This window comes from Prevotella sp. TF12-30, assembly GCF_003436715.1.
Taxonomy (GTDB): Bacteria; Bacteroidota; Bacteroidia; order Bacteroidales; family Bacteroidaceae; genus Prevotella; species Prevotella copri_A.
In genome coordinates, this window is record NZ_QSQJ01000014.1 from 1 (window position 1) to 56,269 (window position 56,269).

Genomic DNA, 56,269 nt, shown 5'->3' on the forward strand with positions numbered 1-56,269 from the left:
AAGAAAAAAATGCAAAAATTTGAAAAACCATAGAATTTACCACTATTGGATTATAAATCTATTCCGCCTCACCGGATATGTCGTTCATCACCCCCCGCCAGACATCCCACACCCTCGCTATGCGTCCAACACACACCGCTAGCCGTCCCACACCCCGCTAGGCGTCCATACCCCGCCAGGCGTCCCATACCCCGCCAGGCGTCCCGACGGATTTGAAATCCGTCGTAAAAAAAGGTTCGACCTATCAAACCAGGGGATTTGTAATCCCCTAATCCACAACATATTACAATCTCCCTGCTGCGGATTACAAATCCGCAGAACATAAATAGGTTAGGCCATTTTTTAACGACGGATTGCAAATCCGTCGAAACGCCTGACGGAGGATAGGGAGATTATATAAAAAATATCGCCCACCAGCTGATATCCGCTTGCACAACAGGTGTTGGGCGAGCGCATATCAGCTGTTATGCAAGCGCACAACAGCTGTTGTGCGGCTGAAGACATAGGCATCTCCGGCTTATACCATTAATTCTTCCGGCAACAAGCAAAGGTTACTCCGAAGACTATTAACGTAAAAACGATGCTACAATGATAGTACTTACAAGCAACAGCGATAGTACTAACAAGCAACAATGATAGTACTTACAAGACGCAAAGCTGGCTTGTAGCGCTTATTGCCTCACTATGGCACAACATTGCCCTTTACCAGGGCAATAATCTGCCATTACCAGGCACAAAACGATGCGTCGGGAGCTTTTTTATAAAAGCACCACTCTTCTTTTTACTCTTCACTCTTCACCAAATCGGCTGAAACCCCGATAAACACTGGGGTTGCGAGAGGTGAAGAGTGACGCACCACTCTTCACCACTCTTCACCACTCTTCACCTGGATATTTTATTCATCGGATTACGCTGAGTTAACAGAACATTCTGGCTCCACGGATTACGCACGGATTTTAAACGGATGATCGACCTGTTCGGTCTGGGGCCGAAACCACATTTTATGTCCCACAGATTTGGCTTTCCCTTCGGCCGCCGATTTTCAATTCACAGATTTTCACAGATTTTCCGGGTGAAGAGTGGTGAAGAGTGGTGAAGAGTGGCGCGCAACTCTTCACCCGTGCAAATTCCTTAGCTACAGACATTCATGCCATTCCTGTGAAGAGTGAAGAGTGTTTTTGAAGCTGTACGGGCAAAGTTTTTCGGGAAAAGTTTTGGAGATTAGGAGATAAAGTATTATCTTTGCCATCAGATTCAAAAACGAATAATCAAACTGAGTTATGATAGTAAGACCAAAGCGCATTTATCGCAAGCGCATACCATACGGCATGCAGAATTTTGAGGATGTCATAAAAGAGGATTGCTACTATGTTGACAAGACTCCTTTCATCGAGCAGATAGAAGAATCCAACAAGTATTTCTTCTTCATTCGCCCTCGCCGTTTCGGCAAGACACTTACCCTCTCCATGCTTGAGAATTACTATGACATCAACAAGAAAGACAAGTTTGAGGAAATCTTTGGCAAGCTATACATCGGGCAGAATCCTACACCAGAGCATAGTACATATCTCATCATCCACCTCAATTTTGCCGAGGTGGCAGCAGGATTGGATGATTATAAGGATGGACTGGACAACCATTGTCGCCTTGTATTCAATTTCTTCTGCGACATCTATGCACATATTCTTCCTGCTGGTACCAAGGAAGGATTGCAACAGGAGCCTGATGCTGTATCCAAGTTGAGATTTCTTTGCCAGAAGTGCCAGGAGGTGGGAAAGAAGATTTATCTCTTCATCGATGAGTACGACAACTTCACCAACATGATTCTCGCCCATGAGGAGCATCTTATGAGGTATCGAAACCAGACCCACGGTGAGGGATACTTGCGCCAGTTCTTCAACACCATCAAGGGTGCGGCTGGCAATACCCTGGGCAGAGTGTTCGTCACGGGAGTAAGCCCTGTGACCATGGATGACCTGACCAGCGGATTCAACATCGGAACCAACTACTCGCTCTCACCTGACTTCAATGAGATGACGGGATTTACCGAGAAAGAAGTGAGAGAGATGCTGGATTATTACGGCAGCGTCCTGCCGTTCAATCACACCACCGATGAGCTGATCAAGGTGATGAAGCCTTGGTACGACAACTATTGCTTTGCCGAGGAGAGATATGGTGAGACCACTATGTACAACTCGGTAATGGTGCTCAACTTCGTAGATAATTACATCCGAAGCGAATACCAAATCCCTAAGAAGATGGTGGAGACAAACATCCGCATCGACTATGACAAGATGCGCATGCTCATCCGACACGACAAGGAATTCGCCCACGATGCCAGCATCATCCAGCAGTTGGTGACCCAGGGATTCGTGATAGGCACGCTCAACGAAAACTTCCCTGCCGAGCGAATCAACGACCCAGACAACTTCCTCAGCCTGCTGTTCTATTTCGGTATGGTAACGATAGACGGAACATACAAGGGTGAGACCAAGTTCATCATCCCGAATGAGGTGGTGCGTGACCAGATGTACACCTACCTGCTCGACACCTACAAGGAGAATGACTTGGTATATGATAGATATAGCAAGGGTAAACTGGAGAGCAAACTGGCATACGATGGACAATTCAAGCCATACTTTGAATATATCGCCGACTGCCTGAAGAAGTACTCCTCACAGCGAGACAAGCAGAAGGGAGAGGCTTTCGTGCATGGCTTCACCTTGGCGATGACGAGCCAGAACAAGTTCTATCGCCCTATCTCTGAGCTGGACAATGACGGCGGCTATGCCGACATCTTCCTCTCTCCACTCTGTGACATCTACAAGGACATGGTGGATTCATATATCATCGAGTTGAAATATTGCAAGAGCCAAACCACCGATGAGCAAGTGAAAAAGCTCTTCGAGGAGGCTTCAGCTCAAATCTCCCGCTATGCGGAAAGTGATATGGTCAGAGAGGCGGTAAAGACCACAAAGCTCCACAAGCTGGTGGTCATCTACCGCGGAGCGGAAATGGTGGCTTGCGAGGAGATATAATTACCGGAGAAGAATAACAGATTCTACAAATAATAAAATGATAAAATGATGAAAGCAAGACATATCTCTTATCTTATCGCATGCATGCTTATGTTATGCTGCCTGAATACTCAGGCACAGAATGCATTCCCCTACCCTGCGCTGCCTGATACGCTACGCAGCGTAGAACAGCGCGCTACCTACCTCAGCGAGCACTACTGGGACAACTATCAGTTTGCTGATACTACCCAACTGAAAAACGAGGAGATTACAGAACAGGGATTCGTCAACTTCATCGATATCCTCGCCCGTTTCAACGACGAGATCGCCCAGAAAGGCATCAGCGCCTTCACCGCCAAGGCTTACGCACAGAAGCCTGCCAAGGAGAAATTCGAGAGCCTGATAGAGCATTATTTCGACGACCCACAGTCGCCGATGAGAAACGACAGGGTATATAGCTTCTTCCTGGCGGAAATGAAGAAGTCGCCTTACTTCGATGAAGCGGAAAAGGAACGCATCGACTTCAAGTGGAAGGCGGCACGGAAAAACCTGCCAGGCACCAAGGCTACCAACCTCTCCTTCAAGCTGGAAGATGGAAAAATGCATCAGTTGACTGACTATCAGAACGAAAAGGTGATACTCTACTTCTATGATCCGGAATGCGAGAATTGCCACAAGGTTACGGCGTGGCTGAAAAAACAGACCATTCCTGCTGAATACAGAATGCTCAGAATCATTGCGGACGATCAGATAAGTGCTACTTACAGCATCAAGGCGATGCCTACGATTTACTTATTAGACAAAGGCAACATCGTGGTTTTAAAGGACTGTACGCCGGAACTGCTCATCAGCGTAATCAATAACAATTAATAAAAAAAACTAGACTGGTCGTCTAAGCGACGCTTATTATCATTTACATTTACTATTATTCAATTACATTCTTTAATCACACTTTAAATTCACTTTCTATATTATATTTTCTATTCTACCTATTTATATTGAATCATAATCGTAAGGTATTGTATTAATCATATATTCTACCTTATTTCGCCTTTGAAGAGTCGTAATGCATATTGAACTCCTCGCGAGTGTGGTCGTTTCTCTTAACTACGATCACATAGTCACCATCCTTAACTATTCCAACCTTCGCAACAAGTGTGAAATAACCATACTTACCAGACTTGCCGTAATCGCCTGTCTCGGTGATGATAATCTTGTTGCCAACTAACTGAGAGTCAAACTTGATATTTGTGCCCTCATCGAAGATTACATTCTTGTGAGTCAACTGCAACTGACCACCAGAAAGAACCTTGCATACCAGCTTCTCGTTGTTCTCACCATTGATGTTAGAGGTTTCATTTACCTCAGCACCGGTTGTCTGTGAATAACTGAGCAGTGAGAAGTTTGACTTTGTTGTAACGGTGTTGACACGTGTTGTTGTATCGCCCGTCAAATCATCGTCAGCCGCACTGCAGCTTACTAAACCCAATGCCATCATACAAGTGATGACCATTCCAAAAAACTTTTTCATATTTTATCATTTACTAATTGTTATTCAATCATTTAAACCTGGTCTCCTCTTACAAGCATCTGCGGGGTTGCAACACTCTGGAAGACTTCCAAATAACCTTTCGGCCTAAATCATCTTTTACAATATACAAATGATATACAAGAATCTCAAAATGTAGTTCTTACATTTGTTCGGGTGCAAATTTAGAGAAAAAAGTAATACGCTCCAAATATTTTAGGTTAAATTATGTAAAGAAATACAACGTTTACGCACACAACGATTCTGTTACATAACAAAATGTAAGAAAAGCGAAAGAAAGATGAAAGAAAAGGGCATTAAAAAAGCGGGAACCCCGAAGGATTCCCGCTATTATTTTGGGTTGATAAATCTCGAAGATTAGTCGAGGTTAGCCAACTTGTTGTCAGAATGAAGAACATCCTTGATCTTGTGGCTATAGAGGTCAACCATGTACTCACGAGCCTTACCGCAGTACTGACGTGGGTCGAAGTACTCTGGGTGAAGAGCAAATGTCTCACGAACACCAGCTGTGAAAGCAAGACGAGAGTCAGAGTCGATATTGATCTTGCAAACTGCGCTCTGAGAAGCCTTAGTCAACTGCTCCTCTGGGATACCAACTGCATCTGGCAACTTGCCTCCGTACTTGTTGATGATATCAACATACTCCTGAGGAACTGAAGAAGAACCGTGGAGAACGATAGGGAAACCAGGAAGCTGCTTCTCTACTGCCTCCAAAACATCGAATGCCAATGGAGGAGGAACGAGGTGACCAGTCTTAGGGTCACGTGTGCACTGCTCTGGCTTGAACTTGTAAGCACCGTGAGAAGTACCGATAGAGATAGCCAATGAATCGCAACCTGTACGTGTAGCGAAATCAACAACCTCCTCAGGCTTTGTATAGTGAGACTCCTCAGCAACTACGTCATCCTCAACACCAGCGAGGACACCGAGCTCACCCTCTACAGTTACACCGAACTGATGAGCGTAATCAACAACCTTCTTTGTCAATGCAACGTTCTCCTCGTATGGAAGTGAAGAACCGTCGATCATTACAGAAGAGAAGCCGAAATCTACACAGCTCTTACATGTCTCGAAGCTATCACCGTGATCGAGGTGGAGAACGATCTCAGGATGGTTGCAACCCAACTCCTTAGCGTACTCTACAGCACCCTCTGCCATGTAGCGGAGCAATGTAGGGTTAGCATACTTGCGAGCACCCTTAGATACCTGGAGGATAACTGGTGACTTCAAGTTTGAAGAAGCCTGGATGATAGCCTGGAGCTGCTCCAAGTTGTTGAAGTTGAAAGCAGGAACGGCCCAACCGCCCTTGATAGCTCTTGCGAACATTTCCTTAGTGTTCACAAGACCGATTTTCTTGTAATCTACTGCCATAATTGTTATTAATTTTATTGTTTAATGAAACATTCTATTCATTTTTATCAGATGGATTCTAGACGCACCCATCATAACCGAGTGCAAATTTAACTTTTTCTTTTGAGACAGCAAAAAATATGCTTACTTTTTCGTGTTACAAGCGAGTTAAAAAAGTTAATTCCCCCTTTTTAGTCGCCTAAAACCCCTTATTTGCTAATTGCACTTTGCAATTTGTACTCCCGAACGGCATAAGCCAAGACGATGAGGAAACCGATAAACGGTACCACGAAAGGCAGGGTGACATGGGTGGTATCGGCGATCATTCCCATCAGCAGGAAGCCGCATCCGCCTATCGGAGTCATCATCAGGAGCGAGGATGCCGACTTGGTAAGATTGCCCAATCCCGTGAGGGCGATGCTGAAAATGGTAGGGAACATGATTGCCTCGAAAAGATAGTTGCCCACCAGGGCTACCAGCGACACGATGCCCAGATCGCAAAGCACCAGTCCGACGCAGACCACGCTGCCCACGGCACAGATGAGGAGCATGGTGGTTGCCTGGATATGGCGCATGATCCAGCTGCCCAGGAATCTGCCTACCATGAAGAACGCCAGGGCAAGGGTGAGGACGAGAGAGGCGGTGCGGTCGCTCATCCAATGCATGCCGGTGACGAAATTGATGAAGTAGGAATTGATGGAGATCTCGGCCACCTCGTAGCTCAGGAGGGCGAAGAGACCGAAGACGAACATCCTGTGGTTGGCAAAGAGCTTGGCGATATTGCTGCCCTTCGCCTTGTCTTCCGTCGTCTGCTGGTGCTGGATTTCCGGAAGATCGACACGGGAGAACACCACGGCGATGGCAAGCACCAGAACGCCCAGGATGGCATAAGGTATGACCACATTGCCGCCCTGCTGCGTATCATTGAAGAGGAACTGACCGATGCAGAAGGTGGCAAAGATGCTGCCCAGTCCATTGAACGACTGCGAGAGGTTCAATCGGCTGGTAGCGGTCTCCCTGGCACCCAGTTCGGTAACGTATGGATTGGCGGCTGTTTCGAGGAACACCAGTCCGCATCCGATGACGAAGAGGCAGAAGAGGAAGGCAGAGAAGCTGCCTATCGCTGCCCCCGGAATAAAGAAGATGGCACCCAGGCCGAAGAGCAGGAGGCCAAACACCACGCCCCGGCGATAGCCATACTTATTGATGAAGATGCCCGCCGGTATAGCCATGAGGAAATAACCCAGATAGGTGGTTACCTGGATCATGGCTGACTGGGTGATACTGATGTGCAGGGCATTCTGGAAGTGCTTGTTGAGCACATCGAGAATGGCACGCGCGAAGCCCCACAAGAAGAAGAGCGACGTGATGAGAATGAACGGGACAAGATATTTCTTGTCGCTCACTGAATGGTTTTCTGTTTCTTGGTTCAACATTTTTTTATTCTATTTCTTTTTTACTGAACACTTTTTTATTCTTGATGCCGGCAGTGCCGGGAGCCTATTCCTGCGGATGCAGGACTGCTCCCTCCTGCTTCTTGCCATCCATCAGAATTCTGAGCGGACGGTCGAAGCGTACATGGCGCACATACTGCGTCTCTTCTACGGCTGGCATCGCATCCAATATCTCCTTGTTTACGAAGCCTCCCTCTTCGGTATTGGTATCTACCGTGAAATAGCCCACGCCGAAAGAGGTGAGGTTCTGGAAGAAGTGGGTGCCCTGACTCGGATCGATGTTGTAATTCTTCAAAGCCACCTCTACGATGACGCGGGCGGCACTGATATGCGGCCACTTGACCGGTACGCCCAGGTAATGATCACTCGATCCCCAGCGGCCCGGACCTATCAGCACATAATTCTTGCCATCTGCCAGGAACTTGCGGTTGATGCGCTCGATATCATCGGCTACATAGAAATTGTTCATCGCCGAGAATTGGTCATCGTACTTCACATACACCACATCGGTGACATCCTCGCTGATGCCATGGCCCAGGGAGTTGTGGGAACGGAGCAGACAGTCGGCATCCGGTATCGCCCTGACATCCTCGTCGAGCATCTCCTTGGCATCCACGATCGGACGGATCTGGAGGAGATAGAAATCACAGGTCTTGTCGGCATGGATATTGCAGGCAAACTCAATCTCCACCGGTCGGCGCATCGCCTCGGAACCGCACTTCATCGACATCTGCATGAGTTCCGGCAGAGGCACCACATCGTGCTGGAGCACTCCGGCAAAGGTGATGAGCTTGCGGCCGGTTTCATACACACCGTCGTTGATGACCTGATCGTAAGGGTCGAAGGTAGAGGCGATGTAGTTGAGACTCTGGTCTTCTACCGCATCCTTCACACGGAGCTTGAGGATATTGAATCCGTCATCCACCTTGAAGTCATCGCCCACGTGCTTCATGTCGAGAGCATAAAACTGGGTCTGGGTATCGCGCAGCGCCATCTCCGTCTCGGAAGTCTGCAGCACCTGATGCGGATGATACGGACAGACGCGGAGGGTCTGACCGCCATCCACGATATACTTACCCAAACCGAGGGCAAGACTGGCTATGCCCTCCTCTGCCTCCTCATCGCCGATAGGATAATAGTTGAGCGAACGGAGCACGCCACTCATCGTAGGATAATAGCGGGTGCCGTAGTCCTTGCCCACCACCTCCTGCAGGATTACCGCCATCTTCTCCTGGTCGATGACGTTGCGGGTGGCGGTCATGTATGCCTTGGAATCGCGATAGAACACCGAGGCATACACGCCCTTGATGGCGCAGGCGAGCATCTGGAGCATCTGATACTTATCCTCGAGATAAGGTATCATATAGGTGGAATAGATGCCGGCGAAAGGCTGATAGTGGGCATCCTCGAGCAGCGAACTGGAACGGATGGCGATAGGACTCTTCGTTGCCTCGAAGAAGGTGAAGAAGTCGGCTATCAGCGAATCGGGCAGCTGCGCATGGAGGAAGTGCTTCAGGATTTCATCATCGCTGGCATCGCTCAAAGCTATCGGATAGAGATTGTTGCTCATCATGAACTCGTCGAAGATATCGGTACAGAGCACCACGGTCTTCGGAATCTGCACGGTGGCATTCTCATACTGGTTGAACTCAGGATGGCGCTTGATGATGTTGTCGAGGAAGGCAAGTCCCCTGCCCTTTCCGCCCAGCGATCCTTCGCCGATGCGGGCAAAATGGGCATACTTATCGAACTTCATACGGTCGAACACGGCAACCACGCCCAGGTTCTTCATGTGACGGTACTGCACGATGGCATCGAAGATGATCTGTCGGTGGGCATCCACATCCTGCAGCTTCTCCCAGGTGACGTGCTTCAGGAAGGCGGAAACCGGGAAGATGGCACGGGCACAGAGCCAGCGGCTCATGTGGTTGCGGCTGATATGATAGAGCATCGAATCGTTGGGGATGTTGAAGATGTTATCCTGCAACTCCTTCAGACTGCGGATGCGCATGATTTCCTCGTGAGTTTTCGGATCGCGGAAGATGAAATCGCCGAAGCCCATGTGCTCCTCCATCAGGCGACGGAGATCCACACTCATCTTCTTGGAGTTCTTATCTACAAAGCGGAATCCCTCGGCTTCTGCCTTGGCACGGTTGTCGCTCTCGGAACTCTCGATGATGAGCGGTACGAACGGATCGGTCTTGCGGATGTAACGGAAAAGGCGCAATCCGGCATCAGGACATTTCTCACGTCCGAAGGTATCGGTGCCGTGCTCGGGATTCGCCTCCTGCTCCACCTCGTTGCCGAAAGCCTTGGCGGCACTCTTCAACGGGAATCGGGCATCGCTGATGACACCCAGGGTATTGTTGGAATACTTATCGTAAAGTTTCTGCGCCTCTTCGTAGGTACGGGCGAGCACCACCTTCGGACGGCCACGCATTCGCATCGTGGCAGCATGGCGGTTGAGGGCTTCCTTGGAAAAATTCTTGCTCTGCTCGAGGATATAGTTGTAGAGGTTGGGCAGGATGGAACTGTAGAAGCGCACGGAGTCTTCTACCAGGAGTATCATCTGCACGCCTGCCTCCCGGATATCGTGCTCCAGGTTCATCTTATCCTCTATGAGCTTGATGATGGAGAGGATGAGGTTGGTGTTGCCCAGCCAGCAGAATACGTAATCGAAGATGCTGAGGTCTTCGTTCTCCATTCGCTTGGTGATGCCGTGGGAGAACGGGGTGAGTACCACGCAGTGGATATTCGGGAACTTGCCCTTGATATCACGCGCCACATCGAAGGCATCGTTGTCGGCATTACCCGGCATACAGATGACGAGGTCGATGACGGTGGAGCGCAGTACCTGGGCTGCCTCTTCGGTGGTTGAGACCTGGGTGAAGGTTGGGGGGTAACGGAGACCCAGCTCCATATACTCATTATATATCTTCTCCTCGATGCGTCCATCATCTTCTAGCATGAACGCATCGTAAGGGTTGGCTACAATCAAGACATTGTAGATACGTCGCATCATGAGATTGACAAATGATACGTCTTTCAAATAGAACTTATTCCACTCTTGGGGTACATTATTTTCCATATGTGTAGCGAATTATAGTGCAAAGATACTGATTTTCTGAGATTTTCTTGCATTTTTCATCGTTTTTTTATATATTTGCAAACAAAATATCGAGAAGTTATGAAAAGAAGATTATTTATCATAGCATTATTGAGTACATTTCTGAGTACATTATCATACATCCCATGCTGCGGTCAGAAGCATCAGCGTGGCAAGGCATCCTATTACTCTAAACGTGCCACGGGTGCCAGGTCGGCAAGTGGACAGAGAATCCACCATGACAGTCTGACGTGTGCACACCGTTATTATCCCTTCGGCACGATGCTGAAGGTTACGAATCTGAGAAATGACAAGAGTGTAATCGTTGAAGTGATCGACCGTGGTCCGTTCGGAAGGGGAAGAATCATTGACCTTTCCTGGGCAGCAGCGAAAGAAATCGACATGATTTCGCAGGGTGTGGCTACGGTGAAGGTAGAAAGACTGGATAACCCTGTTCCTTTCAAGCCTGAGGATAGCAAGCTCCCGAAGATAGATTTCGAAATGGCTGAGTTTGAACCCGACCATTATTTCGAAAAGAAGGAAAAGGCAAGGGAGAAAGCTGAAGCCAAGATCGAGGCAAAGGAAAAAGCTAAAGCCAAGGTTGAAGCAAAGGAAAAAGCCCCTCATCACCACCATACGCCATGAGCCAACAGTCACCGGCAGAAGGTAAAGAGCAGAAGCTCCTAGCACCAATACGCCCTGAAAGGGCAGAAGCTCCTAGCCCAGGGCAACACCCTGGGTAAACCAGCTATGTACAATACGCCCTGAAAGGGCAAAAGCTTTATACTCCCCCCAAAAAAGAAAAAAGCAAGAACCAGCAATCAAGCTGTTTCTTGCTTTTTTTGATTTTATGTTGCAACTACTAGGAGATTATTATCTCTTGGTAGGGATATTGAATTCATTGACCTTGGAAATGGATTTGCCCTCATGAATCACACTCACGCAGAACCTTGCCATTCCATCCTTTAACTTTCTATCCGCTTTCACCATTGCGGTGTACCGAACACCCGATCCTGGGGAAATCTTCTCGACATGGATACTCGGCGAAATGAAGATATGTTTGTTGCCGGTGGTTTCAACCACGGTTGGAACAACATCGTAAACCGGCTCATGACCTCGGTTGACAATCTCGAATATCACCTTGCAGGTTTCATTGCGATTCAAACAATTATCTTCGTTGTCATCAACAAACCGGGCATTCACAATCTCCAAAGTAGGAGAATAGGAGAATCGGGCACCAAGCTCCTCTACGGTAGCAGTAGGCATAGAAGTAGTAGGCTGCTGGGCACTGTAATCACCGGTATAGTCCTTGCCCTTGAAATCATAGAGACGGTCATCACCCCCATTGTTGGAATCGAAGATCTCGGGATTATCGGTTACAGGCGCATTGCCGTAATCACTTACGGAGCGCCGCTCTACTTTATCCTGCTTGTAAGCTGCTTCACGGTCAGCCTGCGCCTGATCAGCCTGACTTCCGATGACAGCACCTACAACAGCTCCGCCAGCCATGCCGATGATGGTTCCCATGTCAGAGCCTCTAGGTCCACCGGATAATCCACCGATGGCGGAACCGAGAATGGAGCCGATAGAACCTCCAGCATAGGCTCCACTGCCAGTATATGTATCGCAACTGCTCATCACCAGCGAAGAGCAGAGCATCAAAAGTATCACTTTTTTCATAACCCTATCATTTAATTCTGCTGCAAAAGTACAACTATTTATTGAAAACATGAAGAAAGAATCCCTAAATAAAGTTAGGGAATCCCCTAAAACAAAAAAAGCGCCTCTGTCTAACGACAGAAGCGCTTATATATAGTGAGATCAGTTGTAACTTATTCAGCTGCAGCCTCTTCAGTTGCAGGTGCCTCAGTTGCAGGAGCCTCCTCAGCCTTTGTTGCCTTGCGACTACGACGAGTCTTCTTAGCAGCAGCCTTAGGAGTCTTAGCCATGTTCTCATCAAAGTCAACGAGCTCGATGAAAGCAATCTCAGCTGCGTCACCCTGACGGGTACCCAACTTGATAACGCGAGTGTAACCACCAGGACGGTTAGCTACCTTCTCAGCTACCTCACCGAAGAGAGCCTTCACAGCGTACTTGTTCTGAAGATAACGGAAAACAACACGACGTGATGTAGTTGTATCATTCTTTGAACGTGTGATCAGTGGCTCAACATACTTCTTAAGAGCCTTTGCCTTTGCGAGGGTCGTAGTGATTCTTTTGTGCTCACTCAAGATAAGTGATGCAGCCATGTTAGCCAACATCGCGTTACGATGAGAAGCAGTACGACCTAAATGGTTGAATTTCTTATTGTGTCTCATTTTAATTTTTGTTCTTTTTGGACAAAGGATGCATTACGCATCCTTGTCTAATTTATACTTTGAAATATCAGTTCCAAAAGACAGATTCAGACTCTCGAGCAAATCATCAAGCTCTGAGAGCGATTTCTTACCGAAGTTGCGGAACTTCAAGAGGTCAGTCTTGTTAAACTGAACCAAATCACCCAAGGTATCTACATCAGCTGCCTTCAAGCAGTTGAGCGCACGAACACTAAGGTTCATATCTACGAGACGAGTCTTGAGCAACTGGCGCATGTGAAGAACCTCCTCATCAAACTCCTGGTTGGTATCCTGATCAGGACTCTCCAGGGTGATCTTCTCATCAGAGAAGAGCATGAAGTGATAGATAAGGATCTTCGCAGCCTCTTTCAGCGCATCCTTAGGACTAATGGAACCATCTGTTGTAACTTCGAGTACGAGCTTGTCATAGTCGGTCTTCTGTTCAACACGATATGGCTCAACCGCATACTTTACGTTACGGATAGGGGTGTAGATGGAATCGATTGGGAGAACGTTAACGTCTGTGCAGAATTGACGATTCTCATCAGCAGGGACGTATCCACGACCCTTATTAATTGTCAGATCAATCTGCATCGAAGCTTTGGAGTCTAAATGACAAATCACCAAATCAGGGTTTAACACTTCAAATCCAGTCAGATACTTGCCTATATCACCAGCCTTGAATTCTGTAGAATTCTCAACGGTGATACTAACTTTCTCATTCTCGAATTCTTCTACTACTTGCTTGAATCGAACTTGCTTGAGATTCAAGATAATGTTGGTAACATCTTCCTTTACACCAGGAACTGAAGAGAACTCGTGCTCAACACCCGCAATGCGGATGGTGTTCACAGCGTAACCCTCCAATGATGAAAGGAGAATGCGGCGCAAGGCGTTACCGATGGTAACACCAAAGCCAGGCTCCAACGGACGGAACTCGAACTTTCCGAACTGGTTGTCAGCCTCCAGCATTACTACTTTATCAGGTTTTTGAAATGCTAATATCGCCATTAATTTAATGATTTATTTAGAGTACAACTCAACGATTAACTGCTCCTTAATATTCTCTGGAATGTCAGCACGCTCTGGCTTGTGCAAGAACTTGCCACTCTTAGAATTGTCGTCCCACTCAATCCATGGGTACTTGCTATGATTGAAACCAGCAAGTGCTGCCTCGATTACCTCGAGAGACTTAGACTTCTCACGAACGGCAACTACCATACCTGGCTTAACTGCAAATGAAGGGATATTAACTACCTTGCCATCAACAGTGATGTGCTTGTGACCCACCAACTGACGTGCAGCAGCACGAGTAGGAGCGATACCAAGACGGAATACCACGTTGTCGAGACGGCACTCGAGATTCTGGAGAAGAACCTCACCAGTAATACCCTCAGCCTTAGCAGCCTTCTCAAACATATTACGGAACTGACGCTCTAATACACCGTAAGTGTACTTAGCCTTCTGCTTCTCTGCCAACATGACACCGTACTCAGACATCTTGCGACGACGGTTGTTGCCATGCTGTCCAGGAGGGAAGTTTCTCTTGGACAAAACTTTGTCTGCGCCGAAGATTGGCTCACCAAAACGACGCGCAATTTTAGATTTCGGACCTATATATCTAGCCATAATATTTATAAAATGCTATAATGTTTGTATCAATGAATGCTATTATACACGACGACGCTTTGGAGGGCGACATCCGTTGTGTGGTAATGGAGTTACGTCAACGATCTCAGTTACCTCGATACCTGCACCGTGTACGGCACGGATAGCAGACTCACGACCGTTACCTGGACCCTTTACGTATGCCTTAACCTTGCGAAGACCAAGGTCAAAAGCTACCTTTGCACAATCCTCTGCAGCCATCTGAGCAGCATAAGGAGTGTTCTTCTTAGAACCACGGAAACCCATCTTACCAGCTGAAGACCAAGAGATAACCTGACCCTCGTTGTTAGCAAGAGATACAATGATGTTGTTGAATGAGCTGTGTACGTGAAGCTGACCGATTGCGTCAACACGTACGTTTCTCTTCTTAGATGTTGCTTTTTGCTTTGCCATAATTAATTTCCTCCTTAGAATTACTTAGTAGCCTTCTTCTTATTAGCAACAGTCTTCTTCTTACCCTTGCGAGTACGAGCATTATTCTTTGTGCTCTGACCGCGAACTGGAAGACCATTACGATGTCTAACTCCACGATAGCAACCAATATCCATCAGTCGCTTAATGTTCATCTGGATCTCAGAACGGAGATCACCTTCAACCTTGAACTCAGCGCCGATAATTTCACGGATCTTGGCTGCCTGATCGTCAGTCCACTCGCTGACTTTCAGGTCACGGCTTACACCTGCCTTATCCAATATCTTTGCTGAACTACTTCGACCGATACCATAGATATAGGTCAATGCGATTTCGCCACGCTTATTCTGGGGCAAATCTACTCCAACAATTCTTATTGCCATTGTTTAATAAAAAATTAAAAAATTAATACTTTGCGTTAAAAGCGGTGCAAAAGTACAACTTTTTTTTGAAACAGCCATACTTTTACAGAACTTTAACATTAGCCCTGACGCAATTTCATCTTAGGGTTCTTCTTGTTGATAACGAAGAGACGACCCTTACGACGTACGATCTTGCAATCAGCTGAACGCTTCTTCAATGATGCTCTTGTCTTCATAACCTTATATGTGATAATTATTTGTATCTAAAAACAATTCTACCCTTAGTCAAGTCGTATGGACTCATTTCCACCTTCACCTTATCACCAGGTAAAATCTTGATGTAATGCATTCTCATCTTACCAGAGATGTGGGCAGTAATGTCAACACCATTCTCCAATTCAACGCGGAACATAGCATTTGATAATGCCTCTACAATTGTTCCATCTTGCTCAATAGCGGCCTGTTTTGCCATAATTAAATTTTTTGTCCTTCTAAATGTTCAACTTCTACGAATGAAGATAAAATTTCAGCTTTACCTTTTCGAACAACGATTGTATGCTCAAAATGAGCAGCTGGTTGACGATCTCTAGTAACTATGCTCCACTTGTCGGGGAGCAAGCCAATCTGACGGTCGCCCATTGTTATCATCGGCTCTATAGCCAAGCACATACCTTCCTTTAACAGAATGCCGGAACCACGACAGCCGTAATTACGAACCGGAGGATCCTCGTGCATAGCCCTGCCAATGCCATGACCTGTTAGCTCTCGTACTACTCCATAACCATATTGCTGGCAATGGGTCTGTACAGCGTAACCAATATCACCCAAATGCTTTCCTGCCACAGCCTGTTCGATACCCAGGTACAAAGATTCTTTAGTTACCTTAAGGAGTTGTTGAACATCGGAAGTTATCTCTCCAACAGCGAAAGTATAGCAACTGTCACCGTTGAAACCTTCTAAAAGGGTGCCGCAGTCGATGGAGATTATATCACCATCCTTCAGCACGTCCTTCTCACTAGGAATACCATGTACTACTACATCATTGATGGAAGTACATATACTAGCGGGAAAAGGCTCTCCATAAGGATTAGGAAAATTCTTAAACGTTGGAATCGCACCGTGATCACGGATGAACTCCTCGGCTACCCTATCCAAATGGAGAGTCGTTACACCTGGTTTTATATGTTTACCTAATTCCGCAAGCGTTGCACCAACGAGTTGGTTAGTCTTGCGCATCAGGTTAATTTCATCCTCTGTCTTCAGAAATATCTGCATTTCAAAAGATAAAGATTAATATGCAGCAACACCACCCTGACGAGTATGGCCTGAATTGAGAAGACCATCATAGTGGCGCATAAGCAAATGACTCTCGATCTGCTGCAATGTGTCAATCACAACACCTACCAAAATCAACAGAGAAGTACCTCCGAAGAATTGTGAGAAGGCCTGCTGCACATCAAGAAGTCCTGCAAGAGCTGGCATAATCGCAATAAATGCAATAAATAATGAACCTGGTAAAGTAATACGAGACATTACGGTATCAATGTACTCAGCGGTATCCTTACCTGGCTTAACACCTGGAATGAAACCATTGTTACGCTTCATATCCTCCGCCATCTGAGTTGGGTTCAATGTAATAGCAGTGTAGAAATATGTAAACGCAATCACGAGGATTACATAGATTACATTATAAAGTAAACTGCGGTTATCCATCAGCTGCTGAACAACGCTACTTGCATTTTCAGACTGGTAGCGAACTACTGCCAATGGAATGAACATCAAAGCCTGCGCAAAGATGATAGGCATTACGTTGGCTGCGAAAAGTTTCAATGGGATGTACTGACGTGCACCACCATACTGCTTGTTACCAACCAAGCGCTTAGCGTACTGAACCGGGATCTTACGTGTACCCTGTACCAGAAGAATTGAGGCACAAACTACAGCGTAGAGAATAAGGATCTCTACAATGAACATGATCAAACCACCACCAGAGATAGCCTGCAAACGAGAGGTCATCTCCTGTACGAATGCCTGAGGCAAACGAGCGATGATACCAATCATAATGATGAGAGAGATACCATTACCTACTCCCTTATCCGTGATACGCTCACCAAGCCAGAGAATAAACATACTTCCTGCTGCAAGGATGATAGTAGCTGGAATCATAAAAACGGTCCAGCTAATACCCGTTGCCAAAGCGTTAGCAGCCTGCATCTTCAAATTCAGAAGGTAACTAGGAGCCTGAAAGACCAGGATGGCTACAGTCAGGACTCTAGTGTACCATTGTATTTTCTTGCGGCCGCTCTCGCCCTCGCGCTGCATCTTCTGGAAGTAAGGTACAGCGACAGCAAGAAGCTGCATAACAATTGAAGCTGAGATATAAGGCATAATTCCCAATGCGAAGATAGACGCATTAGAAAATGCACCACCAGAGAACATGTCCAAAAGCGACATAAGACCGCCTGAGGTCTGCGACTGCAATTTTTCCAACATACTCGGATTGATACCCGGAAGTACCACAAACGAGCCAAAACGGTAAATAGCCGTAAACAGAAGAGTAATGAGGAGTCTCTGACGGAGGTCCTCAATCTTCCAACAGTTCTTTAGTGTCTCAATAAACTTTTTCATTACTTAGATTATAGTTGCGTTACCACCTACTGCCTTGATTGCTTCTTCGGCAGTCTTTGAGAAAGCATTAGCTTCAACTTCCAATTTTGCTGTAAGTTCACCGTTACCGAGAACCTTAACGAGCTCCTTACCATTGGTAAGACCAGCTGCCTTGAGTTCCTCAATACCGATCTTTGTAAGGTTCTTTGCTTCTGCAAGAGCCTGAAGAGTTGAAAGGTTTACTGCGAAGTACTCCTTATGGTTGATATTCTTGAAACCAGCCTTTGGAACACGACGCTGCAATGGCATCTGACCACCTTCGAAACCAATCTTTCTCTTATAACCAGAACGAGCCTTGGCACCCTTGTGACCACGTGTAGAAGTACCACCGAGACCAGAACCTGGACCACGACCAATACGACGACGTGAATGGGTAGAACCTGCAGCAGGTTTCAAATTATTTAATTTCATAATCGTTCCTAATTTTTTGAGATTAATTAATCAACTACACTTACGAGGTGATGAACCTTACGGATCATACCACGGTTGCTAGGAGTATCCTCTACCTCAACAACCTGAGAAATCTTGCGGAGACCCAGACAAGCGAGTGTACGCTTCTGATCAACTGGAGCACCGATCTTACTCTTAATCTGCTTGACTTTAATTGTTGCCATATTCGATAAATCCTAATTAACCGTTAAATACTTTATCCATACTGATACCACGCTCACCTGCTACAGTGTAAGCATCACGCATCTCTGCGAGAGCAGCGATAGTAGCCTTTACCAGGTTGTGGGCATTAGATGAACCCTTAGACTTTGCAATAACGTCCTTGATACCTACGCTCTCAAGAACAGCACGCATAGCACCACCGGCCTTCAAACCAGTACCGGCAGCAGCTGGCTTGATGAGAACCTTAGCACCACCGAAAGCTGTCTCAACCTCGTGAGGAACTGTACCCTTGAGTACAGGAACCTTAACCAGGTTCTTCTTAGCAGCCTCAGTACCCTTAGCAATAGCAGCTGTAACCTCACCTGCCTTACCAAGACCGTAACCGATAACACCGTTACCGTCACCTACAACGACGATAGCAGCGAATGTGAAAGTACGACCACCCTTGGTAACCTTAGTTACACGGTTGATTGCAACCAAGCGATCCTTAAGTACTTCTTCGTTATTTACCTTTACTTTATCCATTGCCATAATCGTTTAAAATTTAAGACCACCATTACGAGCACCGTCAGCCAACTGCTTTACGCGACCGTGGTAGAGATAACCGTTACGGTCGAAAACTACTGACTCAACGCCAGCAGCCTTTGCCTTCTCTGCGATGAGCTCGCCAACCTTGGTTGCCTGCTCCTGCTTAGGCATCTTCTCCAAACCGAGTGAAGAAGCTGATGCAAGTGTAGTGCCTGTCAAATCATTAATAACCTGAGCGTAAATCTGCTTGTTAGAGCGGAATACACTGAGACGTGGACGCTCAGCTGTTCCGTTAACATTCTTGCGAATGCGGAACTTTATCTTAATTCGTCTTTCTACTTTCTTTGTTGTCATAATCGTAAATAATTAAAATTACTTAGCTGAAGCACTCTTACCAGACTTTCTGCGAATAACTTCACCCTTGAAGAGAATACCCTTACCCTTATAAGGCTCAGGCTTGCGGAAAGAACGAATTTTTGCACAAACGAGTCCCAACAACTGCTTGTCGCATGACTCCAATGTCAAGATTGGGTTCTGGTTTCTTTCAGACTTAGTCTCAACCTTAATCTCCTTAGGCAACTGGATGAAAATAGGGTGAGTGTAACCCAAAGCGAACTCGATCAAGTTGCCCTGGTTAGAAACACGATAACCAACACCTACCAATTCCAAAACCTTTGTATAACCAGCGCTAACGCCAACAACCATGTTGTGAACGAGAGAGCGATACAAACCGTGGAAAGCCTGCTTCTGCTTAACATTTACAGGACTATTTTCATCGATTTCAAAGCTAATCTGACCATCTGCGTTGATAAACTTGATAGATGGATCAATCCACTGAGAAAGTTCACCCTTAGGGCCCTTTACTGTACAAACGTGTGAATCGTTGTCATAGTTTACAGTAACACCTGCAGGGATACTAATTGGCAATTTTCCTATTCTAGACATATAAAAGCCTCCAATTAATAAATATAGCAAAGAACCTCGCCACCGATCTTAAGATCAGAAGCCTCTTTGTCTGTCATTACACCTTTGGATGTAGATAAGATAGCAATACCTAATCCGTTAATAACTCTTGGCATGTCCTTGTAACCAGTGTACTTACGCAAACCTGGAGTTGACACGCGCTTCAAACACTTGATAGCGTTTTGCTTTGTAGTTGGGTTGTACTTCAAGGCAACCTTGATTGAGCCCTGAGGACCATCCTCTACAAACTTGTAGTTGAGGATGTAACCTTTCTCGAAGAGGATCTTTGTAATCTCTTTCTTCAAGTTAGACGCAGGAACTTCTACAACACGGTGATGAGCCATGATTGCGTTTCTGAGTCTTGTCAGATAATCTGCTATTGGATCTGTCATAAAATATAAATGTTTAATTAATCGGGACTGCCCCGACAATATTAAATAATAAAAAATTCCTTGCCTGTAAAGATTACCAGCTTGCCTTCTTAACACCTGGAATCAAACCTGCAGAAGCCATCTCACGGAACTGGATACGTGAAAGACCGAACTGGCGGATATAACCCTTTGGACGACCAGTGATCTTGCAACGGTTGTGAAGACGGATAGGGTTTGCATTCTTAGGGATAGCCTGAAGCTTACGAGCTGCCTCGTATGCTTCGGCTGGATCATTAGAAGTTGCAATAATCTTTTTCAGAGCTTCGCGCTTCTCAGCGTAACGAGCTACAAGCTTTGCACGCTTAATCTCGCGAGCTTTCATTGATTCTTTTGCCATATCTCTTAATCTTTATTTGCGTTCTTGAATGGAAGACCGAATGCCTTCAGAAGTGCAAAACCTTCCTCGTCTGTCTTGGCAGTTGTAACGAAGGTGATGTTCATACCCTGAATACGGTCAATCTCATCGATGTTGATCTCTGGGAAGATGATCTGCTCTGTGATACCCAATGTGTAGTTACCACGGCCATCGAACTTGCTCTCAATACCCTTGAAGTCGCGGATACGAGGAAGAGAAACACGAACGAGCTTCTCCAAGAACTCGTACATACGCTCACGACGCAATGTTACCATAACACCGATAGGCATCTTCTTACGAAGCTTGAAGTTTGCGATATCCTTCTTAGAATATGTAGCAACAGCCTTCTGACCGGTGATAGCAGTAATCTCGTTGATAGCTACGTCAACAATCTTCTTGTCCTGTGTAGCGTCACCGAGACCCTGGTTGATGACAATCTTCTTCAAAACTGGAATCTCCATTGCTGAAGAATAGTTGAACTGCTTCTGAAGAGCAGGAGCGATTGTCTCCTTATATACTTTCTTTAACTGTGCTGTATCCATTACTTGATTTCCTCCCCTGACTTTTTAGCGATGCGAACAACGTTTTTACCCTCATGCTTAATAGCAACGCGAGTAGCCTTGCCACTCTTAGGATCGATCAAACTCAAATTTGAGATATGAATAGGAGCCTCCTGCTTTACGATGCCTCCCTGAGGATTCTGTGCAGATGGCTTAGTGCTCTTAGATACCATATGCACACCCTCTACGATGGCACGGTTCTCGTCAACGAGGACCTTGAGCACCTTACCTGTCTTGCCCTTATCAGCACCGGCAATAACGATAACGGTATCGTCTTTCTTAATATGTAACTTACTCATTACTTTATACTTTTAAAATATTAAAGAACCTCAGGTGCCAAAGAAACGACTTTCATATTAACTGCACGAAGCTCACGAGCAACAGGGCCGAAGATACGGCTACCACGAAGCTCACCTGCATTGTTGAGCAATACACAAGCGTTATCGTCGAAACGGATATATGAACCGTCTGCACGACGAATCTCCTTCTTTGTGCGAACAATCAAAGCCTTTGATACTGCACCCTTCTTCAAATCACTTGATGGGATAACGTTCTTGACAGCAACGACAATCACGTCACCAACGCTAGCGTAACGACGGCCTGTACCACCGAGAACTCGAATGCAAAGAGCCTCGCGAGCACCGCTGTTATCACATACTGTAAGTCTTGATTCTGCCTGTATCATAATTACTTAGCTTTTTCTACAATTTGTACTAATCTCCATCTCTTTGTCTTAGACAGAGGACGAGTCTCCATGATCATAACTGTATCACCTACGTTAGCCTCATTGTTCTCGTCATGTGCATGGTACTTCTTTGTCTTCTGGACAAACTTACCATAAATAGGGTGCATCTCCTTGAACTTAGCTGCAATAACAATGGTTTTATCCATCTTGTTGCTGATAACAACACCCTGTCTTACTTTTCTTAAATTTCTTGTTTCCATCTGGACCATTATTATTTGTTAAGTTCTCTCTGACGAAGTTCAGTTTTCATACGTGCGATATCACGACGAGCAACCTTAATCTCTGATGGATTCTCAAGTGGAGTTACGTTGTGGTTGATCTTCTTCTTGTTCAAAGCGTCAACTGCTGCCTCCAACTTCTCAACCAATTCCTTGGTCTCGATATTTTTAATTTCTGCAATCTTCATAATTAAGCGTTTTTATCGTAATCACGTCTAACAATAAACTTAGTCTTCACAGGAAGCTTCTGAGCGCAAAGACGGAGTCCCTCCTTTGCAATGTCGAAGCTTACACCCTCTACTTCGAAGAGAATACGACCTGGTGTAACAGGTGCAACCCATCCTGCTGGATCACCCTTACCTTTACCCATTCGGACATCGGCTGGCTTACGAGTGATTGGCTTATCAGGGAAAATGCGAATCCAGACCTGGCCCTGACGGTTCATGTAGCGGTTCAATGCCACACGAGCTGCCTCAATCTGACGGCTATCGATCCACTTTGACTCAAGAGTCTTGATGCCGAAAGAACCGAATGCCAATTGTGTACCTCTGTGAGCGTTGCCCTTATTGCCACGACCATCTTGAGGTCTTCTATATTTTACTCTTTTTGGCTGTAACATGATAGCTTTCTAAAATTTAACGGTTATTGTTTCTTTTACGATTACCACCACGGTTGTTAGAGCGGCCGTTACCACGGTTGTTGCTCTTGTTGTCCTGTGAGAAGTTTGGAGTAAGATCAGCCTTACCATAAACCTCACCACGGCAAATCCATACCTTGATGCCAAGCAAACCTACCTTGGTAAGTGCCTCGCACTGGCAGTAGTCGATGTCTGCGCGGAATGTATGGAGAGGTGTACGACCCTCCTTGTACATTTCCTTACGTGCCATTTCAGCACCGTTCAGACGACCTGTAATCTGAATCTTGATACCCTCAGCACCAGCACGCATAGTGTTAGCAACTGCCATCTTGATAGCGCGACGATAAGCAATCATGTGCTCAATCTGGCTCGCGATGTTCTTACCTACGATGGTAGCATCAAGCTCAGGCTTCTTAACCTCGAAGATGTTGATCTGAATGTCTTTCTTATAAAGCTTCTTCAACTCTTCCTTCAACTTATCTACATCCTGACCACCTTTACCAATGACAATACCTGGACGGGCTGTGCAAATAGTAATGGTAACAAGCTTCAATGTACGTTCGATAACGATACGAGAAACACTTGCCTTAGCAAGACGCTCGTTAAGATACTTACGGATTTTCTGATCCTCTACGAGGTTGTCACCGAAGTTCTTACCACCGAACCAATTTGAATCCCAACCACGGATTACACCAAGTCGGTTACTAATCGGATTAACTTTCTGTCCCATTCTACTTAATTATTTTTCGTCATTAGTTTTTGCATCAACAAAGAGAGTAACATGGTTAGAACGCTTACGGATTCTATAACCACGACCCTGTGGTGCAGGTCTCATACGTTTCATTGTAACGCCTTCGTCAACGAAGACCTTACTGATATAAAGCTCACCGTCTTCAGCCTTGCGATTATTCTTTGCCTCCCAGTTAGCGATAGCTGAACGAAGTAATTTCTCAACGTCAGCAGATGCCTGCTTCTTAGAGAAGCGAAGTACTCCGAGTGCACGGTTAACCTCCATACCACGAATCATGTCTACTACATAGCGCATCTTACGTGGAGAAGAAGGAACGCCTACCAACTTAGCGAAGTACAAGTTTTTACGGGCTTCTTTCAATTTCTCAGCCGCAATATGTTTTCTTGCTCCCATTATTTACTTAAATTTTTAAATGGTTTAACCCTTAGCTTACTTTCTGTTACCAGAGTGACCGCCAAAGCGACGTGTTGGAGCGAACTCTCCAAGCTTGTGGCCAACCATATTCTCTGTAACATAAACAGGGATAAATTTATTACCGTTATGAACTGCAACAGTATGTCCTACGAAATCAGGAGATATCATTGAAGCTCTAGCCCATGTTTTAACAACATTCTTCTTGCCACTCTCGTTCATAGCGAGAATCTTCTTCTCGAGAGAAACGTTGATGTATGGACCCTTTTTAAGTGAACGACTCATAATTTACTCTTTATTTTTTGTTAGCTCTTTCGATAATATACTTGTTAGAAAGCTTCTTAGGTGCGCGAGTCTTAAGACCCTTAGCGTACAAGCCCTTACGTGAACGTGGGTGACCACCACTCTGGCGACCTTCACCACCACCCATTGGGTGATCAACAGGGTTCATAACAACACCACGGTTGTGTGGACGACGACCCAACCAGCGTGAGCGACCAGCCTTACCAGACTGCTCAAGTGCATGGTCTGAGTTACCAACACTACCAACTGTAGCCTTACAAGCACTCAAAATCTGGCGTGTTTCACCAGAAGGGAGCTTAATTACACAATAACTGCCCTCACGAGAAGTCAACTGAGCAAAATTACCAGCCGAACGAACCAACAAAGCACCCTGACCAGGACGCAACTCGATGTTGTGGATCACTGTACCTACAGGGATGTTTGCCAAAGGAAGACAGTTACCAATCTCAGGAGCAGCATCTGCACCTGACATCAAAGTAGCGCCTACCTGAAGTCCGTTAGGAGCAATAATGTAACGTTTTTCACCATCAGCGTAGTAAAGCAACGCGATACGAGCCGAACGGTTTGGATCGTACTCGATTGTCTTAACAACTGCTGGAACACCATCTTTCTCACGTTTGAAGTCGATTAAACGATACTTCTGCTTGTGACCACCGCCAATGTAGCGAACGGTCATCTTACCGGTGTTGTTTCGACCGCCGGTAGAACGCTTACCGTAAACGAGAGACTTCTCTGGCACGGATGCAGTAATATCCTCGAACGTGCCAATAACCTTGTGTCTTTGACCCGGAGTAACCGGTTTTAATTTACGTACTGCCATTTTTTATTTTAAATATTGCTGTAAAAATCAATTGTATCGCCCTCCTTCAGAGTAACGATTGCCTTCTTGAACGCATTCTTCTGACCCTTAACAAGACCTGCCTTAGTGTAACGAGCAGAGCGCTTGCCAGCGTAGCGAATTGTGTTCACGTCAACTACTGTAACATTATACAGACTCTCAACTTCCTTCTTAATCTCGAGCTTATTAGCCTCAGGACGAACAACGAAGCCATAGCGGTTAGGCTGCTTGTCTGTAATCTTGGTCATCTTCTCAGTAACCAATGGTTTGATAATAAATGCCATATTCTAATATCTCCTTTTTACTTTGTTAAGATCTGGTCGATAGTCTCAAGCGACTTCTCAGTAATCACTACTACATCAGCGTTCAAAACTTTGTACGAATTGACGTTAGATGCGAGGATAACCTCAGCGCGCTGTAAGTTACGTGCAGACAAATATACGTTTTTATTTGATTCGGGCAAAACAAAGAGTACCTTTTTGCCCTCGATTTTAAGATTCTTAAGAACACTTAAGAATTCTTTAGTCTTTGGAGCCTCAAAAGTGAAATCTTCCAACATCACGATTGCGCTCTCCTGAGCCTTATAAGACAAAGCAGACTTACGAGCAAGAATCTTTACCTTCTTGTTGAGCTTGAAGCGGTAATCACGTGGCTTAGGACCAAATACGCGAGCACCACCTACGAGTACAGGTGAGTTAATATCACCACGGCGAGCACCGCCGCCGCCCTTCTGACGACCAAGCTTACGAGTAGAACCGCTCATCTCGCTTCTCTCCTTAGACTTAGCTGTACCCTGACGCTGGTTAGCGAGATACTGCTTTACGTCGAGGTAGAGAACGTGATCGTTAGGCTCAATGCCGAAGACTGCATCATTAAGAGCTACCTTGCGGCCGGTCTCCTGACCTTTGATATCTAATACGCTAACTTCCATTATTTCTCAATTAAAACAGTTGAACCTTTGCATCCAGCGAAAGAACCCTTAACGATAAGGAGATTCTGCTCTGGAATTACCTTTAACACCTGAAGGTTCTGAGTTGTTACTCTATCACCTCCCATTTGGCCGCCCATGCGCATACCCTTGAATACCTTTGCAGGGTAAGAACATGCACCAATAGATCCCGGCTTGCGAGCGCGGTCATCCTGACCATGAGTAGACTGACCTACACCACCGAATCCGTGACGCTTAACAACGCCCTGGAAGCCTTTACCCTTTGATGTACCAATTACGTCAACGAACTTGCAGCCGTTGAAGATATCAACTGTAATGGTGTCACCGAGGTTGTACTCCTCATCAAACTTGAACTCGGCCAAGTGCTTTTTAGGTGTTGTGCCTGCCTTCTTGAAGATTCCCATCATAGGCTGAGAAGTGCGATTCTCCTTAGCCTCGCCGAAACCTAACTGATAAGCCTTGTAACCATCCTTCTCTACGGTCTTAACCTGGGTTACAACACAAGGACCTACTTCGATAACAGTGCACGGAATATTCTTACCGTCGGCACTGAAAACGGATGTCATTCCGATTTTTCTTCCAATTAATCCTGGCATTTCAATTTAATTTTTAATAATTAGACTTTGATTTCTACTTCTACACCACTTGGCAATTCAAGCTTCATCAAGGCATCAACGGTCTTAGCTGTTGAGCTGTAGATGTCGATGAGACGCTTGAAATCTGAGAGCTGGAACTGCTCGCGAGACTTCTTGTTAACGAAAGTACTGCGGTTTACAGTAAAAATACGCTTGTGTGTTGGCAATGGAATAGGACCGCTAACGATAGCGCCTGTTGCCTTAACAGCCTTCACAATCTTCTCAGCTGACTTGTCAACCAACTGGTGGTCGTAAGACTTCAGCTTAATTCTGATTTTCTGACTCATTTTTAAAATTAAGTTATTATTAATATGAATTATTTTAGTCTAATGGAAGAAGAGGTACGCTGCTTAAGAGTCATTCGCTAAGCAGCGCCTCATCTTACCGTTATTTCTTTTTTATTAAAGGAGTTCTGCGTGACCCTTAACCTCCTCCAACACAGCCTTAGCGATTGCTGAAGAGAGAGGTGCGTGGTGATCATACTCCATAGAGCTTGTTGCACGACCTGAAGTGATAGTACGCAAAGCTGTTACGTAACCGAACATCTCAGCCAATGGAACCATAGCCTTTACGATACGAGCACCGCTACGACCTTCCTCCATACCCTGAACGAGACCACGGCGCTTGTTCAAGTCACCGATTACATCACCCATGTTCTCTTCTGGAGTAACAACCTCTACCTTCATAATAGGCTCCATCAAAACAGGACCTGCCTTAGGGCAAAGTACCTTGAATGCCTGATGTGCTACCAACTCGAATGACAACTGGTCAGAGTCAACTGGGTGGAAGCTACCATCGGTCAAAGTTACCTTCAAACCTGTCATTGGGAAGCCACCGAGTACACCATTTGACAAGCAGTCAGCGAAGCCCTTCTGTACTGATGGGATGAATTCCTTAGGAACGTTACCACCCTTAACCTCGTTGATGAACTGCAAGTCGCCCTCCTTGTAATCCTCGTCCTTAGGACCGATGGTTACATCGATACAAGCGAACTTACCACGACCACCAGACTGCTTCTTGTAAGTCTCACGGCTCTGAGCTGTCTTAGTGATAGCCTCCTTATAGTTAACCTGAGGCTTACCCTGGTTACACTCAACCTTGAACTCACGCTTCAAACGGTCGATGATGATATCCAAGTGGAGCTCACCCATACCAGAGATGATAGTCTGACCGCTCTGCTCGTCAGTACGAACTGTGAAGGTTGGATCCTCCTCAGCCAACTTAGCAAGACCGTTATCCATCTTAGCGATGTCTGCCTGGCTCTTTGGCTCAACTGCGATAGAAATCACAGTATCAGGGAATGTCATAGACTCCAATACGATTGGGTGATCCTCATCACAGAGTGTATCACCTGTACGGATATCCTTGAAACCTACACCTGCACCGATATCACCAGCGTCGATAGACTCCATTGGAATTTCCTGCTTAGAGTTCATCTGGAACAGACGGCTGATACGCTCGCGCTTGCCAGAACGTGGGTTGTAAACGTAAGAACCAGCAACAACCTTACCTGAGTAAACACGGAAGAATACCAAGCGGCCCATGAATGGGTCGGTAGCAATCTTAAATGCGAGAGCAGATGTTGGCTCATCCTCAGAAGGCTTACGATCCTCTTCCTCCTCAGTATCAGGGTTAGTACCGATGATATTTGGAGTATCCATTGGTGAAGGCAAGAATGCACATACATAGTCGAGCAATGGCTGAACACCCTTGTTCTTGTATGAAGAACCGAGCAACATTGGGCAGCACTCCATAGCACAGCAACCCTTGCGGATAGCAGCGAGGAGCTTCTCCTCTGGAATATCCTTACCATCGAGGTAAAGCTCCATAACCTCGTCATCGAAGTTAGCAGCACCCTCGAGGAGCTTATCACGCCACTCAGCAGCCTCATCAGCCAAGTCAGCAGGAATATCCTCTACATCATACTCAGCACCCATAGTCTCATCGTGCCAGAGAATAGCCTTCATCTTGATCAGGTCAACTACACCCTTGAAGTTCTCCTCAGCACCAATAGGAATCTGAATAGCAATAGGATTAGCACCCAAGATATCCTTCATCTGCTGTACTGTCTCAAAGAAGTTAGCACCAGAACGGTCCATCTTGTTTACATAACCGATACGAGGTACATTGTACTTGTCAGCCTGGCGCCATACTGTCTCTGACTGTGGCTGTACACCGTCAGCTGCAGAATATGTAGCAACAGCACCATCGAGTACACGGAGTGAACGTTCAACCTCAGCAGTGAAGTCAACGTGTCCCGGAGTATCGATCAAGTTGATCTTATAAGACTTACCGAGATAGTTCCAGTTACAAGTTGTAGCTGCAGAAGTGATAGTAATACCACGCTCCTGCTCCTGGGCCATCCAGTCCATTGTAGCAGCACCATCGTGTACCTCACCGATCTTATGAGTCTTACCTGTGTAGAACAAGATACGCTCAGATGTTGTTGTCTTACCGGCATCGATGTGCGCCATGATACCGATGTTACGTGTCAAATGTAAATCGCGATTTGCCATTTTCTTTTAAACCTATTTTATAAATTAAATTAGAATCTGAAGTGAGCAAATGCACGGTTAGCCTCAGCCATACGATGCATATCCTCCTTGCGCTTGAATGCGCCACCCTGGTTGTTGTAAGCATCCATAATCTCTGCAGCGAGCTTATCTGCCATAGTCTTACCACCACGCTTGCGAGCGAAGATAATAAGATTCTTCATAGAGATACTCTCCTTGCGATCAGGACGAATTTCTGTAGGAACCTGGAAGGTTGCACCACCAATACGGCGGCTCTTAACCTCAACCTGTGGAGTAATATTGTCGAGAGCCTGCTTCCAAATCTCAAGTGCAGACTTCTCCTCGTTAGCCATCTTAGCCTTTACGGTATCGAGTGCATTGTAGAAAATCTCATAAGATGTATTCTTCTTACCATCATACATCAAATGATTTACGAATTTAGAGACCTTCTGGTCATTGAAGACTGGATCTGGGAGGATCACTCTCTTCTTTGGTTTTGCTTTTCTCATTTTTTAATCGAAAAAATTTAAATTCTGCATGGGGCTGTATATCGTTCTTCAACACTCGCACCCGAGTATTTACTCAACCTGTTACTTCTCCAGCAAAACGTTTAATAAAATAATCTTTTTACCTAAACTCTCGACCTTCTCCGACCGTGAGTTTTCGGATTTCTTTTAATTTTGTCCGGATTAGAATTACTTCTTTGCCTTTGGACGCTTAGCACCGTACTTAGAACGACGCTGTGTGCGGTTTGCAACACCTGCGGTATCAAGAGTACCACGAACGATGTGATAACGTACACCTGGGAGGTCCTTAACACGACCACCGCGAACCAACACGATTGAGTGCTCCTGCAAGTTGTGACCCTCTCCTGGGATGTAAGAGTTAACCTCCTTAGAGTTTGTCAAACGAACACGGGCAACCTTACGCATTGCCGAATTAGGCTTCTTTGGAGTTGTTGTGTAAACACGAACACAAACACCACGACGCTGAGGACATGAATCCAAAGCTGGTGACTTGCTCTTGTCTACCAATACTCGTCTGCCTTTTCTTACTAACTGTGAAATAGTAGGCATAATTTTACTTTTTAATTTATTATTTTATTTTTATTATTGTCTTATTTCCGTATAAGCCACCACCTTATGGGGCTTTTCGGGGTGCAAAGTTACGACTTTTTCGGCAAACTACCTAAATATTAAGGAGACTTTTAAAAAACGAGGGCTAGTTTTAACTTTATATAACTATTAAAAACAAATATTATAAAGAAAAAGCGGCTTTTAGCAGGAAATTTAGTCTTAGTATGTATGTGGTTATGCATTAAGCCTCACCTTTTGGTGTGCCAAATGGAGCGATAGTACGCTCTGGCTCGTCTGCCAACTTAATCTTACCGAAAGCCTGCTCGTAGTTATAAACATTGCTCTGCAATGCCTGGAGCAAACGCTTGGCATGCTCAGGTGCCATGATGACACGGCTCTTGATCTGAGGTGCTGGCATTCCTGGAAGTGCACATGCGAAATCCAAGATGAAGTCTGAACTAGAATGAGTAATCAGTGCCAAGTTAGAGTATGTACCCTCTGCTACTTCTGGGCTGATGCCCATCTGGAACTGATTCTGCTGCTGTTGATTATTCTTATTTTCTTCCATAATTTTATTAAGTTAATAGGATTAAACTTTAAATGATAGTGCAAATTTACACATAATATCTGAAAAAAAAGAATAATTTGCCAATTATTTTGTGTTAAAAGTCCTTTCACACTAAAATGCTTCTAATACAAAGACATAAGCTTAGTGTGAAAGGACTTTTGAAATACAATTTCTTTTTTATCTGAAGAACCGGTCTATCAGAAACGGCTCTTTTCTGCATTACCAGCACCAGAACCCTTATACTTTCTATGACCAGAATTGAATTTATAGACCACCCTGACACCAATTTCACGGGCACTATTATAACTATCCTTCGTCAAGGTTGCATGGTCGCCATACATGGTCCATTGGTCTTTCTGACTTCTGAAGATATCATCAGCATAGAAATTAACAGTCAAGGCTTCATCAAAGAATGTCTTAACCATTCGCATAGAGGCAAAATAACCAGAGCGATACCTGCGGAAGGCATTATAGGATGTAGTATTGGCATGAAGGGTCACCCATGAAGTCCAAGTGGAGCTCAACTTAAACTGGTTGTTCCATGTAATACCCAAGGCAGGCTTCGACAAACCACGAGGGGCACCATATTTTTCTGCATCAAAGAAAGGCTTCTGAAAGAAGACTTGCCATGTAGGCTGATACCAATCGAACTTGGGAGCAGCTATGACATACGCTGTCATCGTCTGCTTGCTGGAAAAGTTCACATTCCTCATGAAGGCTATATCCTGATGATTATAAAGGGTAACATACCAGATGATGGGATTGTCCTCATACAGATACTCCACACCAAACGAAATCCAGTTGCACATCACATCCAATGAAACATCATGAGCAATGGTAGGACGAAGATAAGGATCGCCACCTTCATACATATAGCGATTATCATACTGCACCTCATTGCGCAAGGAACTATAAGAAGGACGCTTTGTCTTGCAGGTATATGCCAGAGATGCAGCCCATGGTTCCTTATTCCATGACAGGGTCAGGTTGGGAAACCAATTGCTATAATTCCTGCTAGGCTCTTCTTCATACTTTCCGAAAGAATAATACTTGGCAGACACATACTCGTATCTCAATCCTGCATCCATTGAAAACGAGCCTAAAGGATATGAAAAGGCAAGAAATCCCGACCAATTATTTTCCTTCATATCGGTAGAAGCATCCGCCACAATGCCTTCAGCATTGCTATACTCTCCGCTACTGTGGGTATGGCTCACTTCGCTTCCTAACTCCAACTGCCCCTTGGCTATGGGATAAGAAAGAACCAGTTTGCCTGCAAGCAACTGATTATGGCGGCGACTCGCAGTATGGATTTCCCGATTTTCCAATACGGTAGCCTCTTCTGTTTCCAACATATCCCGCCCAGTTTTTTGCCAGAGATAGGTTCCATTAAAATCTACTCCCAGTTTATTGACCTTTCCCACATAGTAAGCATTCAACTCATGGGTAGGACCACCTATATCATCGGCCAATACTTTCTGTTTGATGATATCCACAGGTTGTCCCTCATTAAATATTTCCTGCTGTCCATCAGCATGCCCTTTCGCATAGGGTTCGCATTCTAAATCATAAGAAGCACCGATAGAGTTTTCATCATTGAGGTCATAATTGAAACCAAAGTTTACTTCTCCCATTGTATTGCGATAGGATAAGGGATCATACTGGTTTACGGTAACATTCTTCGTTCCTTCAATATGCTGAATTAGCGAAGTAGCCTCCTTATGCCCTCTTGTATATCCCCAAAGAGACCCAAACAAGTTGAGCTTTTCACTCTGATAATTGAGACTAAGCTGTTCTGACGCTCCCAGATATCCATTATACCATACCATGGAATTCAAGGATTCACTCACCCCTTCGCCCTGCTTCTTGACGGTTCGGATACGTATGACAGAGCTAACCGTGGCATCATATCTGGCACCAGGCGAAGTAATGATTTCCACATTCTTGATGGCATCAGACTTCAGGCGCTGCAATTCCCTGGAATCTCTCACCTGCTTATTGTTGATATATATAATAGGTGTACCCTTGCCATAAACGCTGATGACATCGGTACTACTTACATTGATGCGAGGTAATTGTCGGAGTACATCAACGGCATCTCCTACTTTTGACAAATCAGAATGCTGTATGTCTATGAGCATTCCTTCACGTCCCATCTTGAAAGAAGGCAATTTCGCCTTCACCGTAACACCATTGATATGCATGGTACTCTCCTTCAACACCACATTTCCGACTTTTCCCACATTATATATATTATATAAGGTGTGATAACCCACGCAACTTACTTTGGCGAGAACCTTCTTCATGCCACAAGGTATCACGAAATTGCCGCTGGCATTGGTCACACCACCTGTGAGAAAGGAAGAATCCCTGGGATTGAGCAAAGCCACATTGGCAAACTCCACTGGTCGATGACGTTCATCAATCACCCGTCCCATCAATTTAGTAGGTTCCTTTTGGGTACATTCCACGAATATCAAGCTATCCTCTATCGTAGCCTTCATCGGATAAAATCCAAAGACCCGCCCCAAAGCTTCCTGCAAATCGAGATTACGGAAAGAGGTAGTAACGGTGAAATCTTCCAGTTCATTATAGATAAAACTGATTTTATATCGACGGGTAGCCTTGTCTAAATCCTTCAGAACTTCAGACATGGAACGGTTGTTATAGCTTCGAGAGATGCGCTGTCCAAACGATGCCTGTACCAACAGACACATCAGGAAAGCGAACATATATTTCTTCATATTTTTTATATTGATTTGATACATATTACAAATAAGCCAACTTGCAAACAGACCTATCAGCGACAGGATTATTCTACAACAAGTTGCTCATTGTCCAAAGAGAGAATTATCTGTTGTGAATGATTCAATTCATCCACTACACTCTGCAGACTGTTCTCGCTGTTCCATTCATAATAGAAACGAAGCTGCTTGGCTTCCTGGTTCTGGAACACAATCTTCACTCCATAATACTCTGCCATTTCTCCGAGCATCGTTTCTAAGGAAACATTGTCGAAAGTCTTATGCACAATTTCCTTTTTGACATCAGTTGACGTAGCTTTATCACTGACAACAGCAGTATTTGTAAAGGATGCTACTTTTACCTGAGACGTATCCCCTGCCGATGTTTCTTCTACCTGACGATACGAACTGAATGTATGAATGGCAGCAAAGGCGATACCAGACAGCAAACATACACCAATAAAGGAAGCTGCTAGTTTGTGCCAATCAAAACGGGACTTCACTACCGGATGTTGTTCTGCAAACAATTGCCATTCCTTATCTACATCCAAATCTTTCTCCGTCGCTTCCTTATCAAAAGCCATACGCATCTCCATCATTGTGAGATAGGTCTGGCGAGATTCCTCATCTTGAAGAATCTCCTTAATCTGAGACTCAGAATAATGCTCTGGGTGCTCAATCATGTCGATTATCTGTGTTAACTTATCCATTGTTCTTGGGATTAAAATGTTCTTTTATTCGTTTGATGCCTTGAGCAAGATGCTTATAGACGGCAGCCTCACTGATGCCTAACTCTTCAGAGATATCACGATAAGTGAGCTTTTGGCAATAATGCATATTGACTACCCGACGTGTTTGGAGCGTCAATTCCCGGTCTATAAAACGAAGCATCTGATCAGCCTTGCTCATCTCATGGTCTATCTCGCGAATGATTCGGTTTTCATCATGCACGATATCTACCGTATGATCCACCTTAAGACCAGCCTTGACCTTTTCATGAAGGGTCATCTTTCTGAGAGAATTCAAACATCGGTTTCGAGTAAGAACGACAAAGTAACCTTCCGTACTATTGGGCGGAATCCGCAGCTTTCCACTAAGCATATCTGCAAAAATATCGCTCACCACATCCCTTGCGGTCTCTTCATCCCCTAGAATCATCCTCGAAACGAGAAACATCCTTGAATAATGCTGGCGAAAAAGTTGTTCTATCTTTTCCATTTCTATTTTTATCTGTATTGTTTATCCCAAGAACACATCAAGGTATCAAATTCCCAACCCCAAAAGAAGAAAAAATATTAAAAAGTTGATTTGATATCATCAACAGGCAGGCAATATCAAGAAAAGAGCCATAGATGATGACTCACCTATGGCTCTTATACCTTATTATATATATGTTACTCTACCCTACAGATTAGTCCACGATTGGAGAATCTGCATAGTCGAGTACATTCTTTCTGTTAGCCTGCATGCGCTCGTACTCTTCCTTAGAACCAACAACAAGCTTCTCCCACTGGCGGAGACCGGTACCTGCTGGAATCAAGTGACCGCAGATAACATTCTCCTTCATTCCCTCAAGGTAATCTACCTTACCACGAATAGCAGCCTCGTTCAAGACCTTAGTGGTCTCCTGGAAGGAAGCGGCACTCATGAAGCTCTTAGTACCAAGAGCGGCACGGGTAATACCCTGGAGAATCTGAGTAGATGTTGCAGCTACGGCATCACGAACCTGAACAAGCTTCATATCGCGACGCTTCAATGCTGAGTTCTCATCACGCAACTTACGGGCTGTGATGATCTGACCAGGCTTGAGCTCAGTGCTATCACCAGCATTGGTAACAACCTTCTTACCCCAGATACGGTCATTCTCCTCAGCGAAGTCGAGCTTATCAACCAACTCCTGCTCCAAGAATGTAGTATCACCTGGATCATCGATACGAACCTTACGCATCATCTGACGAACAACCACCTCGAAGTGCTTATCGTTGATAGCCACACCCTGGAGACGGTAAACGTCCTGGATCTGGTTAACGATGTACTCCTGAACAGCGGTAGGACCCATAATAGCGAGGATATCGCCTGGAGTTACACTACCATCAGAAAGAGGAGTACCAGCACGTACGGCATCATGCTCCTGTACCAGGATCTGCTTAGAGAGTGATACGAGATACTTCTTCTGGTCGCCAGTCTTAGAGGTTACGATGATCTCACGGTTACCACGCTTTACCTTACCCATAGTTACCTCACCATCGATTTCAGATACGACAGCTGGGTTAGATGGGTTACGAGCCTCAAGAAGCTCGGTTACACGTGGAAGACCACCGGTGATATCACCAGCACCACCTACGGCACGAGGAATCTTAACCAAGACCTCACCAGTCTTAATAGTCTGACCATCCTCTACAACGAGGTGACCACCTACAGGGAAGTTATATGTACCAACAATCTCACCGTTTGCATCAATAACATCACAAGAAGGAACCATCGCCTTATTCTTAGAATCGGTGATGATCTTCTCCTCCAAACCAGTAGTCTCATCGACCTCGGCACGGTAGGTCTGATCCTTCTGAACGTCGTTGAACTTCAAGGTACCAGCGTACTGGCTGACGATAACGGCGTTGAATGGGTCCCAACGAGCAATCACAGTATCCTTCTCAACAATCTCACCCTCCTTGTGATACAAAGAAGAACCATAAGGTACATTCAATGTAGCAAGAACGATGTTTGTATTTGGATCAACGAAACGGATTTCAGCCAAGTGGCTTACTACCTTCTCGCACTTGATATCGTTGCCTTCCTCATCTTCCTCTACGAATGGAACAGTGCTCAACTCATCAAACTCGATGCGAGACTTGTTCTTCGCAGCAATCTTAGCATTGGCAGCAGCGTTAGACGCAATACCACCGGCGTGGAAGGTACGGAGAGTAAGCTGAGTACCAGGCTCACCGATAGCCTGTGCAGCAATGACACCCACAGCCTCACCGAGCTGAACCATACGAGCTGTAGCCAAGTTACGGCCGTAACACTTCATGCAGACACCCTTCTTGCTCTCACAAGTGAGTACTGAACGGATCTCAACGCTCTCGATTGGAGACTCATCGATGATCTTAGCCTTAGCCTCTGTGATTTCCTCACCAGACTTAACGATCAACTCACCTGTTGTAGGGTGGATGATATCGTGTACAGATACACGACCCAAGATACGCTCATAGAGAGAAGAGATAATCTCATCACCATTCTTCAAAGCGGTGCAAACCAAGCCACGCAAGGTACCGCAATCCTCCTGAGTAATGATGACATCATGAGATACGTCAACAAGACGACGAGTCAAGTAACCAGCATCGGCAGTCTTCATCGCGGTATCAGCAAGACCCTTACGAGCACCGTGAGAAGCGATAAAGTACTCCAACACAGACATACCCTCCTTAAAGTTAGAAAGGATAGGGTTCTCAATAATCTGCGCACCTTCTGCACCAGCCTTCTGAGGCTTAGCCATCAAACCACGCATACCAGACAACTGCTTAATCTGATCCTTAGAACCACGGGCTCCAGAGTCAAGCATCATGTAAACGGCGTTGAATCCCTGATCAGCCTCAGTCATCTCCTTCATCAGGATATTACCCAAATCGGTATTTACGTGAGTCCACGCATCGATAACCTGGTTGTAACGCTCCTTGTTGGTGATGAAACCCATATTATAGTTGTTGGTGATTTCCTCAACCTCCTTGCGACCACGCTCAACAATCTCCTCCTTCTCAGGTGGGATGATGATATCGCCAAGGTTGAATGACAAACCAGCAACGTATGCCATACGATAACCCAGGTTCTTGATACCATCGAGGAAGGCACAAGCCTCTGCCATACCAACAGCCTTGATTACATTAGAAATCAAGCCACGGAGTGTCTTCTTAGAGATAACGTCGTTGAAGAAGCCTACCTCATCTGGGATGATACCATTCACGATAACACGACCTACAGAGGTCTCAATCATACGCTTCTGGATTTTACCATCAACCAAGTCGTCAACGATTACCTTAACCAAAGCATGGAGATCACAACGACCCTCATTACGAGCGATCAAAGCCTCCTCAGGGCCATAGAATGTCAAGCCCTCGCCCTTAGCACCTGGACGAATCTTTGTAATATAGTAGAGACCAAGCACCATATCCTGAGAAGGAACGGTGATAGGCGCACCATTAGCAGGGTTCAAAATGTTGTGGCTCTGGAGCATCAGGATCTGAGTCTCCAAGATAGCCTCGTTGCTCAATGGAAGGTGAACAGCCATCTGGTCACCATCGAAGTCGGCATTGAACGCTGTACATGCCAATGGGTGCAACTGGATAGCCTTACCCTCGATCATCTTAGGCTGGAATGCCTGGATACCGAGACGGTGAAGTGTAGGGGCACGGTTCAACATAACCGGATGACCCTTCATCACATTCTCCAGAATATCCCAGATAACTGGCTCACGACGATCAACAATCTTCTTGGCACTCTTGACAGTCTTTACGATACCACGCTCAATCAACTTACGGATGATGAATGGTTTGTAAAGCTCTGCAGCCATCAACTTAGGAAGACCGCACTCGCCCATCTTCAACTCAGGACCTACAACGATTACCGAACGAGCAGAGTAGTCAACACGCTTACCCAACAAGTTCTGACGGAAACGTCCCTGCTTACCCTTCAAAGAATCTGAGAGAGACTTCAACGGACGATTGCTCTCGCTCTTTACAGCAGAGCTCTTGCGTGAGTTGTCGAACAAGCTGTCAACAGCCTCCTGCAACATACGCTTCTCGTTACGGAGGATCACCTCAGGAGCCTTGATCTCAACCAATCGCTTCAAACGGTTGTTACGGATGATTACACGACGATAGAGATCATTCAAGTCTGATGTTGCAAAACGACCACCATCCAGTGGTACCAAAGGACGAAGCTCTGGAGGAGTAACAGGAATGATCTTCATCACCATCCACTCAGGCTTGTTGATTCCCTTGCTGGCACGGAAGCCCTCTACTACGTTCAAGCGCTTCAATGCCTCAGTCTTGCGCTGCTGGCTAGAGTCATTGTTAGCACGATCGCGGAGCTCGTATGACAAAGAGTCGAGATCCACATTCTGCAACAACTGATAGATAGCCTCGGCACCCATCTTGGCAACGAACTTATTAGGATCTGTATCTTCCAGACGCTCGTTATCACCATTTGGGTCGTACTGATCAAGAATAGCCATGTACTCGTCCTCTGACAAGAGGTCGAGCTTATGAGAACCATTCAGCTCAATGCCGTCTGCATCAGTCTTACCCTCGAGAATACCAGGCTGGATCACTACATACTTCTCGTAGTAGATAACAGCATCAAGCTTCTTGGTTGGCATACCGAGAAGGTAACCAATCTTGTTAGGGAGAGAACGGAAGTACCAGATGTGAGCCACTGGTACAACAAGCTCGATGTGACCAGAACGCTCACGACGAACCTTCTTCTCTGTAACCTCTACACCGCATCGGTCGCAGACGATTCCCTTATAACGGATACGCTTGTACTTGCCGCAGGCGCACTCATAGTCCTTGGTAGGACCAAAAATGCGCTCGCAGAAGAGACCATCACGCTCCGGCTTATATGTTCGATAATTAATGGTTTCAGGCTTAGTAACCTCACCATACGAATTTTCCAGGATCTCCTCTGGTGAAGCGAGACCGATGGTAATCTTCGTAAAATTATTCTTTACCTTTGTATCTTTTTTGAAAGCCATGTTTCTATATCTTAATTAGGGGTTCTCAAAATTAATCAAGTTTGATGCTCAAGCCAAGGCCGCGAAGTTCGTGGAGCAATACGTTGAGTGACTCAGGAATACCTGGTGTAGGCATTGGATCACCCTTCACGATTGCCTCGTATGCCTTGCTACGTCCTACAACATCATCTGACTTGATGGTCAGAATCTCCTGCAATACGTGGCTAGCACCGAATGCCTCGATGGCCCAAACCTCCATCTCTCCGAATCGCTGACCACCAAACTGTGCCTTACCACCAAGTGGCTGCTGAGTAATCAGAGAGTAAGGACCGATAGAACGTGCGTGCATCTTATCCTCTACCATGTGACCCAACTTCAAGAAGTAAGTCATACCTACGGTAGCTGGCTGGTCGAACTGCTCACCAGTCTCACCATCATAAAGGTAAGTAGAGCAGAAACGTGGAAGACCTGCCTTGTCTGTCCATACAGAGAGGTCCTCAAGATGAGCACCATCGAAGATAGGAGTAGCAAACTTAACACCCAACTTCTTACCTGCAGCACCCAGGATACACTCGAAGATCTGACCAAGGTTCATTCGAGAAGGCACACCCAATGGGTTCAATACCATATCTACTGGACGACCATCTGCCATGAATGGCATATCCTCAAGGCGTACTACCTTAGAAACGATACCCTTGTTACCGTGACGACCAGCAAGCTTATCACCTACCTGGATCTTACGCTTCTTAGCGATATAAACCTTAGCCATCTGGAGAATTCCTGATGGAAGTTCATCACCGATAGTGATAGCAAACTTGCGACGCTTCAACTCAGCATCGAGCTGCTTATACTTGCGGATATAGTTCATGATCAGGCGCTGAATCAATGTATTGGTATGATCATCCTCTGTCCAACCATTAGACTGTACGCCATCATACTCCAGGTTCTTCAAAGCTGTTGTTGTGAACTTGCTACCCTTGGTGATAATCTCAGCACCAGAGTAATCCTTCACACCCTGAGAAGTCTTGCCCTCAGTCAAGGTGAGCAACTTATCAACCAAGATATCCTTCAAGTCATCGCCCTTTGCCTCGTACTCCTCATCAATCTTGGCAAGGATAATCTTATCCTGTTTCTTAGACTCACGAGTCTTAACGGCACGAGAGAACAACTTCTTGTCGATAACAACACCACTCAATGATGGGTTAGCCTTCAATGAAGAATCCTTCACATCACCAGCCTTATCACCGAAGATGGCGCGAAGCAGCTTCTCTTCTGGAGAAGGATCGCTCTCACCCTTAGGTGAAATCTTACCAATCATGATATCGCCTGGCTCGATACGAGCACCAACGCGAACAATACCGTTATCATCAAGATCCTTGGTAGCTTCCTCGCTGACATTAGGAATATCAGAAGTGAACTCCTCAACACCACGCTTGGTCTCACGTACATCGAGTGAATACTCATCAACATGAACAGATGTCAAAACATCATCGCGAACCATACGCTCTGAGATAACGACAGCATCCTCATAGTTGTAACCCTTCCAAGGAATGTAAGCTACGAGCAAGTTACGGCCCAAAGCCAACTCACCATTCTCGGTAGCATAACCCTCAGTCAGGATATCACCCTTCGTAACACGCTGACCCTTGTTACAGATAGGACGCAAGTCGATGGTCATATTCTGGTTGGTACGGCGGAACTTAGGAATGCGGTACTCCTTCAAGGCAGGCTCGAAGCTTACGAACTCATCATCCTCAGTACGATCGTAGAGGATACGGATGGTTGTAGCATCTACATACTCTATAACACCCTCACCCTCTGCAGTAATCATGGTACGAGAATCCTCGCACACCTGTTTCTCAAGACCAGTACCTACGATAGGTGCATCATTGTGAAGCAATGGAACTGCCTGGCGCATCATGTTACATCCCATCAATGCACGGTGACCATCATCGTGCTCCAAGAATGGAATCAAACCTGCTGAAACAGATGCAATCTGCTGTGGGGAAACATCCACATAGTCAACCTCTGAAGGTGGAACAACTGGATAATCAGCATCCTGACGGCACTTAACTACGTCGCGGATAAATGCACCATCTTCTGTCAAAGGAGCATTACCCTGACCGATGATCTTAGCCTCCTCATCCTCAGCTGTCAAGTAAACAACATCATCGTTGTTCATATCAACCTTGCTATCGTTCACCTTACGGTAAGGAGTTACGATAAAGCCGAGGTCATTGATCTTTGCATACATACAGAGTGAAGAAATCAAACCGATGTTTGGACCTTCAGGACTCTCAATAGGACAAAGACGACCATAGTGAGTATAGTGTACGTCTCGAACCTCGAAACCAGCACGCTCACGAGACAAACCTCCAGGACCAAGGGCAGAAAGACGACGCTTATGGGTTACCTCAGCCAATGGGTTAGTCTGGTCCATGAACTGTGACAATGGGTTGGTACCAAAGAATGAGTTGATAACGCTAGAGATGGTCTTGGCATTGATCAAATCTGTTGGTGTGAACACCTCATTGTCGCGTACATTCATACGCTCACGGATAGTGCGGCTCATACGTGCCAAACCGATAGAGAACTGGTTAGCCAGCTGCTCGCCTACGGTACGAACACGACGGTTAGACAAGTGGTCGATATCATCGACAGTAGCACTTGAGTTGATGAGCTGAATCAAATATTTGATAATCTCGATGATGTCATCCTTAGTCAAAACGCGGACATCAACATCGGTATCGAGACCTAATTTCTTATTAATACGGTAACGACCAACCTCACCCAAGTCATAACGCTTGTCAGAGAAGAACAAGTTCTGGAAAACTTCACGTGCACTTGCATCATCAGCAGGATCTGCATTACGCAACTGGCGATAGATGTAGTTCACAGCCTCTTTCTCAGAGTTACTTGGGTCCTTGGCCAAAGTATTGAAGATGATTGTGTACTTGCTGGCAGCATCTACATCCTTATGCAAAAGCACAGAAGCAGCACCACTCTCTACAATGTCCTCAATATTGTCGGCAGTAAGCTCGGTCTCACGCTCCATGATCACCTCGTTACGCTCGATAGATACAACTTCACCAGTATCCTCATCAACGAAGTCCTCATTCCAGCTCTTCAAGACACGAGCAGCCAACTTGCGACCGATAGCAGCCTTCATATTCTTCTTGTTCACCTTCACCTCTTCAGCGAGATCGAAAATCTGGAGAATATCCTTATCCTGCTCATAACCGATGGCACGGAGCAATGTAGTAACAGGCAACTTCTTCTTACGGTCGATGTAAGCATACATCACATTGTTGATGTCAGTAGCAAACTCAATCCAGCTACCCTTGAATGGGATGATACGTGCAGAATAAAGCACAGTACCATTGGCATGAACACCCTGTCCGAAGAACACACCAGGTGAACGGTGCAACTGAGAAACAACAACGCGCTCAGCACCGTTGATGACGAATGTACCATTATCAGTCATGTAAGGGATTGTACCCAAGAATACATCCTGGATAAAAGTACCGAAGTCCTCATGATCAGGATCAGTACAATACAGTTTCATCTTAGCCTTCAAAGGTACGCTATATGTAAGACCACGCTCCAAGCACTCATCGATGGTGTAGCGAGGAGGGTCAATATAGTAATCCAAGAACTCAAGAACGAAATTATTACGAGTATCGGTGATAGGGAAGTTCTCAGAGAACACCTTATACAAACCGTCATTCTTGCGTTCCTCAGGCGGAGTATCCAACTGTAAGAAGTCCTTAAAAGACTTTAACTGCACATCGAGAAAATCCGGATATGGATACGGATTATGCACGCTGGCAAAATTTACTCTGTTATCAACAATTTTTGTAGCCATTAGAAGTTATTAAATGGGGGTTTTATTAACATGATAATAAAAGACACAAAAAGGTTAGGACTCGCCTACTAGGAGAATCCTAACCATTATGTAAGAGATGTAATTAATCTAATTACTTGAGCTCTACCTTAGCACCAGCCTCTTCGATAGCCTTCTTAAGGTTCTCAGCCTCGTCCTTAGATACACCCTCCTTGATTGTAGAAGGAGCACCGTCTACGAGATCCTTAGCCTCTTTCAAACCGAGACCACAAGCCTCCTTAACTGCCTTAACAACCTGGAGCTTAGCGCCACCAACCTCAGCGAGGACTACGTCGAAAGAAGACTTCTCCTCAGCTGCAGCTGCACCACCAGCAGCAGGACCAGCAGCTACAGCTACAGCTGCAGCAGCAGGCTCGATGCCATACTCGTCCTTGAGGACTGTTGCCAACTCATTAACTTCCTTAACAGTAAGATTTACTAACTCTTCTGCAATAGCTTTGATATCTGCCATTTTATTCTAAAAATTTTATTTGTTTATACTATTAATATATGAAATGTTGTATTTACTCAGGACGCTCGCCCAAAGTCTTAAGCACACCGTGAATAGTGTTGCCTCCTGACTGAAGAGCAGAAAGAACGTTCTGTGCTGGAGACTGGAGCAAAGCAACAATCTCTGCGATAACCTCGTTCTTGCTCTTGAGAGCTACGAGTTCAGCGAGCTTGTCAGCGCCTACATAGAAGCTTTCCTCAGCGTATGCTGCCTTCAATGCTGGAACGCCTTCCTTCTCGTATTCCTTCAACAACTTAGCTGGTACGTTAGCTGTATTTGTGAACAATACTGCAGTAGTACCCTTCAAGCTGCCATAAAGCTCAGAGAAATCGATGTCTGAAGCCTCGAATGCCTTGTGGAGCAAGGTGTTCTTAACAACAACCATCTTAATCTCACTCTTAAAGCACTTGCGACGGAGATTGCTAGTCTTCTCAGCGTCCAATCCTGTAACATCTACAAGATAGAAGTGAGGGAATTCCTGAATCTTCTGTCCAAGTTCGGTGATGATAGTATCTTTAACTTCTTTCTTCATTTTACAAAACTTTTAGAGTTATTCAACTGATTTAGGATCAATCTTGATACCCTTACTCATAGTGCTTGAAATAAAGATACTCTTGATATATGTACCTTTAGCAGCAGCAGGCTTCAACTTGATAACTGTATTGATGAACTCCTTAGCATTTCCGTAGATCTGCTCAGGTGTCATGCTGACCTTGCCGATTGATGTGTGGATAATACCAGCCTTATCAACCTTGAAGTCAATCTTACCTTGTTTAACTTCCTTAACTGCCTTAGCAACATCCATAGTTACAGTACCACTCTTAGGGTTAGGCATCAATCCACGAGGACCGAGAACACGACCCAAAGGACCAATCTTACCCATGCAAGATGGCATTGTGATGATGACATCAATATCTGTCCAACCACCCTTAATCTTCTCAACATACTCGTCGAGACCTACGTAGTCAGCGCCTGCTTCCTTAGCAGCAGCTTCCTGATCAGGAGTACAGAGTGCGAGCACACGAGTAACCTTACCGGTACCGTTTGGCAATGAAACAACGCCACGAACCATCTGGTTAGCCTTACGTGGGTCAACACCTAAACGTACATCGACATCGAGAGATGCGTCAAACTTGGTAGTAGTAATCTCCTTTACCAACTCTGCAGCCTCTTTCAAAGTGTACATCTTCCCTGCTTCAACCTTATCAGCTACTGATTTTTGATTTTTTGTCAGTTTACTCATTTTTCTAATTGAAGTTTTAAATTATTTACCAGGGAAGTCTCCCTTTACAGTAATACCCATACTTCTTGCAGTACCAGCGATGAGCTTCATAGCTGACTCTACAGTGAAGCAGTTCAAGTCCTTCATCTTATCCTCAGCGATTACCTTTACCTGATCCCAAGTAAGAGAAGCAACCTTCTGACGATTAGGCTGAGCAGAACCACTCTTGATCTTAGCAGCCTCTTTCAACTGTACTGCAGCAGGAGGAGTCTTGATTACGAAATCGAACGACTTGTCAGTGTAATATGTAATAACAACTGGCAATACCTTACCTGCCTTGTCCTGGGTACGGGCGTTGAACTCCTTGCAGAATCCCATGATATTAATACCTTTAGAACCCAATGCAGGTCCTACTGGAGGTGAAGGATTTGCAGCGCCACCTTTAATCTGTAATTTGATTAATCCAGCAACTTCTTTAGCCATTTTTTTGTTAATATTTAAAATTGAAACTTATAAAAGGACATCAAGTTCTCGTAACAGAGCCTTATTCCTTTTCTACTTGCATAAAACCTAATTCCAATGGAGTTTTACGTCCAAAGATCTTAACCGTAACTTTCAGCTTGCGCTTCTCCAAGTTAACCTCTTCAATAACGCCGCTAAAGCCACTAAATGGACCTTCCATTACCTTAACAGTATCATTAACCAAGTAAGGACAATCGAGATTCTCCTCAAACTCAGTCTCTTCTACAGTACCGAGCATACGATTGATATCGCGCTGTGGTACAGGAGTTGGTTCATCCAAACCACCAAGGAAACCTAAAACATTAGGCATGAAACGCAGAGTATGCGCAACATCGCCCTTCAGTCTAGCTTCTACAAAAACATAACCAGGAAGAGAAACCTTTTCTTTAACGACTCTCTTACCGTTACGTACAGATGCATGCTTCTCGAGTGGTATTAACACCTGAGAAACATTTGCTGCAAGTAAATCATTGTGCTTCATCTCAGCTTCGATGTATTCCTTCACCTTAGCCTCCTTGCCGCTTACGGCCTTCAGCACATACCATTTATTTCCTGTGTCTGCCATTTCCTCTAAAAATTAACCTGGATAAACTACACCCATAAAGGCTTTGAATACAGAATCCATCGCGAACACCACCAATGCAATGACTAGGGAAGCAGATAATACAACCATTGCACTATGAGTTAGTTCGGCACGTGATGGCCAAGTAGTCTTATGCGCAAGTTCATCGTAACATGCCTTGCAATAACTTACTATTTTATTCATATTATCTTCTATTTAGCACGGGTTGAAGGGCTCGAACCCTCGACACCTGGTTTTGGAGACCAGTGCTCTACCAACTGAGCTAAACCCGTAAGTTGACTTCCGCCTCCGCAGAAGCGGAAGTCATATATAGTAAATCTAGATAATTCTAAAATTACTTAACATCGTCGAGAAGTGCTGTAATCTGACCAGAACCTACTGTACGACCACCCTCACGGATAGCGAAACGGAGACCCTCGTTCAAAGCAACCTTGTAGATCAACTCTACCTCAATCTCTACGTTATCACCAGGCATTACCATCTCAACTCCCTCTGGAAGCTTGATCTCACCTGTACAGTCCATAGTACGGAGATAGAACTGAGGACGATACTTGTTACCGAATGGTGTATGACGACCACCTTCTTCCTTCTTCAATACATAGATAGAAGCCTTGAAGTGATCGTGAGGAGTAATAGCACCTGGGTGTACAACTACCATACCACGCTTAACCTCTGCCTTATCAATACCACGGAGAAGCAAACCTACGTTATCACCTGCCTCACCCTCAGCGAGAACCTTACGGAACATCTCAACACCAGTGATGACAGACTTCTTATCCTCACCAAGACCGAGCAACTGAACCTCGTCACCTACCTTGCAACGACCAGTCTCGATACGACCAGTAGCAACAGTACCACGACCTGTGATTGAGAATACATCCTCGATAGGCATCAAGAATGGCTTGTCAACCTCACGCTCAGGCTCCTGAATCCACTCGTCAACAACGTCCATCAAATTCTCTACAGACTTAACCCACTTCTCAACGCCGTTCAAAGCACCGAGAGCAGAACCGCGTACGATTGGAGTATCCTCCTCATAACCATACTGCTCGAGGATCTCATGAAGCTCCATCTCAACGAGCTCAAGCATCTCCTCATCGTCAACCATATCACACTTGTTCAAGAAAACAACCAAGCGAGGAACGTTTACCTGACGTGCAAGAAGTACGTGCTCACGTGTCTGTGGCATAGGACCATCAGTAGCAGCACAAACCAAGATAGCACCATCCATCTGAGCAGCACCAGTAACCATGTTCTTTACATAGTCAGCGTGTCCAGGACAGTCAACGTGTGCATAGTGACGCTTTGCTGTCTCATACTCGATGTGAGCAGAGTTGATAGTGATACCACGCTCTTTCTCCTCAGGAGCATTATCAATCTGATCGAATGACTTAACTGCCTCAGATGTACCGAGCTTCTCATTCAATACCTTAGAGATAGCTGCAGTAAGAGTAGTCTTACCATGGTCAACATGACCAATTGTACCAATGTTTACATGCGGTTTGGTACGCACGAATTCTTCTTTAGCCATAGCTTTTTCTTTTTATTTATATAAATGAATAATCAATTAATTAATATATTGTCTCCACGTTTTCTACTTCTCACTTTCGCTTGAAGTAGAGCTGTAACTGAGAGTTGAACTCAGGACCTCTTCCTTACCAAGGAAGTGCTCTACCACTGAGCTATTACAGCATTTCAACATTGAGCGGAAAACGGGGCTCAAACCCGCGACCCCCAGCTTGGAAGGCTAGTGCTCTATCAACTGAGCTATTTCCGCTTATCAAAGAAAGTGGGTAGTGATGGATTCGAACCACCGAAGGCATAGCCAGCAGATTTACAGTCTGCCCCATTTGGCCACTCTGGTAACTACCCATGGTCTTTCTTTTTCTGAGCCTCTTGTCGGATTCGAACCAACGACCCCGAGATTACAAATCACGTGCTCTGGCCAACTGAGCTAAAGAGGCAATCTTTACAGCCGCAATGCGACTAAGTTTTCGACCTATCGGAAAACGGCTGCAAAGATACAACTATTTTTTCATTCCACCAAATTTTTCGGAATATTTTTTATCGATTTCTTGTTTTTTCTTTAAATTTGGTCAATTGAACCTTCATTGAGTCCACTGCTTGGTCAATTCCTTCCTCAAAAGTATCGCATGTCTTCTCAACGAACAATGTCGTTCCAGGGACAGCAACTTCAAGGTGAACTTCCTTATTAAGAGCGGTAGCAGGCTTAACGACCTTTAATTGCACCTCTACTTTCTGTATATCTTCATAAGTTTTCTCCAACTTGGCGACTTTCTTTTCGATAAACGCCTGTAACTTCTCGGTAGCGTCGAAATGAATCGACTGAATCTTAATTTCCATAGTGACCTCCAATTTTAAAAAGGTTACGCCCTAGGATGGGCAATATTATAAACTCGTTTTAATTGCTCGAACGTAGTATGCGTATAAATCTCGGTTGTCGAGAGATTCGCATGTCCAAGCAGCTTTTTCAAACTTTCAATTCCTACGTGATGATTCAGCATTGCCGTAGCAAACGAATGTCTCAACACATGAGGACTTTTTTTCTTCAACGAGCAAACCCTTGCGAGGTTCGTTCTCACGATATCCCTGACCTTTGCAGGCTGCATCCTTTCACCTTTATCAGAAAGAAAGAATGCCGGAGAAGAAGCTTCAACGCTTGCATCTCTCAACTTAAGATATTCGCGGAGCGTATTTTTAAGCTCGTCACCGAATGGCACTATTCTCTGTTTGTTTCCCTTACCCGTTATCTTGATCTCCGAATTCACGAAGCTAACATCGCAGTCATCCAGATTCACGAGTTCCGACAATCGCATCCCGGTTTCATAGAACGTTATAATTATGGTACGCGCACGTACATTATTATAATCATCGCCCCACGCCTGCCTATCCAGAAGTTCATCCATCTCACTTTCCTTAACGAATTGTGGAAGAGGTTTCTCTTTTTTAGGCCCCTTGATGCTATATACGGGATCAGACTCAACATAATGTCTTGTCAAAGCAAACCGGTAGAAGGTTTTCAGAGCACTGAGCCGACGTTCGACCGTTGCAGCTGAGTTTCCCTTATCCATCATGCTTTCCATCCAATTCCGAACCATGTCAGAATCGACGGTCTCCCAAGAGAACGAATCAGACAAGCCTTTAGCAAACTTCTCGAAGTGCATCAGATCATCCCGATAGCTTTCTACTGTCCGCGGCGACCTGTTCAGCTCACTGCATAAGTATTCCAAGAACTTGTCTATATTCAACATAACAGTTGTAGTTTTTGTTATTCGGCAACGAAATTACGAAAATATTTCGAAACCACCAAATATTTTGAGGATTTTTTACTTTTAATGCTCTCTTCTTGGACTTTTGCTTCCAATAAGAGAGCATTTTCATCCTCTACCGAGGATAATATTATTCCTCGTTAGCGCGCAACTGCTGTACGTAGATGGCGTGTTCCATCTTGAGACGCTTCAAAACAGATGGCTTGTCGTACTGCTGACGAGCACGCAACTCCTTAACAACACCTGTCTTTTCAAACTTTCTCTTAAACTTCTTGAGAGCTCTCTCGATGTTCTCACCGTCCTTAACTGGTACAATAATCATTTTTTTGCTTTTTAATTTATTATGTTAAACTTATGTTATTTCTAGCGAAATGGGCATAATGCCACAAATTGCGGGTGCAAAATTACATCTTATTTTTCAGAAAACCAAGATTTTAGGCATTTTTTTGCTCTAAAACCTTTATTTTATGGCTTTTGTAGCATTTTTCAGCCATTTTTTCTCTTCTTCATCGAGATAAGGAGCCAATCTTGCATACACTTCAGCATGATAATCATTGAGCCATGCAATCTCTTCCGGCAAGAGCATCTCTACATCTATCGGAGTGGTGTCGATCGGACAGAGGGTAAGGGATTCTATCTGCAGGAACTTACCGAATTCTGTCTCCTTATAATCTTGAATCAGTACGGTATTCTCGATTCTCACGCCGAACTTTCCAGCAAGATAGAGTCCTGGCTCATCTGTCAGCGTCATTCCTGCACGGAGAGGTGCTGGCATATATTCCATACGAACCTGATGAGGGCCCTCATGCACATTCAGATAAGAACCTACACCATGTCCGGTACCGTGCAGGAAGTTCAGGCCTTCTCTCCACATGCATTCTCTGGCAAGCGCATCCAACTGAGTACCAGAAGCTCCATCCGGGAATTTTGCCAGCTCCAGCTGGATGTGTCCCTTGAGCACCAAGGTGTAGATATGCTTCATCTCGTCTGTTACTGGACCAAGAGCGATGGTACGGGTGATGTCTGTAGTTGCATCCTGATACTGGGCTCCAGAATCCAGCAGAAGGAATCCTTCCGGCTTGAGCGGAATATCGGTCTCCGGAGATGCCTCGTAATGCACGATAGCTCCATGCTCCTGATAACCTGCTATTGTATCAAACGAGATGTCGCGGAACAAATCCTGCTCAGCACGCAATGCTGTCAACTTCTTATCGATGGAAATCTCGGTTTCACCTCCAGCTTCCACAGCAGGGAGCAGCCATTTCAGGAACTTGACCATTGCCACACCATCACGTACCATCGCTCGGCGATAGCCAGCAATTTCAGCTTCACTCTTCACAGCCTTCATAGCTGGGATTGGAGAGTTCTGGGAAATGATCTCCTGACATTTCACGGTTTTCCAAAGATGATAACTGGTTTCATTGCCACCCAGGAGAATATTATATTCTGCATACTGCTTCAATCCCTCTTCCACCTTATTATAATTATATACAGAGATACCAGCTTCCTGAAGATAAGCACGAATCTCACCTGTAAGCTTAGCCTCATCTACAAAAAGCGACACCTTATCAGATGCAATCAGAAGATAACTAACGAATACCGGATTGCAATGCACATCCGTACCACGCAAGTTCAAGGTCCAGGCTATATCATCGAGTGCAGACACCAGCATACCATCAGCATGAACACCTCGCAAAGCCTTTCTGACTCGAGCTATCTTAGAAACGGCTGTCTCACCGGCAAAACCCATAGGCTGAATCTCCACCGGATTTTCCGGAATAGCAGGACGATTTTTCCATATCTCCTTCAATGGATCAAAATTAGTGCGCAAGGTAATACCACCCTCCTTACGCAAATCAGATATAAGTGCCGAGGTCATTGCGTATGAGTTGACCATACCATCCAGTCCGACCTCTGGAGATGCAACATCTGCCAATTCCTTTCCCAGCCATTCAGCAACAGTAGGAGTTCCAGGAATTTTGAGCTTCATTAATTGGAACTCAGTTCCATCCAACTGTTCTTCTGCCGCAAGGAAGTAGCGGGAGTCTGTCCACAATGCAGCAGAGTTCATGGTTACCACAGCGGTACCAGCCGATCCGTTGAATCCGGAGATCCAAGCTCTGCCGAGCCAATGGTCTGCCACATACTCACTCTGATGAGCATCCGTACTAGGGAAGATAAAGGCAGCCAGATGTTCACGCTTCATCACTTCCCTCAAGCTAGCTAATCTTAGATTGATTTCGTTCATAATTGCCAAGTATTGATAATAACATATTCGATTTTCATGCCATTTACCGCCTCCAGAGCAGAGGAAATAACGGCATTTTGCTAATTAGAGATTACAAAGATACTAATTTTAAGAATTAATCACAAATTTAAGCGTAAAATAATGCACGATTTACATTACTTTTTATTAATTTTGCGGTCGGAAAGCTAAAAGTGCGAGATTTACGGTCTTTTTAACCGATAGCAATCCCAAAAAGCAAGGGCTGCGACCAGGTGCCGTCTACCCTAACAAGAAATTTATAAACACTTAAATAAAAAATTGTAGTTATGGAATTTTTAACAAATGACAAGCTCGTTATCGTCGGTGCAGGCGGTATGATTGGTTCTAACATGGTTCAGAGCGCTTTGATGCTCGGTCTTACTCCAAACATCTGTCTTTATGATATCTTCGAGCCAGGTGTACATGGTGTATTCGATGAGATTCAGCAGTGCGCATTCCCAGGTGCAAACATTACTTATACAGTAAATCCAGAGGAAGCTTTCACTGGTGCTAAGTACATCATCTCTTCTGGTGGTGCTCCTCGTAAGGAGGGTATGACTCGTGAGGACCTTCTCAAGGGTAACTGCAAGATCGCTGCTGAGTTCGGTGACAATATCAAGAAGTACTGCCCTGAGGTTGAGCACGTAGTTGTTATCTTCAACCCAGCTGACGTTACAGCTTTGACAGCTCTTATCCACTCTGGTTTGAAGCCAAATCAGTTGACTTCACTCGCAGCTCTCGACTCTACTCGTTTGCAGCAGGCTTTGGCTCTCGAGTTCGGTGTACAGCAGGATAAGGTTACTGGCGCTCACACTTACGGTGGTCACGGCGAGCAGATGGCAGTATTTGCTTCTCAGGTTAAGGTTGACGGCAAGCCATTGGCAGAGATGGGTCTTTCTGACGAGCGTTGGGAGGAGATCAAGCACCACACAGTACAGGGTGGTTCTAACATCATCAAGCTCCGTGGTCGTTCTTCATTCCAGAGCCCAGCTTACAATGCAGTTAAGATGATCGAGGCTGCTATGGGTGGCGAGAAGTTCACATTGCCAGCAGGTTGCTACGTTAATTGCGACAAGTGCGGCTTCAAGAACGTAATGATGGCTATGCCTACTACTATCGACAAGACTGGTGTTCACTTCACAGAGCCTACAGGTACAGAGGAAGAGCTCGCTAGCCTCGCTAAGTCTTACGAGCACCTTTGCAAGATGCGCGATGAGATCGTAGAGCTTGGCATCGTTCCTCCAGTAGCTGAGTGGAAAGAGATGAACCCTAACTTGTAATTCTCCACTTCGGATTTTTAGAAGTTAACTCGATAAGGGCTGAATCGTGAAAATGCTTCATGATTCAGCCTTTTTTGATTTTCATTTTTCCTGCCTTCAGCAACTTTATCCGCAAATACGCCATAAAGTTACACTTTTCTGTAAATCGGGTTATACGACTTTGGCATTATTTTTGTAATTTTGCAAACAGAAATAACAAATAAGAAAGGATAATAGATAATTATGGAACAGATAAAGAACAAATCATTCGGAGGCGAGCGCCCTCTCTTCGGTGCTCACGATGTACGCCTGGAGAACATCACAATTACAGATGGCGAGTCGGGCATCAAGTGCTGCAAGAACATAGAATGCCACCATTCCAAGTTTTATGGCAAATACCCTTGGTGGCATGTGGATGGCTCCCTCATCACAGACTGCTACTTCGCCCCAGAGAGCCGTTCGGCCATCTGGTATAGTGATAATATGGTGATGAAAGACTGCACCATCGATGGTCCTAAGTTCTTCCGCGAAATGAAGAACCTGGAATTGGAGAATGTCAACATCACCGATGCAGACGAGACTTTCTGGAAGGTAGATGGTCTGAAACTGAAGAACGTAAAGCTTCACGACGGCACCTATCCATTCATGTTTTCCAAGAACATCTACATAGATGGATTGGAGAGCGACTCCAAGTATGTATTCCAATACTGCAGCAACGTAGAGATTCACCATGCCAAGATTACAACCAAGGATAGTTTCTGGGAGTGCGAGAATGTGACGGTTTATGATTCAGAACTGAATGGCGAGTATCTTGCCTGGCACAGCAAGAACATCAAGTTCGTACGTTGCCACATCAGCGGCGAACAGCCACTCTGCTATATGGACCATGTCACACTCGAAGACTGCACCTTTGACAAGGAATGCGACCGCGCCTTTGAGGATTGCATGAACATCAATGCACACATCAAGGGAAGCATCACCAATATCAAGAACCCTATTTCAGGAAGAATTGAGGCAGACGAAGTGGGAAGCGTAACCTACACAGAGTTTGCCAAGGCGCCTAAGGGAGCATGTGAGATCATCGACCATTCGAAATAGCAGAAGCATTCATTGCGATTCTGTATTCCCTTAAACAAAATAAGCATTGCCATTAAGGAGAATTGTTCTTAGTATTAAGAGAAATCTCCGTTCATAAACGTTGAACGGACATTCAAAAGCGTTGAACGGAGATTTTGATGAAGGAAAAGGAGATTTATCCTACGAGCAATGAAGAAATAACATAGATAGAAAACAAATATGAAATACAATTTTGATGAAATCATCGAACGCCGCGGTACCAATTCCTATAAATGGGATCTGGTAAAGGAAGACGGCGTTATTCCGATGTGGGTAGCAGACATGGATTTCCAGACCGCTCCCTGCATCATCGAAGCTCTGCAGAAGCGTGTAGCTCACGGCATCTTCGGCTACACCCTCGTACCTGATTCTTACTACGAGGCAATCATCAACTGGTTCTCCCGCCGCCACCAGTGGAAGATAGAGAAAGACTGGATTCTCTATACTTCGGGCGTAGTACCAGCCATCTCCAGCTGCCTGAAGGCTATCTGCATGCCAGGCGAGAAGGTTTTGGTGCAGACTCCTGTGTATAACTGCTTCTTCTCCTGTATCAAGAACAGCGGCTGCGAAGTGGAAGAAAATGAATTGAAGCGTGTGGGTAACTGTACCTACGAGATAGATTTTGAGGATTTCGAGCGAAAGTGTGCTGACGAGAAGACCACTGCCTTCATTCTCTGCAACCCTCACAACCCAGCCGGTAGAGTATGGAAGAAAGAGGAACTGGAACGAATGAACGACATCTGCCTCAAGCATAACGTGAAGATTATCGCCGATGAAATCCACTGCGAGCTCGTCATGCCTGGCTATCACTACACTCCATTTGCCAGCATCAGCGAAGCTTGCCGTGACAACTGCGTGGTACTGAACTCACCTTCAAAGTCATTCAATATTGCCGGACTCCAGATTGCCAACATCATCTGTCCGGATGCAGCATTGCGCCGCCGCATCAACCGTGCCATCAACATCAACGAAGTATGCGATGTCAATCCATTCGGTGTCATCGCTCTCCAGGCTGCCTACAACGAGGGTGAGGAATGGCTCGACGAACTGAACCAATATCTCTACGAGAACTATCAGGCAGTAAAGGAATTCTTCAATTCTGAGTTGCCGCAGGTTCGCGTTACCCGTCTTGAGGGCACTTATCTGGTTTGGCTCGATATCCTGCCATTCGAGTTATCAAGCGACGAGGCTTACGAGAAACTGATGAATGACGGCAAGGTTTTCGTCAACAGTGGTACGATGTATGGCAGAAAGGCTGGTCAGGGCTACCTGCGCCTCAACATCGCCTGTCCTCGCAAGACCCTGATGCAGGGTTTGATTCGCATTGCACGAGTTCTCAGCCAGTATATGGATGAAGAGGATTTGAGCGGATGCCCTGCATAATGAAGCGAATAAAGAGAAAAGAATTCTAAATACAATGTTTAAAACAAGATAATATGGAAAATGAAGTTTTAAAAGCCATTAAGGAGAGAAGAAGCATTCGTCGCTTCAAGGCTGACCAGATTACCGACGAGGAGTTGAAGACAGTTTTGGAAGCTGGCACTTGGGCAGCTACCGGTCATGGCACTCAGGAGCCATTCATCATAGCAGTTCAGAATCCTGAGATTTGCGCACAGCTTCGCAAGATGAACGCAGACATCATGGGTGTAGAGAGTGATCCATACTACGGAGCGCCAACCATCGTCATCGTCCTGGCTCCAGAAAGTAATGTGAACGGAGTAAAAGACGGCAGCCTCATCTTGGGCAATATGATGCTTGCAGCCCACTCCATCGGTCTTTCTTCCTGCTGGATCAACCGTGAAGACGGTATGTTCGCATCAGAGGAAGGCAAGAAGTTGATGAAGGATTGGAATCTTCCTGAAGGTTTGATGGGAGTAGGAGCCCTGGCTTTGGGTTATGCTTCTGCACATCCTCATACCGTAATGCCCCGCAAGGAGGATTACTACCGCATCATCAAATAGAAAAAGCATAATACAAGCATGGAATGAAACAAATAGAATTCTATGCCAAACATCAAAAAAGGTCTCATGATTTTCAAAAACCATGAGACCTTTTATATATTATAATGTAACCTTAGCCAAAACCTTGTCTGTGGCTCCCGAAAGGCTCGCTACGAAAGCACCAGCCTCATCGCC

Annotated in this window: 63 protein-coding genes and 5 tRNA genes (1 of these 68 cut by a window edge); 7 read left to right on the forward strand and 61 right to left on the reverse strand. The window is 45.3% G+C overall.

Translation table 11 applies throughout. The features are described 5' to 3' along the window. The first annotated feature begins 1,280 nt into the window (after positions 1–1,280). Together DXD25_RS07000 and DXD25_RS07005 are read left to right on the forward strand one after the other, a co-directional pair. Complete coding sequence (locus tag DXD25_RS07000) at positions 1,281–3,038, forward strand: ATP-binding protein (RefSeq protein ID WP_187360449.1); 1,758 nt, start codon at positions 1,281–1,283, stop codon at positions 3,036–3,038. Positions 3,039–3,083: 45 nt separating this feature from the next. Beyond that, positions 3,084–3,887, forward strand: coding sequence for a DUF5106 domain-containing protein (locus tag DXD25_RS07005; RefSeq protein WP_117662518.1), 804 nt, complete (start codon positions 3,084–3,086; stop codon positions 3,885–3,887). 172 nt (positions 3,888–4,059) lie between these two features. On the opposite strand, the gene DXD25_RS07010 is transcribed toward DXD25_RS07005, so the two are convergent. The 4 genes from DXD25_RS07010 to DXD25_RS07025 all read right to left on the reverse strand — a co-directional run bounded on the left by DXD25_RS07010 (position 4,060) and on the right by DXD25_RS07025 (position 10,458). Next, positions 4,060–4,548, reverse strand: a complete 489-nt coding sequence (locus tag DXD25_RS07010) for a hypothetical protein (RefSeq protein ID WP_147327873.1) — start codon at positions 4,546–4,548, stop codon at positions 4,060–4,062. Between the two features lie 375 nt (positions 4,549–4,923). Then, complete coding sequence (locus DXD25_RS07015; protein WP_117662522.1) at positions 4,924–5,937, reverse strand: class II fructose-bisphosphate aldolase; 1,014 nt, start codon at positions 5,935–5,937, stop codon at positions 4,924–4,926. Between the two features lie 188 nt (positions 5,938–6,125). Further along, positions 6,126–7,352, reverse strand: coding sequence for a sugar MFS transporter (locus DXD25_RS07020; protein WP_117662524.1), 1,227 nt, complete (start codon positions 7,350–7,352; stop codon positions 6,126–6,128). Positions 7,353–7,416: 64 nt separating this feature from the next. Then, on the reverse strand, positions 7,417–10,458 hold the full coding sequence (locus DXD25_RS07025) for a PEP/pyruvate-binding domain-containing protein (protein ID WP_117662526.1): 3,042 nt from the start codon (positions 10,456–10,458) through the stop codon (positions 7,417–7,419). Between the two features lie 99 nt (positions 10,459–10,557). On the opposite strand from DXD25_RS07025, the gene DXD25_RS07030 reads away from it, so the two are divergent. Beyond that, entirely contained in the window at positions 10,558–11,121 is a 564-nt protein-coding gene (locus DXD25_RS07030; RefSeq protein WP_117662528.1) for a septal ring lytic transglycosylase RlpA family protein, read from the forward strand. A 228-nt stretch (positions 11,122–11,349) separates the two neighbouring features. Here DXD25_RS07030 and DXD25_RS07035 read toward each other — a convergent pair whose 3' ends face one another. The 56 genes from DXD25_RS07035 to DXD25_RS07310 form a co-directional block, all read right to left on the reverse strand. Next, positions 11,350–12,156 carry a hypothetical protein gene (locus DXD25_RS07035; RefSeq protein WP_117662530.1) on the reverse strand — a complete coding sequence of 269 codons (807 nt, stop codon included), beginning with the start codon at positions 12,154–12,156 and terminating at the stop codon, positions 11,350–11,352. Between the two features lie 152 nt (positions 12,157–12,308). Next, on the reverse strand, positions 12,309–12,794 hold the full coding sequence (gene rplQ, locus DXD25_RS07040) for a 50S ribosomal protein L17 (RefSeq protein WP_089543910.1): 486 nt from the start codon (positions 12,792–12,794) through the stop codon (positions 12,309–12,311). Positions 12,795–12,827: 33 nt separating this feature from the next. After that, the gene (locus DXD25_RS07045; protein ID WP_089543911.1) at positions 12,828–13,823 is read right to left on the reverse strand and encodes a DNA-directed RNA polymerase subunit alpha; all 996 of its coding nucleotides are present in this window, start codon (positions 13,821–13,823) and stop codon (positions 12,828–12,830) included. Between the two features lie 12 nt (positions 13,824–13,835). Beyond that, the gene (rpsD, locus tag DXD25_RS07050) at positions 13,836–14,441 is read right to left on the reverse strand and encodes a 30S ribosomal protein S4 (protein ID WP_089543912.1); all 606 of its coding nucleotides are present in this window, start codon (positions 14,439–14,441) and stop codon (positions 13,836–13,838) included. Positions 14,442–14,483: 42 nt separating this feature from the next. Beyond that, entirely contained in the window at positions 14,484–14,873 is a 390-nt protein-coding gene (rpsK, locus tag DXD25_RS07055) for a 30S ribosomal protein S11 (protein WP_089543913.1), read from the reverse strand. A 20-nt stretch (positions 14,874–14,893) separates the two neighbouring features. Further along, positions 14,894–15,274: a 30S ribosomal protein S13 gene (gene rpsM, locus DXD25_RS07060; RefSeq protein ID WP_117662532.1), complete on the reverse strand. Its 381-nt coding sequence runs from the start codon at positions 15,272–15,274 to the stop codon at positions 14,894–14,896. A 98-nt stretch (positions 15,275–15,372) separates the two neighbouring features. Continuing rightward, the gene (gene rpmJ / locus DXD25_RS07065; RefSeq protein ID WP_006848814.1) at positions 15,373–15,489 is read right to left on the reverse strand and encodes a 50S ribosomal protein L36; all 117 of its coding nucleotides are present in this window, start codon (positions 15,487–15,489) and stop codon (positions 15,373–15,375) included. Positions 15,490–15,506: 17 nt separating this feature from the next. Continuing rightward, positions 15,507–15,725 (reverse strand): translation initiation factor IF-1, encoded by a 219-nt coding sequence (gene infA / locus DXD25_RS07070; protein WP_006848815.1) that lies wholly within the window; start codon positions 15,723–15,725, stop codon positions 15,507–15,509. Positions 15,726–15,727: 2 nt separating this feature from the next. Then, on the reverse strand, positions 15,728–16,528 hold the full coding sequence (gene map, locus DXD25_RS07075) for a type I methionyl aminopeptidase (RefSeq protein WP_117662534.1): 801 nt from the start codon (positions 16,526–16,528) through the stop codon (positions 15,728–15,730). Between the two features lie 15 nt (positions 16,529–16,543). Next, a complete protein-coding gene (secY, locus tag DXD25_RS07080) occupies positions 16,544–17,881 on the reverse strand; it encodes a preprotein translocase subunit SecY (RefSeq protein WP_089543915.1) in 1,338 nt (445 codons plus the stop codon). Between the two features lie 3 nt (positions 17,882–17,884). Beyond that, complete coding sequence (rplO, locus tag DXD25_RS07085; protein ID WP_089543916.1) at positions 17,885–18,331, reverse strand: 50S ribosomal protein L15; 447 nt, start codon at positions 18,329–18,331, stop codon at positions 17,885–17,887. 26 nt (positions 18,332–18,357) lie between these two features. Then, positions 18,358–18,534, reverse strand: a complete 177-nt coding sequence (gene rpmD, locus DXD25_RS07090; RefSeq protein WP_089543917.1) for a 50S ribosomal protein L30 — start codon at positions 18,532–18,534, stop codon at positions 18,358–18,360. 16 nt (positions 18,535–18,550) lie between these two features. Next, positions 18,551–19,063: a 30S ribosomal protein S5 gene (rpsE, locus tag DXD25_RS07095; protein WP_117662536.1), complete on the reverse strand. Its 513-nt coding sequence runs from the start codon at positions 19,061–19,063 to the stop codon at positions 18,551–18,553. Between the two features lie 6 nt (positions 19,064–19,069). Beyond that, entirely contained in the window at positions 19,070–19,414 is a 345-nt protein-coding gene (gene rplR, locus DXD25_RS07100) for a 50S ribosomal protein L18 (RefSeq protein WP_089543919.1), read from the reverse strand. Positions 19,415–19,432: 18 nt separating this feature from the next. After that, positions 19,433–20,005 carry a 50S ribosomal protein L6 gene (gene rplF, locus DXD25_RS07105; RefSeq protein ID WP_089543920.1) on the reverse strand — a complete coding sequence of 191 codons (573 nt, stop codon included), beginning with the start codon at positions 20,003–20,005 and terminating at the stop codon, positions 19,433–19,435. A 14-nt stretch (positions 20,006–20,019) separates the two neighbouring features. Continuing rightward, the gene (gene rpsH, locus DXD25_RS07110) at positions 20,020–20,415 is read right to left on the reverse strand and encodes a 30S ribosomal protein S8 (RefSeq protein ID WP_006848822.1); all 396 of its coding nucleotides are present in this window, start codon (positions 20,413–20,415) and stop codon (positions 20,020–20,022) included. 73 nt (positions 20,416–20,488) lie between these two features. Further along, positions 20,489–20,791, reverse strand: coding sequence for a 30S ribosomal protein S14 (rpsN, locus tag DXD25_RS07115; RefSeq protein WP_089543921.1), 303 nt, complete (start codon positions 20,789–20,791; stop codon positions 20,489–20,491). A 5-nt stretch (positions 20,792–20,796) separates the two neighbouring features. Next, positions 20,797–21,351, reverse strand: a complete 555-nt coding sequence (rplE, locus tag DXD25_RS07120; RefSeq protein WP_022122149.1) for a 50S ribosomal protein L5 — start codon at positions 21,349–21,351, stop codon at positions 20,797–20,799. Then, positions 21,351–21,668, reverse strand: coding sequence for a 50S ribosomal protein L24 (gene rplX, locus DXD25_RS07125; RefSeq protein WP_089543922.1), 318 nt, complete (start codon positions 21,666–21,668; stop codon positions 21,351–21,353). The genes rplE and rplX overlap by 1 nt, the downstream gene beginning before the upstream one ends. A 20-nt stretch (positions 21,669–21,688) precedes the next feature. Next, complete coding sequence (gene rplN / locus DXD25_RS07130) at positions 21,689–22,054, reverse strand: 50S ribosomal protein L14 (protein ID WP_089543923.1); 366 nt, start codon at positions 22,052–22,054, stop codon at positions 21,689–21,691. A gap of 2 nt (positions 22,055–22,056) precedes the next feature. Next, on the reverse strand, positions 22,057–22,323 hold the full coding sequence (gene rpsQ, locus DXD25_RS07135) for a 30S ribosomal protein S17 (RefSeq protein WP_006848827.1): 267 nt from the start codon (positions 22,321–22,323) through the stop codon (positions 22,057–22,059). A 2-nt stretch (positions 22,324–22,325) separates the two neighbouring features. Then, the gene (rpmC, locus tag DXD25_RS07140; protein ID WP_006848828.1) at positions 22,326–22,520 is read right to left on the reverse strand and encodes a 50S ribosomal protein L29; all 195 of its coding nucleotides are present in this window, start codon (positions 22,518–22,520) and stop codon (positions 22,326–22,328) included. 2 nt (positions 22,521–22,522) lie between these two features. Next, complete coding sequence (gene rplP, locus DXD25_RS07145) at positions 22,523–22,951, reverse strand: 50S ribosomal protein L16 (protein WP_006848829.1); 429 nt, start codon at positions 22,949–22,951, stop codon at positions 22,523–22,525. A 16-nt stretch (positions 22,952–22,967) separates the two neighbouring features. Continuing rightward, positions 22,968–23,699 (reverse strand): 30S ribosomal protein S3, encoded by a 732-nt coding sequence (rpsC, locus tag DXD25_RS07150; RefSeq protein WP_089543924.1) that lies wholly within the window; start codon positions 23,697–23,699, stop codon positions 22,968–22,970. A gap of 9 nt (positions 23,700–23,708) precedes the next feature. Continuing rightward, positions 23,709–24,113: a 50S ribosomal protein L22 gene (rplV, locus tag DXD25_RS07155; protein ID WP_006848831.1), complete on the reverse strand. Its 405-nt coding sequence runs from the start codon at positions 24,111–24,113 to the stop codon at positions 23,709–23,711. Positions 24,114–24,149: 36 nt separating this feature from the next. Beyond that, positions 24,150–24,416: a 30S ribosomal protein S19 gene (gene rpsS / locus DXD25_RS07160; protein ID WP_006848832.1), complete on the reverse strand. Its 267-nt coding sequence runs from the start codon at positions 24,414–24,416 to the stop codon at positions 24,150–24,152. A 10-nt stretch (positions 24,417–24,426) separates the two neighbouring features. After that, positions 24,427–25,254, reverse strand: coding sequence for a 50S ribosomal protein L2 (gene rplB, locus DXD25_RS07165; RefSeq protein WP_006848833.1), 828 nt, complete (start codon positions 25,252–25,254; stop codon positions 24,427–24,429). 8 nt (positions 25,255–25,262) lie between these two features. Next, positions 25,263–25,556: a 50S ribosomal protein L23 gene (gene rplW / locus DXD25_RS07170; RefSeq protein ID WP_006848834.1), complete on the reverse strand. Its 294-nt coding sequence runs from the start codon at positions 25,554–25,556 to the stop codon at positions 25,263–25,265. Positions 25,557–25,573: 17 nt separating this feature from the next. Then, on the reverse strand, positions 25,574–26,203 hold the full coding sequence (rplD, locus tag DXD25_RS07175) for a 50S ribosomal protein L4 (protein WP_089543926.1): 630 nt from the start codon (positions 26,201–26,203) through the stop codon (positions 25,574–25,576). Further along, the gene (gene rplC, locus DXD25_RS07180) at positions 26,203–26,817 is read right to left on the reverse strand and encodes a 50S ribosomal protein L3 (protein ID WP_089543927.1); all 615 of its coding nucleotides are present in this window, start codon (positions 26,815–26,817) and stop codon (positions 26,203–26,205) included. The genes rplD and rplC overlap by 1 nt, the downstream gene beginning before the upstream one ends. 20 nt (positions 26,818–26,837) lie before the next feature. Further along, positions 26,838–27,143 carry a 30S ribosomal protein S10 gene (gene rpsJ / locus DXD25_RS07185; RefSeq protein ID WP_006283658.1) on the reverse strand — a complete coding sequence of 102 codons (306 nt, stop codon included), beginning with the start codon at positions 27,141–27,143 and terminating at the stop codon, positions 26,838–26,840. A 114-nt stretch (positions 27,144–27,257) separates the two neighbouring features. Beyond that, positions 27,258–29,372, reverse strand: coding sequence for an elongation factor G (fusA, locus tag DXD25_RS07190; protein ID WP_117662538.1), 2,115 nt, complete (start codon positions 29,370–29,372; stop codon positions 27,258–27,260). A gap of 29 nt (positions 29,373–29,401) precedes the next feature. Further along, on the reverse strand, positions 29,402–29,878 hold the full coding sequence (rpsG, locus tag DXD25_RS07195) for a 30S ribosomal protein S7 (RefSeq protein ID WP_022110377.1): 477 nt from the start codon (positions 29,876–29,878) through the stop codon (positions 29,402–29,404). A 186-nt stretch (positions 29,879–30,064) separates the two neighbouring features. Continuing rightward, on the reverse strand, positions 30,065–30,445 hold the full coding sequence (gene rpsL / locus DXD25_RS07200; RefSeq protein WP_006848839.1) for a 30S ribosomal protein S12: 381 nt from the start codon (positions 30,443–30,445) through the stop codon (positions 30,065–30,067). A gap of 241 nt (positions 30,446–30,686) precedes the next feature. Further along, positions 30,687–31,013, reverse strand: a complete 327-nt coding sequence (locus DXD25_RS07205; RefSeq protein WP_089543929.1) for a DUF3467 domain-containing protein — start codon at positions 31,011–31,013, stop codon at positions 30,687–30,689. A 197-nt stretch (positions 31,014–31,210) separates the two neighbouring features. Beyond that, a complete protein-coding gene (locus DXD25_RS07210) occupies positions 31,211–33,757 on the reverse strand; it encodes a TonB-dependent receptor domain-containing protein (RefSeq protein ID WP_158556314.1) in 2,547 nt (848 codons plus the stop codon). Between the two features lie 68 nt (positions 33,758–33,825). Beyond that, positions 33,826–34,467: a DUF4974 domain-containing protein gene (locus DXD25_RS07215; protein WP_117662543.1), complete on the reverse strand. Its 642-nt coding sequence runs from the start codon at positions 34,465–34,467 to the stop codon at positions 33,826–33,828. Continuing rightward, positions 34,460–34,975 (reverse strand): sigma-70 family RNA polymerase sigma factor, encoded by a 516-nt coding sequence (locus DXD25_RS07220; protein ID WP_117662545.1) that lies wholly within the window; start codon positions 34,973–34,975, stop codon positions 34,460–34,462. The genes DXD25_RS07215 and DXD25_RS07220 overlap by 8 nt, the downstream gene beginning before the upstream one ends. A 193-nt stretch (positions 34,976–35,168) precedes the next feature. Further along, positions 35,169–39,503 (reverse strand): DNA-directed RNA polymerase subunit beta', encoded by a 4,335-nt coding sequence (rpoC, locus tag DXD25_RS07225; RefSeq protein ID WP_089543933.1) that lies wholly within the window; start codon positions 39,501–39,503, stop codon positions 35,169–35,171. A 31-nt stretch (positions 39,504–39,534) separates the two neighbouring features. Further along, positions 39,535–43,347 carry a DNA-directed RNA polymerase subunit beta gene (rpoB, locus tag DXD25_RS07230; RefSeq protein ID WP_117662547.1) on the reverse strand — a complete coding sequence of 1,271 codons (3,813 nt, stop codon included), beginning with the start codon at positions 43,345–43,347 and terminating at the stop codon, positions 39,535–39,537. Between the two features lie 112 nt (positions 43,348–43,459). Next, on the reverse strand, positions 43,460–43,837 hold the full coding sequence (gene rplL / locus DXD25_RS07235; protein ID WP_089543935.1) for a 50S ribosomal protein L7/L12: 378 nt from the start codon (positions 43,835–43,837) through the stop codon (positions 43,460–43,462). A gap of 52 nt (positions 43,838–43,889) precedes the next feature. After that, the gene (rplJ, locus tag DXD25_RS07240; RefSeq protein ID WP_117662549.1) at positions 43,890–44,408 is read right to left on the reverse strand and encodes a 50S ribosomal protein L10; all 519 of its coding nucleotides are present in this window, start codon (positions 44,406–44,408) and stop codon (positions 43,890–43,892) included. An 18-nt stretch (positions 44,409–44,426) separates the two neighbouring features. Further along, positions 44,427–45,119 carry a 50S ribosomal protein L1 gene (rplA, locus tag DXD25_RS07245; RefSeq protein ID WP_089543937.1) on the reverse strand — a complete coding sequence of 231 codons (693 nt, stop codon included), beginning with the start codon at positions 45,117–45,119 and terminating at the stop codon, positions 44,427–44,429. A 21-nt stretch (positions 45,120–45,140) separates the two neighbouring features. Then, positions 45,141–45,581: a 50S ribosomal protein L11 gene (gene rplK / locus DXD25_RS07250; protein WP_089543938.1), complete on the reverse strand. Its 441-nt coding sequence runs from the start codon at positions 45,579–45,581 to the stop codon at positions 45,141–45,143. A gap of 61 nt (positions 45,582–45,642) precedes the next feature. Beyond that, the gene (gene nusG / locus DXD25_RS07255) at positions 45,643–46,185 is read right to left on the reverse strand and encodes a transcription termination/antitermination protein NusG (protein ID WP_089543939.1); all 543 of its coding nucleotides are present in this window, start codon (positions 46,183–46,185) and stop codon (positions 45,643–45,645) included. A 12-nt stretch (positions 46,186–46,197) separates the two neighbouring features. Further along, positions 46,198–46,386, reverse strand: coding sequence for a preprotein translocase subunit SecE (gene secE / locus DXD25_RS07260; protein WP_089543940.1), 189 nt, complete (start codon positions 46,384–46,386; stop codon positions 46,198–46,200). A 16-nt stretch (positions 46,387–46,402) separates the two neighbouring features. Beyond that, positions 46,403–46,475: transfer RNA gene (locus DXD25_RS07265), tRNA-Trp, on the reverse strand. A gap of 62 nt (positions 46,476–46,537) precedes the next feature. Then, positions 46,538–47,734, reverse strand: a complete 1,197-nt coding sequence (tuf, locus tag DXD25_RS07270) for an elongation factor Tu (RefSeq protein WP_117662551.1) — start codon at positions 47,732–47,734, stop codon at positions 46,538–46,540. 89 nt (positions 47,735–47,823) lie between these two features. Beyond that, positions 47,824–47,895, reverse strand: a tRNA-Thr gene (locus DXD25_RS07275). 12 nt (positions 47,896–47,907) lie between these two features. Continuing rightward, positions 47,908–47,980, reverse strand: a tRNA-Gly gene (locus DXD25_RS07280). 13 nt (positions 47,981–47,993) lie between these two features. Continuing rightward, positions 47,994–48,075: transfer RNA gene (locus DXD25_RS07285), tRNA-Tyr, on the reverse strand. Between the two features lie 18 nt (positions 48,076–48,093). Beyond that, positions 48,094–48,167: transfer RNA gene (locus DXD25_RS07290), tRNA-Thr, on the reverse strand. Between the two features lie 100 nt (positions 48,168–48,267). Then, a complete protein-coding gene (gene hpf, locus DXD25_RS07295; RefSeq protein WP_089543942.1) occupies positions 48,268–48,567 on the reverse strand; it encodes a ribosome hibernation-promoting factor, HPF/YfiA family in 300 nt (99 codons plus the stop codon). Between the two features lie 23 nt (positions 48,568–48,590). Continuing rightward, positions 48,591–49,475, reverse strand: coding sequence for a tyrosine recombinase XerC (gene xerC, locus DXD25_RS07300; RefSeq protein WP_187360450.1), 885 nt, complete (start codon positions 49,473–49,475; stop codon positions 48,591–48,593). 148 nt (positions 49,476–49,623) lie between these two features. After that, the gene (gene rpsU, locus DXD25_RS07305) at positions 49,624–49,815 is read right to left on the reverse strand and encodes a 30S ribosomal protein S21 (RefSeq protein WP_006848852.1); all 192 of its coding nucleotides are present in this window, start codon (positions 49,813–49,815) and stop codon (positions 49,624–49,626) included. Positions 49,816–49,953: 138 nt separating this feature from the next. After that, a complete protein-coding gene (locus tag DXD25_RS07310; protein ID WP_117662553.1) occupies positions 49,954–51,741 on the reverse strand; it encodes an aminopeptidase P family protein in 1,788 nt (595 codons plus the stop codon). A 305-nt stretch (positions 51,742–52,046) separates the two neighbouring features. Between DXD25_RS07310 and DXD25_RS07315 the strand changes: the two genes are divergently transcribed. From DXD25_RS07315 to DXD25_RS07330, 4 genes are all read left to right on the forward strand, one after another. Then, complete coding sequence (locus DXD25_RS07315) at positions 52,047–53,039, forward strand: malate dehydrogenase (RefSeq protein WP_117662555.1); 993 nt, start codon at positions 52,047–52,049, stop codon at positions 53,037–53,039. Between the two features lie 222 nt (positions 53,040–53,261). Beyond that, entirely contained in the window at positions 53,262–54,116 is an 855-nt protein-coding gene (locus DXD25_RS07320) for a DUF3737 family protein (protein ID WP_117662557.1), read from the forward strand. Between the two features lie 198 nt (positions 54,117–54,314). Then, positions 54,315–55,517 (forward strand): MalY/PatB family protein, encoded by a 1,203-nt coding sequence (locus DXD25_RS07325; protein ID WP_089543946.1) that lies wholly within the window; start codon positions 54,315–54,317, stop codon positions 55,515–55,517. A gap of 53 nt (positions 55,518–55,570) precedes the next feature. Next, the gene (locus tag DXD25_RS07330; protein WP_117662559.1) at positions 55,571–56,095 is read left to right on the forward strand and encodes a nitroreductase; all 525 of its coding nucleotides are present in this window, start codon (positions 55,571–55,573) and stop codon (positions 56,093–56,095) included. Between the two features lie 99 nt (positions 56,096–56,194). On the opposite strand, the gene DXD25_RS07335 is transcribed toward DXD25_RS07330, so the two are convergent. After that, positions 56,195–56,269, reverse strand: the final stretch of a protein-coding gene (locus tag DXD25_RS07335; RefSeq protein ID WP_117662601.1) for a 3-deoxy-D-manno-octulosonic acid transferase. 1,215 nt of this gene lie beyond the right edge of the window; 75 of the gene's 1,290 nt are visible here — the last part of the coding sequence; its start codon lies off the right edge, out of view; the stop codon is at positions 56,195–56,197.

What these genes read in the sequence shown, in the direction of transcription:
- rplB (WP_006848833.1), bottom strand. Translation starts at nt 25,254, where the DNA reads ATGGCAGTACGTAAATTAAAACCGGTTACTCCGGGTCAAAGACACAAG.
- xerC (WP_187360450.1), bottom strand. Translation starts at nt 49,475, where the DNA reads ATGTTGAATATAGACAAGTTCTTGGAATACTTATGCAGTGAGCTGAAC.
- secY (WP_089543915.1), bottom strand. Translation starts at nt 17,881, where the DNA reads ATGAAAAAGTTTATTGAGACACTAAAGAACTGTTGGAAGATTGAGGAC.
- rpsU (WP_006848852.1), bottom strand. Translation starts at nt 49,815, where the DNA reads ATGATTATTGTACCAGTTAAGGACGGTGAGAACATCGAGAGAGCTCTC.
- DXD25_RS07220 (WP_117662545.1), bottom strand. Translation starts at nt 34,975, where the DNA reads ATGGAAAAGATAGAACAACTTTTTCGCCAGCATTATTCAAGGATGTTT.
- rpsK (WP_089543913.1), bottom strand. Translation starts at nt 14,873, where the DNA reads ATGGCAAAGCAAAAAGCAACATCTAAGAAGAGAAACGTACGTGTTGAC.
- DXD25_RS07210 (WP_158556314.1), bottom strand. Translation starts at nt 33,757, where the DNA reads ATGAAGAAATATATGTTCGCTTTCCTGATGTGTCTGTTGGTACAGGCA.
- DXD25_RS07035 (WP_117662530.1), bottom strand. Translation starts at nt 12,156, where the DNA reads ATGAAAAAAGTGATACTTTTGATGCTCTGCTCTTCGCTGGTGATGAGC.
- rpmC (WP_006848828.1), bottom strand. Translation starts at nt 22,520, where the DNA reads ATGAAGATTGCAGAAATTAAAAATATCGAGACCAAGGAATTGGTTGAG.
- rpmD (WP_089543917.1), bottom strand. Translation starts at nt 18,534, where the DNA reads ATGGCAACAATTAAAGTCAAGCAGATTAAGAGTAAGATCGGTGCTCCA.
- DXD25_RS07330 (WP_117662559.1), top strand. Translation starts at nt 55,571, where the DNA reads ATGGAAAATGAAGTTTTAAAAGCCATTAAGGAGAGAAGAAGCATTCGT.
- rpsG (WP_022110377.1), bottom strand. Translation starts at nt 29,878, where the DNA reads ATGAGAAAAGCAAAACCAAAGAAGAGAGTGATCCTCCCAGATCCAGTC.
- rplF (WP_089543920.1), bottom strand. Translation starts at nt 20,005, where the DNA reads ATGTCTAGAATAGGAAAATTGCCAATTAGTATCCCTGCAGGTGTTACT.
- rplW (WP_006848834.1), bottom strand. Translation starts at nt 25,556, where the DNA reads ATGGCATTTATTATCAAACCATTGGTTACTGAGAAGATGACCAAGATT.
- DXD25_RS07005 (WP_117662518.1), top strand. Translation starts at nt 3,084, where the DNA reads ATGATGAAAGCAAGACATATCTCTTATCTTATCGCATGCATGCTTATG.
- rplD (WP_089543926.1), bottom strand. Translation starts at nt 26,203, where the DNA reads ATGGAAGTTAGCGTATTAGATATCAAAGGTCAGGAGACCGGCCGCAAG.
- rpsS (WP_006848832.1), bottom strand. Translation starts at nt 24,416, where the DNA reads ATGAGTCGTTCACTTAAAAAGGGTCCATACATCAACGTTTCTCTCGAG.
- rpsJ (WP_006283658.1), bottom strand. Translation starts at nt 27,143, where the DNA reads ATGAGTCAGAAAATCAGAATTAAGCTGAAGTCTTACGACCACCAGTTG.
- DXD25_RS07205 (WP_089543929.1), bottom strand. Translation starts at nt 31,013, where the DNA reads ATGGAAGAAAATAAGAATAATCAACAGCAGCAGAATCAGTTCCAGATG.
- rplK (WP_089543938.1), bottom strand. Translation starts at nt 45,581, where the DNA reads ATGGCTAAAGAAGTTGCTGGATTAATCAAATTACAGATTAAAGGTGGC.
- nusG (WP_089543939.1), bottom strand. Translation starts at nt 46,185, where the DNA reads ATGGCAGACACAGGAAATAAATGGTATGTGCTGAAGGCCGTAAGCGGC.
- rplO (WP_089543916.1), bottom strand. Translation starts at nt 18,331, where the DNA reads ATGAAATTAAATAATTTGAAACCTGCTGCAGGTTCTACCCATTCACGT.
- map (WP_117662534.1), bottom strand. Translation starts at nt 16,528, where the DNA reads ATGCAGATATTTCTGAAGACAGAGGATGAAATTAACCTGATGCGCAAG.
- DXD25_RS07325 (WP_089543946.1), top strand. Translation starts at nt 54,315, where the DNA reads ATGAAATACAATTTTGATGAAATCATCGAACGCCGCGGTACCAATTCC.
- rpsE (WP_117662536.1), bottom strand. Translation starts at nt 19,063, where the DNA reads ATGGCAATGGATAAAGTAAAGGTAAATAACGAAGAAGTACTTAAGGAT.
- DXD25_RS07020 (WP_117662524.1), bottom strand. Translation starts at nt 7,352, where the DNA reads ATGTTGAACCAAGAAACAGAAAACCATTCAGTGAGCGACAAGAAATAT.
- rplA (WP_089543937.1), bottom strand. Translation starts at nt 45,119, where the DNA reads ATGAGTAAACTGACAAAAAATCAAAAATCAGTAGCTGATAAGGTTGAA.
- infA (WP_006848815.1), bottom strand. Translation starts at nt 15,725, where the DNA reads ATGGCAAAACAGGCCGCTATTGAGCAAGATGGAACAATTGTAGAGGCA.
- DXD25_RS07025 (WP_117662526.1), bottom strand. Translation starts at nt 10,458, where the DNA reads ATGGAAAATAATGTACCCCAAGAGTGGAATAAGTTCTATTTGAAAGAC.
- DXD25_RS07000 (WP_187360449.1), top strand. Translation starts at nt 1,281, where the DNA reads ATGATAGTAAGACCAAAGCGCATTTATCGCAAGCGCATACCATACGGC.
- rpoB (WP_117662547.1), bottom strand. Translation starts at nt 43,347, where the DNA reads ATGGCTACAAAAATTGTTGATAACAGAGTAAATTTTGCCAGCGTGCAT.
- rplN (WP_089543923.1), bottom strand. Translation starts at nt 22,054, where the DNA reads ATGATACAGGCAGAATCAAGACTTACAGTATGTGATAACAGCGGTGCT.
- rpsL (WP_006848839.1), bottom strand. Translation starts at nt 30,445, where the DNA reads ATGCCTACTATTTCACAGTTAGTAAGAAAAGGCAGACGAGTATTGGTA.
- fusA (WP_117662538.1), bottom strand. Translation starts at nt 29,372, where the DNA reads ATGGCAAATCGCGATTTACATTTGACACGTAACATCGGTATCATGGCG.
- rplJ (WP_117662549.1), bottom strand. Translation starts at nt 44,408, where the DNA reads ATGAAGAAAGAAGTTAAAGATACTATCATCACCGAACTTGGACAGAAG.
- rpsQ (WP_006848827.1), bottom strand. Translation starts at nt 22,323, where the DNA reads ATGGTCCAGATGGAAACAAGAAATTTAAGAAAAGTAAGACAGGGTGTT.
- rplV (WP_006848831.1), bottom strand. Translation starts at nt 24,113, where the DNA reads ATGGGAGCAAGAAAACATATTGCGGCTGAGAAATTGAAAGAAGCCCGT.
- DXD25_RS07310 (WP_117662553.1), bottom strand. Translation starts at nt 51,741, where the DNA reads ATGAACGAAATCAATCTAAGATTAGCTAGCTTGAGGGAAGTGATGAAG.
- rpoC (WP_089543933.1), bottom strand. Translation starts at nt 39,503, where the DNA reads ATGGCTTTCAAAAAAGATACAAAGGTAAAGAATAATTTTACGAAGATT.
- rplP (WP_006848829.1), bottom strand. Translation starts at nt 22,951, where the DNA reads ATGTTACAGCCAAAAAGAGTAAAATATAGAAGACCTCAAGATGGTCGT.
- rplR (WP_089543919.1), bottom strand. Translation starts at nt 19,414, where the DNA reads ATGACAACAAAGAAAGTAGAAAGACGAATTAAGATAAAGTTCCGCATT.
- rpsH (WP_006848822.1), bottom strand. Translation starts at nt 20,415, where the DNA reads ATGACAGATCCAATAGCAGATTATCTGACAAGACTCAGAAACGCAATC.
- rplX (WP_089543922.1), bottom strand. Translation starts at nt 21,668, where the DNA reads ATGAGTAAGTTACATATTAAGAAAGACGATACCGTTATCGTTATTGCC.
- rpsD (WP_089543912.1), bottom strand. Translation starts at nt 14,441, where the DNA reads ATGGCTAGATATATAGGTCCGAAATCTAAAATTGCGCGTCGTTTTGGT.
- rpsC (WP_089543924.1), bottom strand. Translation starts at nt 23,699, where the DNA reads ATGGGACAGAAAGTTAATCCGATTAGTAACCGACTTGGTGTAATCCGT.
- rplC (WP_089543927.1), bottom strand. Translation starts at nt 26,817, where the DNA reads ATGCCAGGATTAATTGGAAGAAAAATCGGAATGACATCCGTTTTCAGT.
- DXD25_RS07015 (WP_117662522.1), bottom strand. Translation starts at nt 5,937, where the DNA reads ATGGCAGTAGATTACAAGAAAATCGGTCTTGTGAACACTAAGGAAATG.
- DXD25_RS07215 (WP_117662543.1), bottom strand. Translation starts at nt 34,467, where the DNA reads ATGGATAAGTTAACACAGATAATCGACATGATTGAGCACCCAGAGCAT.
- DXD25_RS07045 (WP_089543911.1), bottom strand. Translation starts at nt 13,823, where the DNA reads ATGGCGATATTAGCATTTCAAAAACCTGATAAAGTAGTAATGCTGGAG.
- DXD25_RS07315 (WP_117662555.1), top strand. Translation starts at nt 52,047, where the DNA reads ATGGAATTTTTAACAAATGACAAGCTCGTTATCGTCGGTGCAGGCGGT.
- rpmJ (WP_006848814.1), bottom strand. Translation starts at nt 15,489, where the DNA reads ATGAAGACAAGAGCATCATTGAAGAAGCGTTCAGCTGATTGCAAGATC.
- rplL (WP_089543935.1), bottom strand. Translation starts at nt 43,837, where the DNA reads ATGGCAGATATCAAAGCTATTGCAGAAGAGTTAGTAAATCTTACTGTT.
- hpf (WP_089543942.1), bottom strand. Translation starts at nt 48,567, where the DNA reads ATGGAAATTAAGATTCAGTCGATTCATTTCGACGCTACCGAGAAGTTA.
- rpsM (WP_117662532.1), bottom strand. Translation starts at nt 15,274, where the DNA reads ATGGCAATAAGAATTGTTGGAGTAGATTTGCCCCAGAATAAGCGTGGC.
- DXD25_RS07320 (WP_117662557.1), top strand. Translation starts at nt 53,262, where the DNA reads ATGGAACAGATAAAGAACAAATCATTCGGAGGCGAGCGCCCTCTCTTC.
- tuf (WP_117662551.1), bottom strand. Translation starts at nt 47,734, where the DNA reads ATGGCTAAAGAAGAATTCGTGCGTACCAAACCGCATGTAAACATTGGT.
- rpsN (WP_089543921.1), bottom strand. Translation starts at nt 20,791, where the DNA reads ATGGCAAAAGAATCAATGAAAGCTCGCGAGATTAAGCGTGCAAAGCTT.
- rplE (WP_022122149.1), bottom strand. Translation starts at nt 21,351, where the DNA reads ATGGATACAGCACAGTTAAAGAAAGTATATAAGGAGACAATCGCTCCT.
- DXD25_RS07030 (WP_117662528.1), top strand. Translation starts at nt 10,558, where the DNA reads ATGAAAAGAAGATTATTTATCATAGCATTATTGAGTACATTTCTGAGT.
- DXD25_RS07010 (WP_147327873.1), bottom strand. Translation starts at nt 4,548, where the DNA reads ATGAAAAAGTTTTTTGGAATGGTCATCACTTGTATGATGGCATTGGGT.
- secE (WP_089543940.1), bottom strand. Translation starts at nt 46,386, where the DNA reads ATGAATAAAATAGTAAGTTATTGCAAGGCATGTTACGATGAACTTGCG.
- rplQ (WP_089543910.1), bottom strand. Translation starts at nt 12,794, where the DNA reads ATGAGACACAATAAGAAATTCAACCATTTAGGTCGTACTGCTTCTCAT.